The organism is Marinomonas posidonica IVIA-Po-181, from assembly GCF_000214215.1.
Taxonomy (GTDB): domain Bacteria; phylum Pseudomonadota; class Gammaproteobacteria; order Pseudomonadales; family Marinomonadaceae; genus Marinomonas; species Marinomonas posidonica.
In genome coordinates, this window is record NC_015559.1 from 2,302,881 (window position 1) to 2,360,551 (window position 57,671).

Annotated in this window: 53 protein-coding genes (2 of these 53 cut by a window edge); 28 read left to right on the forward strand and 25 right to left on the reverse strand. The window is 44.3% G+C overall.

Features of this window, described 5'->3' with window-relative positions; translation table 11 throughout:
* The 3 genes in view from dnaQ to MAR181_RS10780 are tightly spaced (each overlapping or abutting the next) and all read right to left on the reverse strand, a layout consistent with a single transcriptional unit that may run on beyond the window.
* Positions 1-218, reverse strand: partial view of a DNA polymerase III subunit epsilon gene (dnaQ, locus tag MAR181_RS10770; protein ID WP_013796618.1) — the 5' end (the start) only. The gene continues 499 nt to the left of window position 1, outside the view; only the first 218 of its 717 coding nucleotides appear in the window; it begins with the start codon at positions 216-218; its stop codon lies beyond the left edge, outside the window.
* The gene (rnhA, locus tag MAR181_RS10775; protein ID WP_013796619.1) at positions 218-658 is read right to left on the reverse strand and encodes a ribonuclease HI; all 441 of its coding nucleotides are present in this window, start codon (positions 656-658) and stop codon (positions 218-220) included. Before rnhA ends, dnaQ begins: the two co-directional genes overlap by 1 nt.
* On the reverse strand, positions 655-1,395 hold the full coding sequence (locus MAR181_RS10780) for a class I SAM-dependent methyltransferase (RefSeq protein ID WP_013796620.1): 741 nt from the start codon (positions 1,393-1,395) through the stop codon (positions 655-657). Before MAR181_RS10780 ends, rnhA begins: the two co-directional genes overlap by 4 nt.
* Positions 1,396-1,484: 89 nt before the next feature.
* Between MAR181_RS10780 and gloB the strand changes: the two genes are divergently transcribed.
* Both gloB and MAR181_RS10790 read left to right on the forward strand, forming a co-directional pair.
* Positions 1,485-2,258, forward strand: coding sequence for a hydroxyacylglutathione hydrolase (gloB, locus tag MAR181_RS10785; protein ID WP_013796621.1), 774 nt, complete (start codon positions 1,485-1,487; stop codon positions 2,256-2,258).
* A 55-nt stretch (positions 2,259-2,313) separates the two neighbouring features.
* Complete coding sequence (locus MAR181_RS10790; protein WP_013796622.1) at positions 2,314-3,996, forward strand: lytic transglycosylase; 1,683 nt, start codon at positions 2,314-2,316, stop codon at positions 3,994-3,996.
* 102 nt (positions 3,997-4,098) lie between these two features.
* Here MAR181_RS10790 and ppnP read toward each other — a convergent pair whose 3' ends face one another.
* The 4 genes from ppnP to MAR181_RS10810 form a co-directional block, all read right to left on the reverse strand.
* Complete coding sequence (ppnP, locus tag MAR181_RS10795; protein ID WP_013796623.1) at positions 4,099-4,389, reverse strand: pyrimidine/purine nucleoside phosphorylase; 291 nt, start codon at positions 4,387-4,389, stop codon at positions 4,099-4,101.
* A gap of 48 nt (positions 4,390-4,437) precedes the next feature.
* Positions 4,438-5,334 carry a transcriptional regulator GcvA gene (gcvA, locus tag MAR181_RS10800; protein WP_013796624.1) on the reverse strand — a complete coding sequence of 299 codons (897 nt, stop codon included), beginning with the start codon at positions 5,332-5,334 and terminating at the stop codon, positions 4,438-4,440.
* A gap of 102 nt (positions 5,335-5,436) precedes the next feature.
* Positions 5,437-6,774: a DEAD/DEAH box helicase gene (locus MAR181_RS10805; protein WP_013796625.1), complete on the reverse strand. Its 1,338-nt coding sequence runs from the start codon at positions 6,772-6,774 to the stop codon at positions 5,437-5,439.
* 87 nt (positions 6,775-6,861) lie between these two features.
* Positions 6,862-7,395, reverse strand: coding sequence for a DUF1285 domain-containing protein (locus tag MAR181_RS10810; protein WP_245546153.1), 534 nt, complete (start codon positions 7,393-7,395; stop codon positions 6,862-6,864).
* Between the two features lie 171 nt (positions 7,396-7,566).
* Here MAR181_RS10810 and MAR181_RS10815 point away from each other — a divergent pair, with 171 nt between their 5' ends.
* The gene (locus MAR181_RS10815) at positions 7,567-8,523 is read left to right on the forward strand and encodes a methylenetetrahydrofolate reductase (RefSeq protein WP_013796627.1); all 957 of its coding nucleotides are present in this window, start codon (positions 7,567-7,569) and stop codon (positions 8,521-8,523) included.
* Here MAR181_RS10815 and MAR181_RS10820 read toward each other — a convergent pair.
* Positions 8,516-9,526: a glycosyltransferase family 9 protein gene (locus MAR181_RS10820; protein ID WP_013796628.1), complete on the reverse strand. Its 1,011-nt coding sequence runs from the start codon at positions 9,524-9,526 to the stop codon at positions 8,516-8,518. The two genes, MAR181_RS10815 and MAR181_RS10820, sit on opposite strands and share 8 nt — an antisense overlap.
* Positions 9,527-9,632: 106 nt before the next feature.
* Between MAR181_RS10820 and MAR181_RS10825 the strand changes: the two genes are divergently transcribed.
* From MAR181_RS10825 to MAR181_RS10845, 4 genes are all read left to right on the forward strand, one after another.
* Positions 9,633-10,343, forward strand: coding sequence for a 3-deoxy-D-manno-octulosonic acid kinase (locus MAR181_RS10825; RefSeq protein WP_013796629.1), 711 nt, complete (start codon positions 9,633-9,635; stop codon positions 10,341-10,343).
* Positions 10,336-11,271 (forward strand): LpxL/LpxP family acyltransferase, encoded by a 936-nt coding sequence (locus MAR181_RS10830; protein ID WP_013796630.1) that lies wholly within the window; start codon positions 10,336-10,338, stop codon positions 11,269-11,271. Before MAR181_RS10825 ends, MAR181_RS10830 begins: the two co-directional genes overlap by 8 nt.
* 853 nt (positions 11,272-12,124) lie before the next feature.
* Positions 12,125-14,401, forward strand: a complete 2,277-nt coding sequence (locus MAR181_RS10840; RefSeq protein ID WP_013796631.1) for an AAA family ATPase — start codon at positions 12,125-12,127, stop codon at positions 14,399-14,401.
* 140 nt (positions 14,402-14,541) lie between these two features.
* Positions 14,542-14,985, forward strand: a complete 444-nt coding sequence (locus tag MAR181_RS10845) for a hypothetical protein (protein ID WP_013796632.1) — start codon at positions 14,542-14,544, stop codon at positions 14,983-14,985.
* A gap of 183 nt (positions 14,986-15,168) precedes the next feature.
* Here MAR181_RS10845 and MAR181_RS10850 read toward each other — a convergent pair whose 3' ends face one another.
* The 6 genes from MAR181_RS10850 to MAR181_RS10875 form a co-directional block, all read right to left on the reverse strand.
* On the reverse strand, positions 15,169-16,191 hold the full coding sequence (locus MAR181_RS10850; protein ID WP_013796633.1) for an LLM class flavin-dependent oxidoreductase: 1,023 nt from the start codon (positions 16,189-16,191) through the stop codon (positions 15,169-15,171).
* A gap of 92 nt (positions 16,192-16,283) precedes the next feature.
* Complete coding sequence (locus MAR181_RS10855; RefSeq protein ID WP_013796634.1) at positions 16,284-18,632, reverse strand: fatty acid cis/trans isomerase; 2,349 nt, start codon at positions 18,630-18,632, stop codon at positions 16,284-16,286.
* Positions 18,633-18,749: 117 nt separating this feature from the next.
* A complete protein-coding gene (locus tag MAR181_RS10860) occupies positions 18,750-19,349 on the reverse strand; it encodes a hypothetical protein (RefSeq protein WP_013796635.1) in 600 nt (199 codons plus the stop codon).
* A gap of 69 nt (positions 19,350-19,418) precedes the next feature.
* Positions 19,419-19,799 (reverse strand): YacL family protein, encoded by a 381-nt coding sequence (locus MAR181_RS10865; protein ID WP_013796636.1) that lies wholly within the window; start codon positions 19,797-19,799, stop codon positions 19,419-19,421.
* Positions 19,800-19,810: 11 nt separating this feature from the next.
* Positions 19,811-20,785 (reverse strand): ribosome biogenesis GTPase YlqF, encoded by a 975-nt coding sequence (ylqF, locus tag MAR181_RS10870; RefSeq protein WP_013796637.1) that lies wholly within the window; start codon positions 20,783-20,785, stop codon positions 19,811-19,813.
* 242 nt (positions 20,786-21,027) lie between these two features.
* Positions 21,028-21,636 (reverse strand): acyl carrier protein phosphodiesterase, encoded by a 609-nt coding sequence (locus MAR181_RS10875; protein WP_013796638.1) that lies wholly within the window; start codon positions 21,634-21,636, stop codon positions 21,028-21,030.
* Positions 21,637-21,870: 234 nt separating this feature from the next.
* On the opposite strand from MAR181_RS10875, the gene MAR181_RS10880 reads away from it, so the two are divergent.
* The 6 genes from MAR181_RS10880 to MAR181_RS10905 all read left to right on the forward strand — a co-directional run bounded on the left by MAR181_RS10880 (position 21,871) and on the right by MAR181_RS10905 (position 28,370).
* Positions 21,871-23,400: an ABC transporter substrate-binding protein gene (locus MAR181_RS10880; protein WP_013796639.1), complete on the forward strand. Its 1,530-nt coding sequence runs from the start codon at positions 21,871-21,873 to the stop codon at positions 23,398-23,400.
* Positions 23,401-23,470: 70 nt separating this feature from the next.
* Positions 23,471-24,451, forward strand: a complete 981-nt coding sequence (locus MAR181_RS10885) for an ABC transporter permease (RefSeq protein ID WP_013796640.1) — start codon at positions 23,471-23,473, stop codon at positions 24,449-24,451.
* The gene (locus tag MAR181_RS10890) at positions 24,448-25,386 is read left to right on the forward strand and encodes an ABC transporter permease (RefSeq protein WP_013796641.1); all 939 of its coding nucleotides are present in this window, start codon (positions 24,448-24,450) and stop codon (positions 25,384-25,386) included. The genes MAR181_RS10885 and MAR181_RS10890 overlap by 4 nt, the downstream gene beginning before the upstream one ends.
* A 2-nt stretch (positions 25,387-25,388) precedes the next feature.
* Positions 25,389-26,387 (forward strand): ABC transporter ATP-binding protein, encoded by a 999-nt coding sequence (locus tag MAR181_RS10895; RefSeq protein ID WP_013796642.1) that lies wholly within the window; start codon positions 25,389-25,391, stop codon positions 26,385-26,387.
* On the forward strand, positions 26,384-27,394 hold the full coding sequence (locus tag MAR181_RS10900) for an ABC transporter ATP-binding protein (RefSeq protein WP_013796643.1): 1,011 nt from the start codon (positions 26,384-26,386) through the stop codon (positions 27,392-27,394). Before MAR181_RS10895 ends, MAR181_RS10900 begins: the two co-directional genes overlap by 4 nt.
* Before the next feature lie 37 nt (positions 27,395-27,431).
* On the forward strand, positions 27,432-28,370 hold the full coding sequence (locus MAR181_RS10905) for a LysR family transcriptional regulator (protein ID WP_013796644.1): 939 nt from the start codon (positions 27,432-27,434) through the stop codon (positions 28,368-28,370).
* Here MAR181_RS10905 and MAR181_RS10910 read toward each other — a convergent pair.
* A complete protein-coding gene (locus tag MAR181_RS10910) occupies positions 28,367-29,974 on the reverse strand; it encodes a putative bifunctional diguanylate cyclase/phosphodiesterase (protein WP_171810317.1) in 1,608 nt (535 codons plus the stop codon). The genes MAR181_RS10905 and MAR181_RS10910 overlap by 4 nt on opposite strands.
* 174 nt (positions 29,975-30,148) lie before the next feature.
* On the opposite strand from MAR181_RS10910, the gene dbpA reads away from it, so the two are divergent.
* From dbpA to MAR181_RS18485, 4 genes are all read left to right on the forward strand, one after another.
* Positions 30,149-31,531 (forward strand): ATP-dependent RNA helicase DbpA, encoded by a 1,383-nt coding sequence (dbpA, locus tag MAR181_RS10915; RefSeq protein ID WP_013796646.1) that lies wholly within the window; start codon positions 30,149-30,151, stop codon positions 31,529-31,531.
* Between the two features lie 2 nt (positions 31,532-31,533).
* Positions 31,534-31,926, forward strand: a complete 393-nt coding sequence (locus MAR181_RS10920; protein ID WP_013796647.1) for a VanZ family protein — start codon at positions 31,534-31,536, stop codon at positions 31,924-31,926.
* A 42-nt stretch (positions 31,927-31,968) separates the two neighbouring features.
* Positions 31,969-33,270, forward strand: a complete 1,302-nt coding sequence (guaD, locus tag MAR181_RS10925) for a guanine deaminase (RefSeq protein WP_013796648.1) — start codon at positions 31,969-31,971, stop codon at positions 33,268-33,270.
* An 85-nt stretch (positions 33,271-33,355) separates the two neighbouring features.
* Positions 33,356-33,514, forward strand: a complete 159-nt coding sequence (locus MAR181_RS18485) for a hypothetical protein (protein ID WP_013796649.1) — start codon at positions 33,356-33,358, stop codon at positions 33,512-33,514.
* Between the two features lie 31 nt (positions 33,515-33,545).
* Here the strand turns inward: MAR181_RS18485 and MAR181_RS10930 are convergent, their stop codons facing one another.
* A complete protein-coding gene (locus MAR181_RS10930) occupies positions 33,546-34,049 on the reverse strand; it encodes a hypothetical protein (RefSeq protein ID WP_013796650.1) in 504 nt (167 codons plus the stop codon).
* A gap of 155 nt (positions 34,050-34,204) precedes the next feature.
* Here MAR181_RS10930 and MAR181_RS10935 point away from each other — a divergent pair, with 155 nt between their 5' ends.
* Entirely contained in the window at positions 34,205-35,449 is a 1,245-nt protein-coding gene (locus MAR181_RS10935) for a multidrug effflux MFS transporter (RefSeq protein WP_013796651.1), read from the forward strand.
* Positions 35,450-35,529: 80 nt separating this feature from the next.
* Here MAR181_RS10935 and MAR181_RS10940 read toward each other — a convergent pair whose 3' ends face one another.
* Both MAR181_RS10940 and MAR181_RS10945 read right to left on the reverse strand, forming a co-directional pair.
* Positions 35,530-36,093 carry a TetR/AcrR family transcriptional regulator gene (locus tag MAR181_RS10940; protein ID WP_013796652.1) on the reverse strand — a complete coding sequence of 188 codons (564 nt, stop codon included), beginning with the start codon at positions 36,091-36,093 and terminating at the stop codon, positions 35,530-35,532.
* Positions 36,094-36,201: 108 nt separating this feature from the next.
* Positions 36,202-36,618, reverse strand: a complete 417-nt coding sequence (locus MAR181_RS10945) for a GFA family protein (protein ID WP_013796653.1) — start codon at positions 36,616-36,618, stop codon at positions 36,202-36,204.
* Positions 36,619-37,302: 684 nt separating this feature from the next.
* Between MAR181_RS10945 and MAR181_RS10950 the strand changes: the two genes are divergently transcribed.
* The 4 genes from MAR181_RS10950 to trpA all read left to right on the forward strand — a co-directional run bounded on the left by MAR181_RS10950 (position 37,303) and on the right by trpA (position 40,897).
* Positions 37,303-38,253 carry a M23 family metallopeptidase gene (locus MAR181_RS10950; protein WP_013796654.1) on the forward strand — a complete coding sequence of 317 codons (951 nt, stop codon included), beginning with the start codon at positions 37,303-37,305 and terminating at the stop codon, positions 38,251-38,253.
* Entirely contained in the window at positions 38,157-38,579 is a 423-nt protein-coding gene (locus tag MAR181_RS10955; RefSeq protein WP_013796655.1) for a bactofilin family protein, read from the forward strand. The genes MAR181_RS10950 and MAR181_RS10955 overlap by 97 nt, the downstream gene beginning before the upstream one ends.
* Before the next feature lie 273 nt (positions 38,580-38,852).
* Positions 38,853-40,115: a tryptophan synthase subunit beta gene (gene trpB, locus MAR181_RS10960; protein WP_013796656.1), complete on the forward strand. Its 1,263-nt coding sequence runs from the start codon at positions 38,853-38,855 to the stop codon at positions 40,113-40,115.
* Positions 40,112-40,897 carry a tryptophan synthase subunit alpha gene (gene trpA / locus MAR181_RS10965; RefSeq protein ID WP_013796657.1) on the forward strand — a complete coding sequence of 262 codons (786 nt, stop codon included), beginning with the start codon at positions 40,112-40,114 and terminating at the stop codon, positions 40,895-40,897. Before trpB ends, trpA begins: the two co-directional genes overlap by 4 nt.
* Before the next feature lie 243 nt (positions 40,898-41,140).
* Here the strand turns inward: trpA and MAR181_RS10970 are convergent, their stop codons facing one another.
* From MAR181_RS10970 to MAR181_RS10990, 5 genes are read right to left on the reverse strand one after another with little or no spacing between them, the layout of a single operon-like run.
* Positions 41,141-42,466, reverse strand: coding sequence for a DUF3422 family protein (locus MAR181_RS10970; protein ID WP_013796658.1), 1,326 nt, complete (start codon positions 42,464-42,466; stop codon positions 41,141-41,143).
* Between the two features lie 45 nt (positions 42,467-42,511).
* Positions 42,512-43,447 (reverse strand): GGDEF domain-containing protein, encoded by a 936-nt coding sequence (locus MAR181_RS10975; RefSeq protein ID WP_013796659.1) that lies wholly within the window; start codon positions 43,445-43,447, stop codon positions 42,512-42,514.
* Positions 43,447-45,786: a PAS domain-containing hybrid sensor histidine kinase/response regulator gene (locus MAR181_RS10980; RefSeq protein WP_013796660.1), complete on the reverse strand. Its 2,340-nt coding sequence runs from the start codon at positions 45,784-45,786 to the stop codon at positions 43,447-43,449. Before MAR181_RS10980 ends, MAR181_RS10975 begins: the two co-directional genes overlap by 1 nt.
* Before the next feature lie 37 nt (positions 45,787-45,823).
* A complete protein-coding gene (locus MAR181_RS10985; RefSeq protein ID WP_013796661.1) occupies positions 45,824-46,588 on the reverse strand; it encodes an avidin/streptavidin family protein in 765 nt (254 codons plus the stop codon).
* A gap of 37 nt (positions 46,589-46,625) precedes the next feature.
* Entirely contained in the window at positions 46,626-47,771 is a 1,146-nt protein-coding gene (locus MAR181_RS10990) for a pepsin-like aspartic protease (protein WP_013796662.1), read from the reverse strand.
* Positions 47,772-47,911: 140 nt separating this feature from the next.
* On the opposite strand from MAR181_RS10990, the gene MAR181_RS10995 reads away from it, so the two are divergent.
* The 6 genes from MAR181_RS10995 (at position 47,912) to MAR181_RS11020 (ending at position 53,895) form a co-directional block, all read left to right on the forward strand.
* Positions 47,912-48,451: a hypothetical protein gene (locus MAR181_RS10995; RefSeq protein WP_041651305.1), complete on the forward strand. Its 540-nt coding sequence runs from the start codon at positions 47,912-47,914 to the stop codon at positions 48,449-48,451.
* Positions 48,452-48,532: 81 nt separating this feature from the next.
* Positions 48,533-50,005 carry a glycosyl hydrolase family 79 N-terminal domain-containing protein gene (locus MAR181_RS11000; protein WP_013796664.1) on the forward strand — a complete coding sequence of 491 codons (1,473 nt, stop codon included), beginning with the start codon at positions 48,533-48,535 and terminating at the stop codon, positions 50,003-50,005.
* A 93-nt stretch (positions 50,006-50,098) separates the two neighbouring features.
* Positions 50,099-51,127, forward strand: a complete 1,029-nt coding sequence (gene fepB, locus MAR181_RS11005; RefSeq protein WP_013796665.1) for a Fe2+-enterobactin ABC transporter substrate-binding protein — start codon at positions 50,099-50,101, stop codon at positions 51,125-51,127.
* Entirely contained in the window at positions 51,117-52,112 is a 996-nt protein-coding gene (gene fepD / locus MAR181_RS11010; protein ID WP_013796666.1) for a Fe(3+)-siderophore ABC transporter permease, read from the forward strand. Before fepB ends, fepD begins: the two co-directional genes overlap by 11 nt.
* Positions 52,109-53,098: a FecCD family ABC transporter permease gene (locus tag MAR181_RS11015; protein ID WP_013796667.1), complete on the forward strand. Its 990-nt coding sequence runs from the start codon at positions 52,109-52,111 to the stop codon at positions 53,096-53,098. Before fepD ends, MAR181_RS11015 begins: the two co-directional genes overlap by 4 nt.
* The gene (locus tag MAR181_RS11020) at positions 53,095-53,895 is read left to right on the forward strand and encodes an ABC transporter ATP-binding protein (RefSeq protein WP_013796668.1); all 801 of its coding nucleotides are present in this window, start codon (positions 53,095-53,097) and stop codon (positions 53,893-53,895) included. Before MAR181_RS11015 ends, MAR181_RS11020 begins: the two co-directional genes overlap by 4 nt.
* Positions 53,896-53,962: 67 nt before the next feature.
* On the opposite strand, the gene entS is transcribed toward MAR181_RS11020, so the two are convergent.
* Together entS and MAR181_RS11030 are read right to left on the reverse strand one after the other, a co-directional pair.
* Complete coding sequence (entS, locus tag MAR181_RS11025) at positions 53,963-55,255, reverse strand: enterobactin transporter EntS (protein ID WP_013796669.1); 1,293 nt, start codon at positions 55,253-55,255, stop codon at positions 53,963-53,965.
* 77 nt (positions 55,256-55,332) lie between these two features.
* Positions 55,333-57,671 carry the 3' portion of a non-ribosomal peptide synthetase gene (locus tag MAR181_RS11030; RefSeq protein ID WP_013796670.1) on the reverse strand. Its footprint extends 6,235 nt past the window's final position, so only the last 2,339 of its 8,574 coding nucleotides appear in the window; its start codon lies beyond the right edge, outside the window; its stop codon occupies positions 55,333-55,335.

Sequence of the window (57,671 nt, forward strand, 5' to 3'; positions counted from 1 at the left end):
ACTTGATGAAAACGCGGTTTGTCATTCAAGAACTCATTACTGATTCCGTGGACACGAAACGCTTCTTCTTCAATTTCTCGATCGGGATTGATATAAACATGAAAATGGTTTTTCGTTAGCTTACGACCCACCATTTCCACACAACCAATTTCTATGATCTTATGACCCTGCCGAGGATCAATACCGGTTGTTTCGGTATCCAGTATGACCTGTCTCATTATTGCGCCCTCAATTCATCAATGCCTTGATTCGCCAATTGATCAGCAATTTCATTCCCTTCAATACCAGCATGCCCCTTTACCCACTTCCAAGTCACCTGATGCTTTTGACAGGCATCATCCAACGCCTGCCATAGATCTTTATTCTTAACGGGCTGTTTTGAAGCCGTCATCCAACCTTTCTTCTTCCAACCGGCAAGCCATTGAGTGATGCCTTTTTGAACGTAAGAAGAATCCGTGTACAAGGTCACGTCGCAAGCTTCTTTTAACGCTTTTAGGCCTTCTATTGCCCCCATTAGCTCCATTCGATTATTGGTGGTGTCTCGTTCTCCACCACACAAGCGTTTTTCATGACCACCGAAGGTTAACCAAGCTCCCCAACCACCTATGCCAGGGTTACCCTTACACGCACCATCGGTATAAATTACAACTTCTTTCACTCTTTCATCTCTTTTGCGGTTGGTTTCGTTAATGGCGGAACACGAACTCGCGCTCCTGACCAACGAGACCTTAATGGAATATTACGTTTCACATGTTTGGTTGCCGTCATCACATAGACACCACCAAAGGGCAGTTTCAATGCTTTAAAAAATCGGTTTAACCAGTTAAATCGCCCACGCCACTTCGCACTTTGGATAGGAGGCTCATAGTAGATAAAGTGCTTACTCTCTAGTGTCAAGCCAGCGACTTTTAACCAGTCTTCAAGCCGTTGATAGCGAATAAAGCGACCACACCAAGGTGCTTTCACACACTTTGACACTATCCGTCTCATGCCCCACCAACTCCATGGGTTAAAACCGACAATGACTATCTTACCGCTCGGTAATAACGTCCGTGCCGCTTCGCGTAAATCATCGTGAGGACTGGAAGAGACGTCCAGAGTGTGGTGAAACACATGAACATCAACACCGTCAGATTCAAACGGCAGCTCGGATGCTTTCGCCACCACGGTATTAACAGAAGCACCCAGTTCTAACGTTGGCGCGATCAGCAAGTTTTCACGCAACCTGTCATGCTTTATGGGAAATTGTTTTAACGGCGATTGGCACACCAGATAATAGCCAATGGCAAGGTCCAGTTCTGCTTCGATTTGCTGCAATTCAAACTGCAACAAATCCGCCCCAAGCGGGGTTTCATACCAAGTTTGAAACAATTGTCTTGATTGATCATCCAACATACAATGAAATCTCTTTATCGCGTCATGACACCAATCCAACTTTGATACGCCATGATTTACATCGACTTCTTATTTAAAGTAGAAAGTTTATGATTATTTTTCCGCTTCCAGCCTTTCAAGACAATTATATCTGGATAATCCGCCACAATGATACCTCCCTTATCTGGGCAATTGACCCTGGTGACGCAAATGTTGTGCTAGATTACTGCCAACAACATGGCAAACAATTAGCCGGAATCCTTATTACTCATCACCACAAAGACCACACAGGTGGTGTAGCCAAGCTAAAAGAGAGGTTTCAATGCCCGGTTTTTGGCCCAGCTCATTTAACCCATTTGATCACACATCCACTTTCTGAAGGTGACCAAGTTGACATTTTTGACCGACCATTCCGCGTCATAGAAACGCCTGGGCACACACTGGATCATCTGTGTTATTTCAGTGACCAAGCAACCCCTCTTCTGTTCAGCGGCGATACTCTGTTTCGAGGCGGCTGCGGACGCATCATGGAAGGAACGGCTGAACAAATGCTGTCTGCGATGCAAAAAATTTCGGCTCTGCCCGACGAAACCTTAGTATATTGTACCCATGAATACACCCTCGCAAATTATCGCTTCGCCCTGTCTCTAGAGCCCAACAACCCTGCTTTACGGGAAGCCAATGACCACTGCCAAATCTTGCGTCAGCAAGCACAAGTTACTTTGCCCAGCAAGCTTGATTTAGAAAAAAAAACCAACCCCTTTTTACGCTCACATCTAGAGGTGGTAAAAGCTCAAGCAGCACAGCAACTTAGCGAGGAAGTAGCCCATCAACCTAGCGCCGCTTTCAGTCAAGTAAGACGCGCAAAAGACAGTTTTAGTTGACCTGAATATTCAGGTCGATAAAATGGCCAAACTTTACTCAATTTTGTGACCCTTCATGACATATAAATTATTATGGGTTTGTTTAACAAGCCTACTCCTAACGGCGTGCCAAACGGTCTCCAAGGTCGAAACAAGCGCCGCATCTGATCCCCTTGAAAGCACCGAAGAAGCTCAAGTGGTTGAAGCCAGTCCTGAGCACATTGGCATGATTGATACGGTTCCAACTGTCGATGCTGAAGCGACAGTGGAAGAGCTCGCAGCCGCTGATGACGACATCGTCGAAGTAGAAGAAGCCGATGACCTTGCGATTGTAGCCAGCAAACCAAAAGAACCTGAAGACATTTGGGATCGAGTGCGAGCTGGATACCAGTTTAATTTAGACATTGATCGTCCGCGCCTCTCTTCACAACTTCGTTGGTATAGCTCACACCCTCGCTATTTGGATCGCGTGTCCAAGCGTGGCGAGCGCTACCTGTACTATATTGTTGATGAACTAGAGAAAGCTGGCATACCAACCGAAATTGCCCTATTGCCTATTGTCGAGAGTGGCTTTGATCCATTCGGTTACAGTCATGGACGTGCTTCTGGCCCTTGGCAGTTCATTCCATCCACTGGACAAATGTATGGCTTAGATCAAACTTGGTGGTATGACGGACGTCGCGACATTATTGGTTCCACTCAAGCTGCCATTGCCTATTTAACACGTCTGCACAAGATGTTTGATGGTAATTGGTTACATGCCCTAGCGTCATACAATTCAGGCGAAGGTACGGTAATGCGTGCAATTCGTAAGAATAAGCGTGCCGGTAAGCCCACCGATTTTTGGTCTTTGGATTTACCTCGTGAGACACGTGCTTACGTACCTAAGTTAATCGCCTTAGCAAAGATCATCAAACACCCAGAAAAATACAACTACAACACCTATTTTATTCCAAACAAACCGTACTTTGACGTCGTCAATATTGGTGGTCAGCTTGACCTTGCTCAAGCAGCACAAATGGCAAACATCAGCATTGATGAAGTGTATTTGCTTAATCCTGGTTTCAATCAGTGGGCCACGTCACCAGATGGCCCTCACCGTCTATTGATTCCTGTCAGTAAAGCGAAAAACTTCCGTACCAAGCTCGCTGAAATCCCCAATAAAGAACGCGTCACCTGGGTTCGCTATACCGTGAAAGCGGGGGATAATTTGTTGCTTGTGGCAAAACAACACAACACGACAGTTAATGTTTTACAAAATGTTAACAAGATTTCATCTTCCTTGATTCGAGTTGGCCAAGAATTGATGATTCCAGTGGCGGGCAATAATATTGAAAGTTACACCTTAAGCTCTCACCAACGCTTGCTAGCCAAGCAGTCAAGAGCACCCAACCGTAACAAGATCAAAATCAAGTACACAGTGAACTCAGGTGATAGCTTGTGGTTGATTGCCAACAAATATGGCACCACCAGTAAAACCCTAGCTCGCTGGAATGGAATGGGCTTAGGCGATCCTCTGATGCCAGGTAAAAAACTTGTCGTATGGTTAGAACCTAAAAAATCTCAAACGACACAACGCAGTGTCATGAAAAAAGTGGTCTACACCATACGATCTGGCGATTCCTTAGCGAAAGTGGCCAATAAGTTCAAAGTATCCGTTAATGACATTCGCGGTTGGAACCCTAAAGTAGGCAGTAAGAAATACGTTCAACCAGGTGATCGCGTCACACTCATGATCAATGTCGTGGCGGGAAACTAACCCAAACGCACAGTAATTAAAACGGGCACAACAACTAGGTGTCATAAAAAAGGCTGATTCCAAATGGAATCAGCCTTTTTTGTTGTCTTTATCGAATTCAGCTTATTCGTAACGGCAATGGTAAGCGGTCACTTCCGCCACCTTAACACCAAAGCTTTGATTGGCTTCTACGATGAAGGTTTGGTTTTTAGTAAAGGTTTGCCAATCTGACTCACCTGGCAATTTTACCGTCAAACTGCCAGACACCACTGTCATGTATTCTTTCTGGCTAGTACCAAATTCATACTCACCGATTTGCATGACACCAACCGTAGACACCCCTTCGGCATTGTCCAAGGCAATCGACTTCACTTGATCTTCAAAATAACTGTTTACCGTTAACGCCTTACTCATATCTTTCTCTCATTTCAACATACTAAAACAACTGTGGAGGGATACACTTTACTCTTCATCGTAAACCACCATTCTCTCAATAATCCATTCTTTAAAAGCCAGCATGGCCGGCGTCACCGAACGGCGTTTTTCATACACTAAATAAAATGCTTTATCGGTTATCAAGTGCTGATCAAATAAAACCCTAAGAGTCCCATCAACGATCTCAGGCATAACCAATTCCGGATCGGATAAGGAAATACCCAGCCCTTGTGCTGCAGCACCTGCGGTTAGAGAACCACTGGAAAACATCAAGCCCCGTCGAAATTTGTTAGGATCCAGATCATGCTGCTTAAGCCAGTCATTCCATTCATCTTTTCGCTTAGTCACGTGCAACAAAGGATAAAAACGCATGTCGTCTGGCTTATTAATCGGACGATCAGGCTTAATCAAACGAGGATTACAAACCGGTGCCAATCTTGAAGGGCGCAAATAATGGGCTTCTATTCCATCCCACTCACCGCTACCAAAATACACCGCCATATCGATGTCATTCGCCGAAAAGTCCACCAAACCAGTTGATGAACTGATTTCAATCTCAATATCCGGGTAGCTTTCTTGAAAGCTCTCCATTCGCGGCATCAACCATCGTGTCAAGAAAGCCGGCGCCACCGCCAATCTCAAAGAACCGGATTTCTGCTGACTCTTTAATTCTGATGTGGCACTTTCCAGCTGCTCAAAAATACTTTTAATGGGTTTTAAATAAGATTCCCCTGCTTCCGTTAAAATAACTTTACGCTTAGTCCGACGGAATAACTCAATTCCCAAAAAGCCCTCAAGGCCTTTAATCTGATGACTAATCGCAGAAGGTGTCACGGACAATTCCTTGGCCGCCTTATTGAAACTGCCATGACGAGCAGCCGATTCAAAACACCTTAATGAGTTTAATGGGGGTAAACGATTAATAAGCTCTTCTCCGTAGAATCAATCCATAGGGTGAATATAGATCACCATTAAATCAATATCATGCGATCTTTCTAATTCATCGTACATAACATTCGTTAGTATTTACTCTTCATCGGACACTGGCGACTTAGTTCGCTTAACAGGTAACTTAAAGGCCTCAAAACCATCTTGACGGTCTTCATGAAAACGTTTTCGTACTGGAGATGACTTTTTCTTTTGAGACGCTTTACGAGGCGCTTTTGAATCCTTTTTAACCGCCGTATTGGCTTTCTTAGGTTTGGGCGGCACCAAACCTTTAAACTTCGCTTCCAAGCCTTCGACACTTTCAAGGGAAAAGGTTTTCTGTAAAAACGCTTCAATGGCTTTAAAACTCAACCAATCTTTTGGTCCAACTAAGGAATAAGCATCCCCTTTGAAACCAGCTCGACCCGTTCGGCCCGTGCGGTGAACAAACTCTTCCGCTTGCTTTGGTAGATCGAAGTTAAAGACATGCGAAACACTGGCAATGTCTAAACCACGAGAGGCCAAATCCGTACTCACAAGTACATTAAATTGCCCCTTCGCAAAACTTTCCATGGTCTTGTTTCGAGCGCTTTGCGATAAATCGCCATTCAATGCTTGAGTAGTCATCCCCCACTCAGCGACCAACTCGGCTAAACGCACGGTATCGGCTTTGGTTGCCGTAAAAATAATGGCTTGTTTAATGCTTTGCTCTGACAATAGGTGTTTCAGTAAGGCTTGTTTATGATCCAAATGATCACACAATAATACATGCTGCTGAATATCCTTGTGCTCATCGTAACCTTGCCCAATCGCTACCCTTGACGGCTCTTTAAGTAACTCCGAGGCCATCTCATTCACATCCGTATTATCAAGGGTCGCAGAGAAGAACAAGGTTTGTCGCTGGCGATGATTAGCGGCATTATTAATCGCTCGCATGGCGTCCGCAAAGCCCAAATCCAGCATACGATCGGCTTCATCAAGAATCAGTAATTCCAGCCCTTCTAAATACAAATGGCGTTGTTTCAAATGGTCGACTAATCGCCCTGGCGTCGCCACAATAAAATGCGGATCTTTCTGCAATGACTTATGCTGATCATTGAAGTTTTCGCCCCCCAAAATCAACACAGACGTTAAACGACTGCCCGCTAATAGCAAACGTAATTGACCAAAAACCTGCTTTGCTAACTCTCGAGTTGGCACCAGAATGACCACTCTGGGGTCACGGCGAGACAAGGCTTTCTTTTTGTATACTCGATGCAAGGCAGGCAAAATATAGGCTAGTGTTTTACCAGAACCCGTTTTCGAAGAGGCCAACAAGTCACGACCAGCCATGGCTTCAGGAATCGCACGTGCTTGAATTTCCGTCGCTTCATCAAAGCCAAGGTGACCAATGGACTTTAAAATACGATTATCAAAACCAAAATCTTCGAATAACAAAAAAACACCTCAATATGTCTGCTAGATAGCCCTTAATGGGCCGATTTCTTTAATGCCGTTATTATAACTCAGACCAAGAAAAATACCTTATTCATCTTGCATTAATAGGTAAGATTTCCCGGCACTGATCAAGCCTAGACCAGTTTGCCCATCGACGGTCACAGGCTCAAGACACTCCGTCAGATGATAGAATACGGAACGGCTCAACAATGCCTTCATACCATATCGCATCCGCAGATAAGGACGCTGCTCACCATGAAAGTCAGCCAACCAAATATCAGTGTTCTCACCTAATACCATGACATCGTCCGTGGCGGTCGTGAATTCATAAGCCAAGCCGGCAGTCGTTTCCATTTGACGCCACTGAGTGACTAAAAATGGCGCGTCCTCAACTTGTATGCGCACCTTTTCCACTGGGGTGACTAAAAAATGCTCTCCTTCTTCTTGCCACAAGATCCGGCTGAACATTTTCACCATGGCTGGACGGTGGATCTTTCCACCATCATGTATCCAGTCCCCATTCGCTTTTATCAGCATATCCATATCGCCACAAAGATCAGGATGCCAAGTATGAACAGGAGGAAGCTTGGCATCGTTTGGCAGTACTTTTAAATCAATCATCTTCATTACCCCAATGAATCAGCCTATAACGGATTAGCCCAACTCACTTTTACTTTAATATTATTCAACTTAACCATAAAGCCTTGAAATTCATTCACTGCTAGACTGTCTGTATTGAATACATTAAGAGGCGAACAATAAATTCGCTTCACATAAAAAGAGTGTGACATTATGAAATCGGAATTGGCAAGAAAGTTTCAGGACATTCGTCGTGGCATCTATTTTATTGGCACGACACCGCCAAGGTCCTCCATTCAAGAAGAACAACTTCAAGAAATCAGCCAAAAACTATTACATCGCTTAGAGGACATTGAGGTAGACGGCTTGATCGTTTATGACATTCAAGATGAAACAAGCCGTATCGATAAGCCACGTCCCTTCCCTTTTATGGAAACTCATGACCCAAGAGCTTGGTCAAAACGCTTACATCTGGCGTCAGAAAAACCCGTTGTCACCTACAAATCTGTGTCTTCTCGAAGCGCCGAAGAATTCTCTGGCTGGTTAACTGAAGCTTGGGAAGATTATGGTATTCGTGATTTGGTACTGGTTGGCTCCCCTTCTTCTGAAGGCGACATCAAGCTGCCTTTGCCAAAAGCTTATCAAACCCTAGCCAGCTCACCGCATAACTTCAATTTAGGTGGCGTCACCATAGCAGAACGCCATGCTAAAAAAGGCGATGAGCATCTTCGTTTGATCAAGAAAGTCAGCGCAGGTTGCGATTTCTTCATTTCTCAGGCTGTTTACAACCCTCAAGCAACTGCCGATCTCATTAGCCGCTATGCTCGATCTTGCAAAGAAGAAGGCAAAAATCCAACACGCATCATTTTAACCTTCACCCCATGCGGCAGCGCCAAAACCCTTGATTTTATGGAATGGTTGGGGATCTCAGTACCAGAAGCGACCAAACATCGAATTCTCGACTCAGAAACACCGCTGGAAGAATCCATCAAGATTTGCCGCAATGCATTAGAACAAATTATTGAAGTCGCATTACCACTTGGCGTGCCATTGGGGTTAAACATCGAAAGCCTGACTAACCGTAAAGAAGAAATTGATGCTTCAATCCAACTTTACCGCTTATTAAAGGCCACTCTCGACCTTAAACTGGCGGAACAAGCCCTTATATAAGCTTATGCAGTTGTGTTAATACGGATTCAATGGCAATAGAATGCATGGCTTTTGGGTCATGTACTCGTGTTGACCAAGGCAACTCTGATAAAGGCTGCTGATATTCTTTTGCAATCCCCTCTTCGTAGACACTGACGACTTTATCCAAGTCTCGATAAGGCCCTGTACGATGAGGATTTGAGTGCGCATATAAGCCCATCACTGGCGTTCCGACTAAGGTGGCCATATGAGCCGGCCCCGTATCAGGGCTAATCACTAAATCCGCACCTTTCAGTACCGATAACATCATAGGCAAAGGCGTTTTACCCACCAAGTTAATCACTTGCTCAGTACGTCCTGCCAACATGCTTTCAACCAAGGCCGTCTCATCGGCTGACGGCCCACCGGTCAACACCACACTTTTGCCAAGCTTACGTAACTCATCCAGCAACGCCTGATACCCTTCCAAAGTCCAATTCCGCTGAGGGTTCGAGGCCGAAGGATTGATCACCACATAAGAATCCGGTAATGGCAAGGTCACCTCGGGCAAGGTCAAATCGCAAGGCAAATTCGGTTCATCGACTCCCAGAACACTGGCGATCGATAAGAAAGAATCCAACACATGTTCGCCCTTTGGTTCAGCTGCCAACTCATTCACAAACCAATGCTGCCTCTCCCGTGAGTGAGACAAAGCAAAACCAATCCGTCGTTTCGCCTTAATAGCTAAGGTGAGTAAGCTAGCTCGTAACGACCACTGTAAATGCAGCAAGGCATCGAATGTCTGACCTCGTAACTTATTACGTAGGGACCACAAGCCAGAAAAGCCCGTTTTTTTATCGTATTCAATGACCCTGACACCCGCTAATAAACGCACCAAATTGGCTTCTAAAGGTGACGTTATCCAAGTCACTTGCATGCTAGGATTCTGTTTCATAATGGCCTGAACAACAGCCATGGCATGACAGACATCCCCTAATGCGGATAATCGCACGACGGCCAAGTGTTGAATTTTATCTTGCTGCATCTCTTCCTCTAGGGCTGATTAACGTCGGCAAGTATTATAGAATAGCCAATCTAGAATGTGTCCAAATTTCTGAACACGACAGAAAGATTCAAACAAAGCGAGCACAATGCCACACCTTATAAGTACTTCCGCTAACACTTACCTAATCAAAAGCGATGCGGATCTTGCAATTAACCAAGACTGGTTCAATACCGATTATTGGCAACAACAAAACGCCATTGACGGCACCGGGACTGGCCGGGGTGACGTTTGGTTCATCAAGCATCAAGACGGCCAATTTGTACTTCGACGCTATCGTCGTGGTGGTTTGATGGCAAAGCTCACTCAACGACATTTTATTTATACCGGCGTGAAACAGTCCCGACCTTGGCTAGAATTAAGCTTACTTGAGCGCATGCGCCAACTGGGCTTACCCGTTCCACAACCCATCGCCGGACGCTGTAAAGTCGAAAAAGGCTTTTATCAAGCCGACCTTATTACGGCAACTATTGCCAATGCCGTCGATCTATTTGACCTCATTAAGCAACAACACAATGCTCGCCTAAACTGGCATAACATTGGCCACACTATCCGACGCTTTCATGATAATGGCATTGATCACACGGATTTAAATTGTCATAACATCATGATCGACGCTGATAACAAAGTATGGTTGATCGATTTTGATAAGTGTCAACAAAGAACGCCTAGACCAAGCTGGATGAAGAACAACCTCGACAGACTCAAGCGCTCATTTGATAAAGAAACGCAAAAACACCCTACTTTTTCTGTAACGGATGCTCAATGGACAGCGCTACTTGAAGGATACCATGGCTAAGAAAACCACGTTAAATCAAAACATTACCCACTTTATTGCCCCAAAACACTGGCCGACTTGGCTGGGCATGGGCATCGCCTATTTACTAAGCTACCTTCCTTGGACAATCCAAAAAGCCTTGGGAACTGGCCTTGGCAAATTGCACTATGCGTTAAGCCGTCGTAGAAAGGAAATTTGCCACACCAATCTGCATATTTGCTTCCCTGACCTGTCAGAAGACGACCGAGAAAAATTGGCCCGAGCTCATTTTGAAAGCATGGCCATCGGCGTGTTTGAAATGTTCACGGCTTGGTTCCGCAATCCTGAAAAAACAGCTACAAAAGTCACGTTTAACGACCAAGAGGTTGTTAACAGAGCCGTGGCAAAAGGCAAAGGTTGCATCATGGTCGGCGCACACTTTTCTTCCATTGATTTGTGCGGTACCCAGATCGCACGTTTTATTGATGTTCACCCGATTTACAAGCTACAAAGAAACCCTGTAATGAACTGGGTCATGGAGCGTCAACGTCAAGCTGTATTCAGTAAAACCATTGAACGTAAAAACACCAAAGAGATTTTTCGCTCATTAAAAGACAACAAAACTGTCTGGTTTGCCGTTGACCAAGATTACGGACGTAAAAACTCCGTCTTTGCGCCCTTCTATGGTCGTGAATGTGCCACCATTTCGCACATTAGTCGACTGGCCAAATCCACTGGCGCGACCATTCTTTTATACGATTATGGACGCACTAAAGACGGCTATTTATTGTCGTTGCAAGAAGTGAAAGGCTATCCAACGGGAGATGAAGTGGCTGACGCCACCCTACTGAACAAACTGATTGAGCAACATATTGAGCCCAAGCGAGAGCAGTATTTTTGGTCGCACCGACGGTTTAAGACGCAGAAGGATCCGCAGGATCCTTCACCTTATAAGATTAAAAAACGGTAAATTCAGCCTGAGGTGTTTTTTGCTTCCTCTGATTGGCTTTGGTTGAGGGTGGATTTTTGATTTCTTCCAGAGGGAGCTTATGTTTCCTTGGTTTGGCTTTGGTTGGGGAGCATTTTTCCGCCCTGCTAGGCGGGTAACTTTTGCCAAACGATGCAAAAGTAACCAAAAAATCTTTTGAGTCCTTTCGCACATTCAGGAACGTGTCGAGAGTTTTCACCAGTGGCTCATTATCTCTTTTTACGTTTAAAAGCGTTTCACTAATCTCAAATTAGCTTAGAGCAAACTGCTAAATTTAGGTCTGATCAGCACAGCGGCATCCGAAATAGGTTTATGTGCTTAGGTGTTACAAAACGGCGAGTTGAAATACAACTTTCATTTACAGTAAAAGTTGTATTTTGGCATTTATTATGGAACCACACGTTTAAAGTTAATCGCAGACTTTTTTCAGCAATTTTGTATTAAAAGGATGTGATTGGCTGGAAGCGAATAATGTTAAGAAACGAACTGAAAGGCATCACACACTACTTAAGATTGCAAATTATTGGCTCGCTTTACCTAACAAATAATCAAAGTTTTGCGCGTCTGCGCTGGTAGAAATAAAAAAGCCTACTAGTATCAATGTGTAAGGAAATTCAAGTACGAAATAACGCGCTGTGAACAAATGAAATAATGCGCACGCTCGTTTTTCAAGTTTTAGTTTTTGTGAATACCTTTATAAAATAATTGTTTTCAATTGGTTATAACAATATTGTTAAGATTTTTAAATTGTCTAAACGCGCATGCGCACTATATAAGCTGTTATGTGCTTCGGAGCACTGGTATCTTTAAGTTACGAATGGCGAAAGGGATTTAAATGTTAGAAAGAATACATAGAATAAAAGGTATAGGGCTTTTACATGATGCTGATGCAAGAGCTCATGGACTACAGAAAGCCAGCTTTATCTATGCAGATAATGGACGAGGTAAATCAACACTAGCTTCATTATTCCGTTCTTGTTCGACGAATAAACCTGAACTCCTCGTAAACCGCCGAACTATTGATGGTAATAACGACCCAGAAGCAATTCTTCAATTTTCTAATGGGCAGCGTTCTACCTTTCAAAATGGTAGTTGGGATGTTGAGCGCCCAGAGCTTTTAGTATTTGATGCCGATTTCGTTGAACAAAATGTTTATGCAGGTGGACAAGTTACAGCCGACCAACGAAAAAACTTATTACAATTTGCACTTGGCGAAAATTCTGTTGTGGCGCAACAAGAATATGATCTTGCAGATAATAATGCGAGAACAGCAGCCAATTCTATAAGAGAAACAAGTAATCAATTAGAAGTACTGCATAGAGGTTTGACGCAAACTCAATTTCAAAGAATCGCCGAAGTTGTAGATGCAGATGATCAAATATCCGCTCTTAATGGCAAAATCGTTGAAGCCCAAAATATAGGGCTTATTCAAGCTAAGGCATTGCCTCAGCAGTTAGCATTGCCGACACTTAATGTGGATGATATTTTCAATATTTTGGGTACATCCCTCGAAAATATTGATCTAGCAGCAGAACAGCAAGTTAAAGAACACTTAAATACTCACAACAAAAATCGTTTAGAGAAATGGATAAGTGATGGGCATGCATACGGTGATGAAGGTAATTGCTTGTATTGCAACCAACCTCTTGATGGTGTCGAATTAATACAAGCATATCGCAGTTATTTTAATCAAGATTATAATCAGCTTAAGTCGGATGTTTCTCGGCTGACAGACCTCATTAACGCGAGCAGCTCTAATGAGATCGTTGACAGATTAAAATCACGGTTTGAAACTACCAGTGCAGTCATTGATGGTTGGCAGGAGCATGTAGAAGTAATACCTCCAACATTCGATGAAAATTCCGCAAGAGATGCTCTATCTAATATTGAAACTCTGTTAAACGCTTTGAGAGAGAGCAAAGAAGTTAATTTGCTCAACACTGTTGGCTCTGAAGAGAATAGAAACGAAGTTGCTAGAAACTGGCAGGAAGTTTTAGATGTTGTTGTTGCATGTAACAATTCAATTTCAAATGCTACAGCTGTTATAACAAACTACAAAAACAGTTTGGCAGCTCTAAGTATTGAGAATCTGCAAAATCAAATTCGTGATTTAGAGTGGGCTAAAACACGTTACAGGCAAGATGTTGTAGATTTATTTTCACAGCTCGCTTTGGAAAAAATTCAGGACGCAACTGCAAAATCTGAAAAACAAACAAAAAAAGATGCTTTGAATCAAATCATGCAGGCAACACTAGAAAGCTATAAAGATCGTATTAATGAGCTTTTGCGCGGTTTTGGTGCTCAATTTCTGATTCCGAATATTGATTTTAATTATCGAGGTGGATTGAGAAGTGATTATGTATTGCAAATGCGCGGTGCCAACATTGCTTTAAATGGTGGTGTACCAGATTTTAAGACTTCTTTGAGTGAAGGAGATAAACGCACATTAGCTTTTGCTTTCTTCATAGCCTCTGCTGAATCTGATCCTGATTTAGTCAACAAGGTTATTGTAATAGATGACCCAATGTGTAGCTTAGACCTTAATAGAAAGCAGCAAACACGTACTGTTTTGAAGAGGTTGTATGACAGCTGCAAGCAAATAATTGTTCTTGCACATGATGTTCATTTTCTTCGTAATCTTCGTGACGATGTGTTGCGAACAGGAAACCCGAACGAAATTAAATGTTTAAAGTTAAAATCTGTCATTAATCGCTATAGTGACTTTGATGTAATAAATCTTGATCAAGAATGTGAAAGTGCATATTTCAAATGCCACCGCATGCTTGATGAATATATAGTTGGGAATGCTCAGAGTAGTATGGAAATAGCTAGATCAATTCGGCCTATGCTTGAAGGGTATCTACATAGACGTTTTCCTAACTTGATAAATGGCGGCCTTTTGTTTGGGCAAATTATTGACTTGATAAGTAATGCGCAACCACCAAGCCCTTTAGTTAATGCTCAAAACATTACTAACGAACTAAATGAGATAAATCGTTACGCCGGACAGTTTCATCACGATACTAATCCAGCGGCAGACCAAGTTCAAATTACAGATGGTGAGCTTTTAAGCTTTGTAGAAAGGTCGCTAGCTGTGATTTATGCGGGATAAAAACAATTAGTAATCAGCACATAACAAGGCCATAAAGTCGGATTCGTACCAGTTAGCTCGGTTCCGCTTAGCTACACATTTTAGCCAACCGTTACTCACCGCTTATGGCGGCGTTAGGCTCTGTAAGAGTAATAAATACTATGAGTGATAATGAAAATTGGAAACACCTGATTCTTGCAGGCCTGATAGGAGCAGTTTTTACAGGCGTCTCACAATATTTTCTTCTTCAAGCAACCCATTCAAGTGATCTTGAAAAGACAAAAATAAATGCAAAACGTGAATTGCTGACTAATGAGCTTGAAGAAAGAAAAGCAGCCTATGCAGAAATAAGAAAGAGCTTTGTTGAATTTTATAGAAATCAAAATGAAAAAGATAAGCAGGCCCTACTTGTTTCCTTAAGAGGTGGCATGCCATATTTTTCACCGAGGCATCAAACACAGATTGCAATTAGTTCTGCCGCAGAATCTGCAGAGGTTTGGGTTGAGCAGACAAATACAGATAGAATGTCCGAATCACTGGAGCAGCTTGAGAGTGCATTTCAAGATGATATCCAACGAATAAAAGTGCTAATCGATGAACTGTAAGCCTAACAAGCACATAATAATTGGGGTCAGAGTCTGAGGGATCCCCACGAATTATCATTAAATAACAAATAGTTAGTATAAAAAAGGAACGTTCATGGCTTTTGGTGATCAATAATTTCGCCAAAAAGGAATAATTAAGATACAAGAGTAAAATTAAATTCAATATTACTCTGACCCTTAAATTTAGTCGCCTTCCCCCACCATCTCTTCTCTCACTTCCCCCACCAACCCTTCTCTCACTTCCGCCATTAAGTGCAAGGATTTAAGCCTCGCGTCAGCATCGTGAATCGGCATGGAGATGATGAGTTCGTCTATGCCTGTGGCTTCTATGAAGCGCTCTAACTGAAAGGCCACTGTCGCTTTTGATCCCACCACGGCGTATTGCAGCATGTGCTCAACCATGTGTTTTTCACTGGCCGACCAAATGCCTTCCATGGAATCCACCGGTCTTGGGAAAGGACGATTGCGGTCACGACGCAAATTGACAAATTGCTGCAGGGCTGAAGTGAAAAGATACTGCGCCTCTTCATCTGTGTCTGCTACGACTGCCATGACACCCGCCATGGCATGAGGCTGATCGCCTTCTTCGGCAGCTTTAAAATGACGGCGATAAATGGTCAAGGCTTGATGCAATTGATCTGGCGCAAAGTGAGAAGCAAAAGAATAAGGTAAGCCAAACTGCGCGGCGACTTGAGCACTGTACAAGCTGGAACCCAACATCCAGATTGGCACATTCGTTCCCCAGCCTGGCACGGCACGAATGCCCTTCTCTTGGTCACTTAAATAGCCTTGCAGCTCTCGCACATCGTCAGGGTAAGAGTCCACATTGGCGTCCATGTTACGGCGCAAAGCACGTGCCGTCATCATGTCGGTACCAGGTGCCCGACCTAGCCCCAGATCAATTCGATTTGGGTACAATTCTGCCAAGGTGCCGAATTGCTCCGCGATAACCAATGGCGAGTGATTGGGCAGCATCACGCCACCAGCCCCTAGACGAATCTCTTTTGTGTGCGCGCCAAGGTGCGCCAACACCACGGATGTTGCCGAGCTGGCCACACCAGCCATACCGTGGTGTTCCGCCAACCAAAAACGAGCATAGCCAAGTTGCTCTGCCGTTTGCGCCATTTTGACGCTCATTTTTAATGAATCCGCTACCGAAAAACCTTCGGCAACGGGCGCAAGATCCAGAATAGAGAAAGGAATCATAAAACCTACTCAAAGAATGTAAAAGATACTCTGATATTTGGATCCACATCGCTCAGTTACAAGATAACAATCTTGCAGCAAATGCAGAAAGCTTAGCGATTTTCCAAACGGTTATAATCTAAAATTCCGCTTTCTCTGGGTCGATCCTGTTTATTTAACTTGGCAATGGCATCGCTGACCACCCAAAAATTAGGGTGTGTTCGGCGGATACCATAGCCGTTTAATAAATTCACATAATCTTGTCGTGTCTTCAAATTCGCAATCTGTTTCACCCAATCTTGTAGTTCGGACGCTTCTACCTGCATCAACACATTTGGATAATCACCTAGCACGCCTTTCGCCAAGGTAATGCCATCCTCTTCTGGCAAACGGCTAGATGCTTCATCTAACAAGCTGGAAATGTTGGCGTGGGCTTTATTGTGAATCAGACTCAACACCTCAAACGGCTTGCCTTGACGCGTCACTAGCACCGTCACCAAATTAGGCAAATACTGAAGACCACCGCCTTTCACTTGCTGTAACGACAGCAAAGCCGTCACATCATCCTCGGCTAGCTCACTCTTCTGAAGGTCGTAACCGTGATCCAAAATATCGCTCAACTTAGTGCGCAGCATTTCATAAAGCTCAGCCTGATAATCATCCGTTGAATACGCCACATCGGATTGCACGCCAACCTTAATATAATCACTAAAGATATAGTTTTTGATGATCTGGTTGGCATCACGATACCAATACTGACGTGTACGCTCTCGGTCTTCTTTTGGCAGGAACATAAGGAAATTCATCTCCCCCTCCATACGCAAAAAGTCCATATAGAGACGCGTTACTAGCTGATGCCCAACATTACCGTAGACGTCAAAACCCGCCACTAAAAGATAATGAATTCGTTCCAATAAAGGGTAATCAATGACCCAAGCTGTTTTCGGATGCTGACCAACCATTCCTCTAACCACAGAGGCATTATCAAAGTGCCTAAAAATGGTTAACGCGGCATTTTGATTTTCGCCATCGCCGTCCCAGATTAAATCCAAATCCAACGCAATACGCTTATTGAACTCCTTTTGCATTAACTTGGCTTTCGCCGACAAATAGGATTTTTGCTGCTCGGAAAACATTATCCATGAAGCAATCGACAAGGTATTACTGGATTCCACCGCCGGCATGTCTAACTCTTTCACCTGGCTTTCAAGAAAGTCTGCTGAGGTATTGTTATAAGTAATATCAGGATCAAGGAAATACACCCAGAACTGCTCATTAATCACATTAACAGCCACCTGACCGCGACAAACAGGCCCTTTGATAAAGGCCATGATGGTTTTCTGGGCATGATCAAGTAAAAAGTGATAGCGAGCATAAGCCGGAATGTCTCGGAAGGCCCTAAACGGATTGGTCGCTATTTTAGGCTGATAACTGGGCAACTCAGTGACATCGTAGTCTATTTGGTAAAAATACGACTGCCAACGAGCATAACGAGCCTCATCCAAGCGCATTGGAATGTGGTTTTTTTGCACCTTCACTTCAGGGTCTAACCAAAGACGATAATAGACGCGATCGACCTTTGGGTCATCGTATGGGCGTCGTGTCGCAATTCGATCAATCGGTTCACCTGGGGCGGTTTTTGAACGTACTAGACGAAAACGATGCCCCTCGCCCTCTCCTAGATACAAGCTATAAAGGTAAATATGCTCATATATATAACGCGCCACTAGTTGATCTTTTAACTCATCGCCGTTAAAGCGGCTTTCCCATAATGCCACTTGCTGTGCGAGCGCATCAGGTATGGCATTGGGCTTAGGCATTTTGCCACCACTGGCTAACCAATGTGACAAGGTATTGTATTCGGCATCACTTAATTGAGGTAAACCATAAGGCATTCCCCAGTTAGGGTAATCTCTCTCAAATTGGTCGTATTCTTCAATGCTAACGCACTGCTGATCACGCGCTAAAGTAAAGTCGTAATCGTCCCCTAATACTGGCTGAGTGAACTCCCCTTGCTGCTTACGTAACGCAATTGCTCGATACAATAAACTGCCTTCTAAATTAGCCGCTGGTGATTGCCCTCGCTCGTTAAGCACAGGGTGGAAACCCTTCTGCCGCCACTCATCCGTTGTTTTACCATCAATGAATAAGCGTGACGGCGTCGCCGCAAGTAAACGCGTGCCATCATAGACCAAATCCTTTGATCCTCCTCGCTCTAACCCTTCGGAGGCCGTTAACTTAAGCTGACACGGGGCGTCATAACAAGCATGACAAGAGACACAACGAGAATCCAAAATGGGTTTTACTTTCTCTCGATAAAATGCCGCTTCTTCGGCAGAAACAGATTGTGCTCGATTTTCTGGGGTGGCAGGACCAAACACTGAATCCAATTGTTGCGTTGCATAAGCCGCACAGCCCGTCACAACAATCAAACTCAATAACAACATCACCCAACGAGACATAACTCTTACTTCCATCCTATTACTAGTATTCCACTGAAATTTCGAGGCAACCAATGACTCTTCATAAAAAAAACGCCTCAAGAGGCGTTTTATTTTTTACCGTTACTCTATCGCTTTCTACTCATTATCAACACGCTGATCATCAGGGTATTCATCTGATAATTCATAAGAATCTTCCCCCATATCTTCATTTGCTATCATTAACGCTTCTTCATACGCGCCACCAAATTCGATACGGGTAATGTCGTATAAATCGTATTCAAACGAATCATCAAACCAGCGAGCATCCGAACCAATTTCTTCCAGTTCATAAGTCACTGCATCCGCACGCACCACTCGACCAATTTCACAACTGTCAGGCTCTACTTCTTCACGGTGCAAAGTCACTAAGCCAAATTCTTCACTGATGTCCATCAAGAGAACGGCTAAATCATCCAGCTCAACTTCTGGGTCCATCACCTCTTCTTCACGAAGAGCCAGAACGCGCTTTTGAAAATCATTAAAAGGAGCCGGGTGAGCAAAGTCACTAATGTCTTCTAAAAACAATATTTGGTAACCATTAAGACGGACACTGTCGTCTACCAGCTGGAGCAAAACCATTTCTTCATTGGCATCCACGATAAAACCATCCGACCAACTGTCCGGGCCATCCAGTTCTTCACGAAAAATGCGAACTACATTTTTCCGAGTACGTGCTTTTTCCAACTCAATGAGCATATTGGCTCCCTAAAATAACGTAAAATTCAAACACCCTAATAGTGTAAACCTAGCCAGCCTGAGGAACAACTATTGCAGCACGTCATGCCAGTTTTCAACGACTTCAATCAAATCTTCTAAACCACATTCAGCTTGAATGCCATCTGTCGATGTTTGATAAAAATTCTCTTGTGAATCAAACATCGCCTTAATTTCTTCTTCCGCCGCATCCAGATCCAATTGACGGGCAACATTCACCCCTTCTTCACTAATCACAACGCGAAACGGACCATGTGAAAACTCGGTCATTTCTTTTTCAGTTTCGGCTAAACGAGCCGCCATTAGCACTCGTTGAATCATTTCAAGTTCGCATACGTGCTCAGTCACCCATTCACCAATGGCGGCAAATTCATAACCGGTATAAATACGATAACTCTTGTCTTCCTGATCAAAGGCGATTTCATAATCCATGGCCTTGAACCTCACTCTTTCTCTTCATGTTGCTGCTGTCTTCGATATTCTTGATTATTCGCTTGCTGACGTTGCGGCACAGCGGCCGCCAAACGCGCTAAACGTTCTGCTTCTTTTTTCGCTTTGGCTTCTTCTACCAATGCTTCTTCATGGGCAATCATTTCTGGCGTTTCCATAACATATGGGCCAATTGCACCAGTACGTACATCGTTCAAAAACACTTCCGCGGCCTTGTGCATATCAACCTTGCCACCTGAACGCAAAGCACCCCGTTTAGAACCAATGATTTTTAGTGTTTCAAAAGGATCGGACACAACGTCTTTCAGCTTATAACGAGCCATCAACGCCTCAAGGTAATCACTGATGAAAAATTTCAAGCCAGCTAATGCCACATCTTCATAGTCGATGGCGGTATCACGAACGGCACCCGTTACTGCAAGCCGATAACTGGCATCCGGGTTTTCAATTTTTGGCCATAAAATGCCTGGTGTGTCGAGTAACTGAAAGCCGTCAGTAACCTTGAGCTTCTGTTGTGCTTTTGTCACAGCGGGCTCATCGCCAACTTTCGCAACGCGCCGACCTAATAGAGCATTCATCAAACTGGATTTACCCACATTCGGTATGCCGGCAATCATGGCTCGAATGGGTTTTTCCGCTGAACCACGGTGTGGCACCATTTGTGCGACCCACTGGCTAATTTTCACGACATCATTTTTTTCCAATGTGGAAAATGGGTGTGCTAAAACCGTTTCACTACCGCGCCAATGCGCCAGCCATAAGTCTAAACGGGCTTTATCTGCCAAATCTTTTTTATTCAATAAACGCAGAACCGGAACATCGCCACGAAGGGTATTGAGCATAGGGTTTTGACTGGAGTCTGGGATGCGCGCATCCAATACTTCGATCACTATGTCAACTTGCGTCATCACCTCTTCGATTTCGCGACGCGCTTTGTTCATGTGTCCTGGATACCACTGAACGCCCAACCTGATTCCCCTTTCTTTGTCTGTTTCTTGCTGGCTGCGGATTCTAGCACAAGTTCACACTAAGGATGACACATTCCTGAACAATCTGATTATGGTCACAATGTGCAAGAGCCTGACCTAGGTCAACACCCTTAAGTTAAGATTCCGCCTATACTGCGAGGGTCATCTAAATAAGCGTTAAGGTTTCTGCACCTAACGTATTTTATTTGAATGACTGTTCTCTCGATCGAGCCATTTAAGGCTCATTCAGCCGGGGTCATGTGTGTGATGACCTCGGTTTTTTTCATTTGCTGCGCGACAAAATCCAGCAAGTCTGGATACAGCAAAAGAAACGGCTGTTCAGCCTGTTCAATGACTTCAGGCAATTCCTCCACAAAGCTCTGCAAGTGATGACCATGCCGCCAACGCCTCATGATGGAATGAATCGCCTTTTCTACCCCATTTATCTGACCTAAATTAGCCAACCAATTATGTTCTTCAAGTGATTCAATCATGCGCATCAATCGCTCAGGTGTTCTTCGCTTGTCTTTCACTAACCCTTCAACAGCCCGCTGACAAAACAAAGCCAGCGGCTCATCACTAAACTTTGACCAGTATTGTATCAACCAATAATCCATCGCAATGTCTTGCACTATACCGGCAAAACGTCGCCTACCCAGCCTTGGCATTACTCGAAAGGCCAAGCTGGCAGGATGCTCATCAACCATCACATCCACCATTTGATGCAAACGCCAGCCTTGGTATAAGTCGTCATCTAATTGGGAAGCAACAACAGGAAAGTCACCCAATAAATTCCCCGCCCATGATGTCTTAGTTAGACTGGCAATATGCAGGTGAGCGAAGTAATTCATTGCTTCGTTCTCCCACTTAGCTGGCAGGAAAACTTGTCTAAATACGTCATAAGTGGATCTCGTCCTGTCTTTTTTTGGCCATCTTTGTCAGAATACCCTCTTTGTCTATATGGTCAAAATCTAATAATTAAACGCCAACACTCAGACCAAACAGACACCTTCGCTAGACAAACAAACGTCAATAGAAGGAGGAAGCATCGCTTTCAAGGGCATCACAAAAGAGATCATATAAGAATGAAACCAACGGTTATTATAGTTGCTTGCTTGAGCATTCTCTTGAGCAGTCACACCTTATCTGCCACCCTTAAAATGGCATTTGACGCCGACCCTATTTCGCTCGACCCCCATGAACAGTTGTCTGAAGGGACATTGCAGTTCTCTCATTTAGCATTTGATCCACTGTTAAGATGGCAGCAAAACGGGACATTTGAGCCAAGATTAGCCACTCATTGGCAAGCCATTACTCCCTCGACCACACGTTTTTTCTTACGCCAAGGTGTGACGTTTCACTCCGGCAACCCGCTTACCTCGGCCGACGTTGTTTACACGATTAACCGTCTCAAACATTCAACTGATTTTCGAGCCATGTTTGACACCATACAATCCGCCAAAGTCATCGATGATTATACCCTTGATGTCAGTAGCGCCAAACCGAATCCCCTAATACTCAACATCATGACCTATGTGTTTCCGATGGATAAAGACTTTTATCAAGGCCAGGACGAGATTGTAAAGTACGGCGAAACCTTCGCCTCTCGCCATGTTTCAGGTACTGGCCCTTTCATCTTAGAGAAACGCGAATTAGGGTCACGAATGGAGTTCAGACGTAACCCAAATTATTGGGATACCTCGTCGCCCGGTAATGTCGACAAATTAATTTTCACGCCCATTCGTAACGACGCTACACGCTTAGCCGCCTTGTTATCCGGTGACGTGGATTTCATTTTCCCTGTCTCTCCCATTGATATCCAGCGCACTCAAAAAACAGCCGGCATTCAACTGGTTACCATGCCCAGCACACGTATCCTGTTGTTGCATATGAATCAAACAAGACGCCAAGAATTTAAAGATACTCGTGTACGTAAAGCCATCAACCTTGCCATCAACCAAGCCTTAATCGTCGATAAAATCTTGCGCGGCTACGCCACCCCAGCAGGCCAACTCAGCCCTAACCGCTTCCTTGGTCACATAGCCGACTTACAACCTGAATATGACCTTACAAAAGCCCGCCAGCTGATGAAGGAAGCCGGTTACGAACAAGGATTTCGAGTCAGTATGATGGCCCCCAACAACCGCTACACCAATGATGAAAAAGTCGCTCAAGCCGTCACCGCCATGCTGGCTAAAATCAATATTAAAGCGGATTTAAAAACCCTACCGAAAGCACAGTACTTTAAAGAATTTGATGACCGAAGTGCTGACATTATGATGCTAGGCTGGCAGTCTGACACTATGGACTCCAACAATTTATTTGAGTTTATTATTGCCTGCACGGATGCCAAAACCGGTCTTGGCGCTTATAATGCCAGCGAATATTGCAACCCAAGCATCACAGATGATATTCACCAAGCCAACCAAGAGCTTAACCCAGAAAGGCGCTTACGCTTACTGCAAGGCATTGAAAAAACACTCTATCAGGAGTCAGCCATCGTGCCTCTTTATTGGCAATTTTTAACTTGGGCTGCAAAGGATAAGGTCAAAATACAAGACATAGTCAATGACCGAAACTACCCTTACATTGGAGATCTCATCATTGAACAATAATGTGCCCTCTATACTCAATGAGCCATTTATTGCTATCCAACGGCACACCAGCGGAGAATCCATCTAATCCATGTTAGTGTTTTTACTACGCCGTTTAATACAAGCCGGTTTTGTCTTAGTTGCCATCAGCTTGATCAGCTTTGCCATCCAAGACAAATTAGGCGACCCCGTCAGACAAATGGTGGGAATGACAACGACTCCCGAGGTGCGCGAGCAACTGAGAGAAGAGTTAGGACTCAATGACGGCTTTCTTACCCAATACGCTAGATTTGCAAGGAATGCTTTAACGGGAGATTTTGGTACTTCCTATTATTATAAAGAGCCCACAATTGATGTTATTCTGAAGAAATTACCAGCCACATTCGAACTGGCTTTCTGTGCTATTTTACTGGTGATACTCATCGCAACCCCCTTTGGTATCATCACCGCAATCAATCCTAAACACCTTATTTCACGGTTAATCATACTGGTCAGTTCGATTGGCCTCTCCATCCCAATCTTTATTATTGCCATTTTTATGGTGTACGTATTTTCCATTCAATGGAACCTTGCACCAAGCTTTGGTCGAGGTGAAACCATTGTGCTGTTTGGCGCTTGGGAAAGTGGTTTATTCACCAAAGATGGCCTTAGCCATTTATTATTACCCAGCCTGTCTTTGGCCATTGCGCTGACGCCTATTTTCGTACGACTTATTCGCTCTGAAATGAGTGAAGTACTGCAGTCTGAATACATTCGATTTGCTTGGTCAAAAGGCTTATCAGCACCGCGTATTTATTTCTTCCATGCGCTAAAAAACACCATGCTTCCCATTATTACAATTGGCGGCATTCAGGCTGGAACCTTAGTCGCTTATACCATTTTGACTGAAACCATTTTTCAATGGCCCGGTATGGGATTTTTGTTCATGGACGCCGTGAGCCGAGTCGACACGCCATTGATTTCAGCCTATTTAATGGTGGTTGGCGGTATGTTCGTCGTCATGAATACCCTAGTAGACCTGATCTACGGTCTGGTTAATCCAACCGTTCGTTTAGCGAGTCATGGCCTATGAAGCACCTCAAAACCGACTTAACCGCACCGATTCCTGGCAGCCGCTGGCGTCATATACTCAGCGGGGTGGCTGGCGACAAGCTGGCCATGCTGGCCTTATTCACCTTTCTGTTTTATTGCCTTGTGGCCTTACTGGCCCCTTTGGTTGCCCCCTTTGATGTTGATGATCCAACCTTTATGGATTTATTAAACGCGGAAATTGCTCCGAGCTGGATCAGCCATGATTATCGTTTTTTACTTGGCACAGATGGACAAGGTCGGGATCTATTATCGGTTATTTTATATGGCACTAGACTGTCACTCACCATTGGTGTTTGTGCTGTCATTTTACAAGCCAGCATTGGCATTTGCATTGGTCTCATTGCAGGCTATTTGGGCGGACGTATTGATAACTTTTTAATGCGTTGTGCGGACATCCAACTGTCCTTTTCTAATATGATGGTGGCCATCGTTTTTCTAGCGGTTTTCCAATCTCTATTTGGTGTCGCTATGTATCAACAGCTGGCCATGCTGATTCTAATTTTGGTGATCGGACTCACTGAATGGCCACTATTTGCACGCACCATTCGAGCCTCAGTATTGGCCGAAAAGCAAAAAGAATATGTTGATGCTGCTCGAATAATGGGCATCAGTCAAAAACGCATCATGTTTCGACACATTCTACCAAACACCTTATCCCCTGTACTGGTAATTTTTACCGTTCAAATCGCCAACGCCATCGTGGCCGAAGCCGCTTTGTCTTTCTTAGGGTTAGGCATGCCTTCTACTGAGCCTTCCTTAGGTTCACTGATTTCAGAGGGCGTCGCTTACATGTTTGCGGGATCTTGGTGGATCTGTGTGATCCCAAGTATCACCTTGATCATTTTAATACTGGCGATGAACTTACTTGGTGATTGGTTACGCGACCACCTCAACCCAAGGGCTTACAAAGACTGATTATGAATTTGTTAAGTGTCGAGCATTTAAACGTCAATTTTCATTTTAAGAAGCGAGAACTGGCCGCTCTTATTGATGTTAGCTTTACTCTAAAACGAGGCGAGCGTATTGCCATCGTGGGTGAGTCTGGTGCGGGGAAATCCATTTTAGGTTTCTCCATCGTCAACTTGATTAGCAAACCGGGCTATATTCACTCGGGGGCCATTAAGTTAGAAAATAAAGACATCACCAGTATGAATTTGCGCCAACTGCAAGAGATTCGAGGCAAGCGCATTGCGATGATTTTCCAAGACCCAATGATGACCTTAAATCCCGTCATCACAATTGGCGACCAACTGGTGGAAACCATTCGCAGTCACACCAAAATCAACTATAAAGATGCACGAAACATTGCCATTGAAAAACTTAGAAATGTCCAAATTGCCTCACCAGAAAGGCGTTTTGATCAATACCCACATGAGCTATCTGGCGGTATGCGCCAACGCGTCATCATCGCTTCTGTGTTGCTGTTAAACCCAGACATTATCATTGCCGACGAACCCACTACCGCTCTGGATGTCACCATTCAAGCGGAAATATTGCAATTACTACTAGCCATCTGCCGAGACAATGGTGTTGCCTTGGTTCTAATTAGCCACGATCTAGGGGTCGTATCAAAAGTCGCTGAACGCACCTTGGTTATGTATGCAGGCCAAATCGTCGAAGAAGGACCAACCTTAGAAATCATCAATGATCCACAGCACCCTTACACCCAAGGCCTGTTAAATGCGTTACCTCAAATGGCCCTGCCAGGCCAAAGATTAAACCAGATTAAAGGCAGCATGCCGTCTTTAGCAGAACGACCAAACGGTTGTGCTTTTCATCCACGTTGTCCGTATGCCACCGATAAATGTCGCAGCGAACAACCTGAATTCATTTACAGCGGCGTCTCCAGTGTTGCCTGCTTCATGGTAGAAGACATGCTCGATGAATTTAACCAACATGATGAGGGGCTTGTATGACGCGCCCTCTTATTCAAATCAGCGGTCTTGAAAAAGCCTTTTCGTCCGACGCAGGTTGGTTAGGACAGTGGCGTATACCTGGTAAAAAAGGTCGAGGAAAACCAGATCAAGTCTACGCCCTAAATGGCGTAAACCTCACCATTCATCAAGGTGAAACCCTCTGTGTGGTTGGCGAAACAGGCTGTGGTAAATCCACCCTAGCTCGAGTTATCATGGGGCTGGATGAACCAAGTGCCGGTGAAATTCACTATTTAGATCAACGCATTGACTGTCTCAACAATCGTCAACGAATGCTGTTCCGTCGTCGCATGCAAATGGTTTTCCAAAACCCTTATGCATCATTAAACCCGCGTATGACGGTATATCAAACATTAAGCGAACCCATTGCCTTTCACAATCCGCAACTGTCTCGCGTTGAAGTCGATGAACAGGTGGAAGCATTACTGGAATCCGTTGGCATCACCGCCAACAGTTCAGACCGATATCCCCATGAGTTCTCAGGTGGTCAACGTCAACGAATCAGTTTGGCGCGAGCCTTGTCTGTCGAGCCAGAATTCATTGTCGCAGATGAACCCCTCTCGGCATTAGACGTTTCTGTTCAGGCACAAGTGCTGAATCTAATGATGGACAAACAAAAAGAATACCATCTTAGCTACCTTTTCATTACTCATGATTTAGCCGTGGTTGAACATTTTGCCAATCGAGTGGCGGTGATGTATCTTGGCCGCATCTGCGAGTTAGCCAACACCCGTACTTTATTTAGCACACCAAAACACCCTTATACCCAAGCCTTATTATCGGCCATTCCTAGACTGGATAGTACGGCCGCCGAACCAATCCGACTGATTGGTGAAGTACCAACGCCCACTGAAAAACCCATTGGCTGTGTTTTCCAAGCTCGCTGCCCCTATGCAAACCCACGTTGCTATAGCGAGTCTCCAGAGATGAAATTACAAAGTGATGGCAGCAGTGTCGCTTGCCATGCCATTGAGGAGGATCGCTTATGATGTTGTGCATCCGTCCTATCATTTGGAGAGCCATACTATGGAAATAAGATGGCTTGAAGACTTTATCGCACTGGCTAAAACCCGCCATTTTTCTCGGGCGGCTGACGAACAAAATGTTACCCAGCCGACCTTTAGTCGCCGTATAAAACTGCTGGAAGAAGAGATGCGAGTCACCTTGATTGATCGCAATACCTTGCCTTTGTCTCTTACCCCTGCTGGTGAAGTCTTTTTACAAACTGCAGAATTAATCACCCGACAAATACGAGACACCAAAGAATGCTGTCAAGAGATTCGTAAACAAGAAGAATCACAGGTCCGTTTCGTTACCACTCAAACCCTGTTCCTAAGTTTTTACAAAGACATGATTGAGCCGTTTTGTCAGAACATTGAAATAGATCTAGACATCAATATGAAATCCAGTTCTTGGCTTGGAAATGACTTCGTCAATGCTCTGGTAAACCAACAATCTGACATTATGATGTGCTATTGGCATCCTGCCATCAACTTCATTCGTACCCTAGATGATGAACAATATGAACATCTCGTCATCGCTAAGGAGACTCTGATCCCTTGCAGTGCGACGGACCAAACCGGAGAACCGAAATTTACCTTGCCGGGCGCTAAAAGAAAGCCGCTACCCTATATAGGCTATTATGAAAATTCCTTCTTACAGCCGGTGATACACCATCACCTACAGCGTCAGCGAGACATACCTCAGTTACAAACCCTGTCCGAGAATTATCATTCTGTGAGCATTAAAGCCATGGTAAAAGAAGGCTATGGCATTGGCTGGATTCCGCACAGACTGATGATGGACACGTTAAATTATGGCAAGGTCGCACTGGCTGGAGAAGAGAATTGGCACATTCCATTAGAGATACGTTTGTATCGCTCTAAGTTCAACCAGAACCCGAACTTAACCCAATTCTGGGAGGCACTAAAACAGCACATTGCTCGGGACGGTTTGTTGAATTAAGAATCGTTGGATTCGTTTAGTGCCAAAATCATTGGGTCACTGCTCATGGAACTGGCACCAAACGCTTTACTGAATAAATAACCTTGACCAACATCACAACCAAACTGACGCAGTAAATTAAGCTGATCTTCGTTGGCAATCCCTTCTGCAATTACCCTCAAGCCCAGCTTGTGACTCAAGCTAATAATGGCATTGGTCAGCGCGGCATGACTTTGATCTTCAATAATGTCGCGAATAAAGACCTGATCAATTTTTATCGAATGAAAAGGCAAATCTTTCAAATAACTGAGGCTTGAGTAACCGGTACCAAAATCATCAATCGCCAGACTAAAACCAAGCTGACTCATTTTTCGTAATAGCTCAGCACAGCCCACCGCATCTTCGATCAGAATGGACTCCGTCACTTCAATTTCAAGGGATTTCGGATTGACCTGATAACGGTCTAGCAAGGTCAATAAATTGGGAAGAAAATCCACCCGTTTTAGCTGAGCTGCTGAACAATTAACGGCTATGGGCGGTACTTTCACGCCCTGATTTTGCCATTCAACAATGTGGCGAAAGGTTTGTTCAAACACCCATTCACCTAAAGGCAATATGATGCCAGACTGTTCCGCAATTGGTACAAATTCAGCAGGCGACACATTGCCTAGCTCTTCATCATTCCAACGCAATAAGGCCTCTAACCCGACACATTGTTGTGAATCAAGATCCACTTTAGGCTGAAAATGCATTTCTAGTTGCTCATTTTCAATGGCTTGGCGTAAACGGGTTTCAATCCTCACATTACGAGCAAAACGACGTCCCATGTCACCATCGTAGAAATGATATGTCGCTCGGCCCGAACGCTTAGCTTCATAAACAGCTAGATCGGCATTTTTAATCAGTGTCATGGCATCTTTGCCAAATTCTGGGTATAAGGCCACACCAATCGAACAACCAATGTTTAATGTCAGGCCATCAATAAAATACGTCTGACTAACTTGTTGAATGACTTCTTTTGAAAGAGACTCTAAATGGGAGATAGGTTGATTCGGCTGAGCTTCTAACACCACCAGAAAGGCATCGCCACCAAAATAGCCAAGCAATGCTTGATCAGGGAACACAGAGGTAAGACGCTGAGCCACTTTAGCCAAAAGCTTGTCACCTACCTCATGACCAAAGGCTTCATTGATGGTTTTAAAGTGATCCAAATCCAGCACAAAGGTCGCCAACCATTTTGATTCTTTCTGACATACTGCAATCCGTTCGGTTAACAATTGCTGTAACTTGTAACGGCTTAATAACCCAGTCATTGGGTCTACTTCAACATCTTGATTAGCAAGCGCTAATGCATGTCGATGCATTCTATTCAAGCGATGAACAAAGCTACTAAGGCCGACGGCTAACAAGATTGAAATCAAACAAGGACTGATCACAAACAGCCAATTCACGCCAGTCAATCGTCCTTCTAATGGAAATGCATGATTGCTTGTCCCCAAGACATATTCAAGTAACTCAAGATCATGTTCAATATGACTGGTTTCCGCCCAATATATGATCAAGCTGGTTACTAAGCCACTGAAAAACACCAACCCAAAAACGAAAAATGGAGACTTCTTACTCACAACCTTACTCATTCCACCTACCATAATGTATGTGATTCTTAACACTTTATCTGAAATAACGTTAACTCTACCTAAAAACCCTAATACGAACACGGAATATCTCATTGAAAAGGGTATTTATCTCATTTTTCTGCTATTCTCTGGCAAAATTTTATTCAACTAGACAGGCCTTTTGTGACCCAATTCCAAGACACTCTCAAGCAACAATTACCCAGTAAACTGACCACTCTGCTTTCAGACATGGGATTTACCCGGTTCACACCGATTCAGGAGCAAAGTTTGCCAGCCATTATGGATGGCAAAGACATTCTGGCACAGGCTCAAACCGGGAGTGGTAAAACACTTGCTTTCGCCATAGGCGTGTTGCTTAAAATCAACCCGCGCTTTTTTGGCGTTCAAGCCTTGGTCATGTGCCCTACTCGAGAATTGGCAGATCAAGTGTCAAAAGAAATCCGTAAAGTGGCGCGTTTTCAAGAAAACATCAAGGTATTGAGTCTCTGTGGCGGCATGCCATTTGGTCCGCAAATTAACTCGTTAGAACACGGCGCTCACATTGTGGTCGGTACACCTGGCCGTTTAATGGAACATTTGCGCAAAGGCACATTGCGCTTAAACGCTTTAAGTACTTTGGTGTTAGACGAAGCCGATCGCATGCTGGACATGGGCTTTGTCGACAGTATTCGCGAAGTGGTTGAGTTAACCCCAAAAGAGAAGCAAACCCTACTATTCTCTGCCACCTATGGTGATAACATTGAAGCGCTGAGTGCTGAATTTCAACGCCAGCCCATCAGCATCAAGGTAGAAATACAAGAAGACTTAAAGCCCAACATCGAACAGTTCTTTGTACGTAGCGAAAACGCCAACAAAACCACGGCGCTGTTAAGCTGTTTACAACATTTTGCTCCGCGCCAAGCCATTGTGTTTTGTAATACCAAAGCGGAGTCACAACTCGTCGCGGACTGGTTAGATGATCACAAAGTAGCGGCACAAGCCATTCACGGTGATTTGGAGCAAAAGCAACGAGATCAAGTCTTAGTGCGATTCAGTAACCAAAGTAGCTGTATCTTAGTGGCAACCGATGTGGCAGCCCGTGGCATCGATGTGAAAGAGGTTGATCTGATCGTCAACTATGACACCACTCGAGACACAGATGTGCATACTCACCGTATTGGCCGAACTGGCCGTGCTGGCGCCGCCGGTGTCGCCGTCAATTTGATTACCTCAAAAGACGATTATAAAGTGCGCGACATTGAAAGTCGTTTTGACATCAAAGCCAATTTTATCGAATTAGACGAAGCGGATCCGACGTATCGCCTGATACCGGAAAAAACCACAATCGCCTTCGACGCTGGCCGCAAAAATAAGCTTCGCCCTGGCGACATACTGGGCGCTTTAACCGCTGGTCTAGGGTTAGACAAACAACAAGTGGGCAAAATAGATATTTTCGATTTTCATGCTTACGTAGCCGTTGATAACCAAGTGGCCAAAAAAGTGGTGAAAGCATTGGAAAATAAAAAGATCAAAGGCCGTAATATTCGTGCGAGGATTTTAAGGTAATCATGATGACAAGGATGTACGCGCTGATTCAGCCCCCCTGGTTACAGCTCGTTGGTTTTTTAGTCGGCTTCATTGCCATTAGTATTGCCACTTTAACGCCAATGGAACAACTCCCTGCGGTTCCTGGTTCAGACAAACTTCATCATGTCATTGGCTTTGGGGGCTGGGCATTGATGTGTGCGTTTGGTCCTTATAAACGCTTTTTATACCTATCTCTGTTCATTTTTTTATGGGGCGGTGTAATTGAATTGATTCAACCTAGCGTCAATCGATATGGCGAATGGCTAGATTTTTATGCTGATGCTCTAGGTGTTTGTCTCGTTGTCATCATTCGAGCTACTTTAATCTATCGCGCTAAAATTCACCAACTTAGTGAAAGCCAAGACAACAACTGATAAAGTATAACCGTTTGGTCAAATATTTTAGAGAGAGATAAGATGACGCAATTAAAAGCTTGGCGTGCGGCCATTGTTCACTGTATTGCAGACCCAAAAGACGTCGGCACAGAAGCGGCTTACGAATATTTTGAAGATGGAATATTGGTTGTCGATGGCGATAAGATTCATGCACTAGGCGATGCCAATACCTTATTACCGAATTTACCAGACTCTCTCCAAATTGAGCATCATCCTAACGCCATCCTAACACCAGGATTGATTGACACCCATATTCATTATCCACAAACGGATATGATTGGCTCTTATGGCGAACAATTACTAACTTGGCTTAATACCTATACTTTCCCAGAAGAAGCCAAATTCAGCGATAAAGATCATGCTCGTGATGTCGCGGAGCGCTTTTTAGCTGAGTTGTTACGTAATGGTACGACGACGGCTTTAGTCTTTGGCACCGTTCATAAGGTGTCGGTTGATGCTTTTTTTGAAGCCAGCCAAGTACATAATTTGCGTATGATTTGTGGCAAGGTCATGATGGATCGCAATGCTCCTGATTACCTTACCGATACGCCTGAAACAAGTTACCAAGAAAGCAAGCAACTGATTGAGAAATGGCATAACAAGGGCCGCTTACACTACGCCATCACGCCAAGATTTGCGCCAACCAGCTCTGACCAGCAACTTGCATTAGCGGGTAAATTACTCAGCGAATATGATGATGTTTACTTGCACACACACTTATCTGAGAACAAAGATGAGTGTGCTTGGGTACAAGAACTCTTCCCTAACAGCAAGCACTATCTGGATGTCTACGACCAAAACCAACTGCTAAGTGAACGCTCTGTTTTTGCCCATGGCATCCATTTGTGTGATCACGAATACCAAAGATTGAGCGAAACGGGATCGGCAATTTCTTTCTGCCCAACCTCTAATCTGTTTATTGGTAGCGGCTTATTTAAACTCAGCAAAGCTGAGCAACATAACGTCAATGTTGGTTTAGGAACCGATGTGGGGGGCGGAACCAGTTTCTCAATGTTGCAGACAATGAATGAAGCCTACAAAGTCATTCAATTACAAAATGAAAACCTAAATCCTATCAAGTCTTTGTACTTATCCACCTTAGGTGGCGCAAAAGCACTCCGCCTCGAAGATAAAATAGGCAATCTAGCCGTTGGTAGTGAAGCGGATTTTATCCTCTTAGACAAGCAAGCCACGCCTTTACTGAGTTCGCGCTTAGCCTTATCAAAAAATATAGAAGAAAGCCTATTCGTGTTGATGACCATTGGGGATGACAGAGCCGTTCAAGCCACCTACTCTGCTGGCCAATGTGTCCATCGTCGTTAAAATATCATTAGTGTCATGAATAAGATGGAACAAGATGCGTTATTCATGACATTCTTCTCTCATATTACAAACGAGGTAAGCTAATATGCACTCTCAAGCCACCATTGCACTGGGCGCTTTTGCAATCTTTTTTGTTGGTATTGCATTAACCATTTGCTTGGTGATGTTGAAAAAATTTCGCCAACAAAGCTCAAAAAAGAACACAATATCAACGGAAGCTGCCGATAAACCAAAAGACCATTAACTCAGCAGGAAATTCACCTAAGACCTTGTCGTTAAGGATAAAGTCGTACAATACCGGTTTTACCTTCGAAATCCCCCAGTATCCAAACCTTTTCGAACACATGCGGCTCTGGAATACTGATCAAATGTTCTAGCGCTTTAATGTCTTCTTGTCGCCAAGCCGGATGAGCATTACGTATTACCAGCCAAACCCGCTTTGTACGATAACGTTTGCCCGCTTTATTCTCTAAGATCTTGTTCAAGGCCTTTAATAACCGATCTTCCACTGGCTCTTGCCTCAATTGAGCAAGCACTTGATGTGTTTGAGAGGTCAAATGTCGTCCAAGAATTTCCATTGCTTCTTCTTCTGAACCATATAAATGAGCGATTTCTAAATCGAGTCGTTCTCCCTCAAACATACATGACACATCTGGACGCATTGGGTCATTGTGCCATATGTGACGAATTGGCTTGCCGGTGTTTTTTTCATAACAACGCATAAAGAGTTTTGCGGCTTGATGCTCTAGCTCGATTTTCTCTCTCTCACTCTCTTGCATTGACGCCCCCTTGATACGGCATTAAGCGATTGTCCACTTCCTTATTTTATACACATAAACGCAAACTGAACTTCATAAATCCTAAGTATAATATTAAATTATCTGAATTCATTTCTGGTGAGTTCTCAAGTTTAAATCATTCTTATGGAATCTATATGGAAAACGCCCATAACAATACTCAGGCATCCGGCATGCAGGCAAAGGAATTCACTATTCTGGTCGCCCTTCTTATGTCAATCGTTGCCATCTCAATTGATGCACTCTTACCGGCTTTGGGCATTATCGGTAATGACCTTGGTGCCGTAACGGCTAACCAGCCACAGCTTCTGATCAGCATGCTATTTTTAGGGATGGCATTGGGACAACTCATTTGTGGCCCGCTTTCAGATGCGCTAGGCCGACGTCCGATCTTATTTTCAGGCTTTACTCTTTACCTAATTGGTACCCTGATTTGCTATCAGGCGAACAATCTAGAAATGCTAATGATTGGACGTTTTATACAAGGCCTAGGGGTTGCAGGGCCTTATATCTCAGCCATTTCACTTGTACGAGATTTATTTCATGGCGCGCAAATGGCACGCATCATGTCCTTGGTGATGATGATATTTGTACTGGTGCCGGCCATTGCACCGACACTAGGTCAAGGCATTATGCTGATCTCTGACTGGCGTGGTATTTTCGAGCTGTATCTGGTCTACGCTATCATTTTGATGCTGTGGATCTTCTTCCGTTTAAAAGAAACCTTACCCAAAGAAAATCGTATTGCCTTTTCGACAAAAGGATTTTATGACGGTTTTAAAGAAGTCGTCACCAACCGAATCACGGCAAGCTATACGATTTGCATGGGGCTATTTTTTGGTAGCTTTATTGGCTATTTGAACTCTTCCCAGCAAATCTTTCAGGTGCAATTCGAAACAGGCAATATGTTTTCAGTCTACTTTGGCTTATTGGCCTTAGTTCTGGGCGTATCATCTTTAATCAACTCTAGAGTAGTGGAAAGATTTGGGGCCCGTCATATTGCGTTTCGCGCCATTTGCTTGGTGGTGGTTGCTTCTGCGATTTTCTTAACCTTACATTCTTTTGCTGAAATCACCCTGTGGATGTTTATGCTCTATGCAAGCGTCTTGTTTTTCTGCTTTGGCTTGCTGTTTGGCAACGTCAATGCGCTGGCCATGGAACCGATGGGACACGTCGCCGGTATCGCGTCGGCCATCATTGGTTCGGTCTCTTCTATCATGTCCATGTCGATTGGCACCGTGATAGGTCAATTGTATGACAATACCTTGATTCCGATTTCGGGTGGCTTTGTGATCATGGGGTCGCTCGCCATCGTCATCATGATCTGGGCAGAAAAAGGCCGTCTCGAAGACCTAGCGGAAGTCGGAAACGTCTCCGCCTAGCGCTTGGCAAAAACATCACTCATAAAAAAGCTCGCACGATCACTATGCAATCGTAGCGAGCTTTTTTATGTTTTCTTACTCTAGCGTCGTCCAATAATGGGCTGCAACTCTGACAACAAATCTGCTTGCGAGATAGCAGGCTGTTTTAGCAACGCCGGTAAGAGCAAAGATCGCCGAGTGACGGCATCCAACAGTTGATATACCTCATCCGACACTTGATAAAAGTCTTTCCAGCACAGCAGCACATTTTCAAGCCGCGCTTCAAATTGCGCAAAAAGTTTCATCGATGTGGCCGACATTTTATGCTGCTCGCCGATAAAAATACGATATACCGCTAACCACTCAGATTTCGAAACCCACGTATTCCAAAGTGTCAACCAAGCTGTCAGAGCATGCTTCGACTCTGATTGCTGACACACAACGAAGGTTTCCGATAGTTTTTGCTCAGCGCTCACAGATAAGCTTTCTAATACCTGCTCCCACAACACCAACTTAGTTGGAAAATTACTGTAAACCGTTGGTTTAGAAACGGCGGCGGCATTCACCACTTGATCAATACTCGTGCCTTGATAGCCCTGCCTGGTAAACAACTCACAAGCCGCTGACACAATATGTGTTTTTTTACTGGGTCTTCCCCTAGCCATGTTTCTTCTAACCTTAATTAAAGCGACTTACCCACCATTCTAACTGATTGATGCTAATAAGCCGCCTACAATGTCCTCACCTAAGAAAATCATCTGAAAATCAAAACACTACGGCTGCCCTTGAAAAACAGCCACGCCCTCTGGGATTTCAAACCAATCCTGTTTTTCCGATACCCAAACATGAGCCGTTGGCTGGATGATTGATGTGTCATCTAACGTACTGGGTTTTAACTTAATCAAATCCGGTTTGGCCGGATCAAAATGGTATATTCGGTTGCCACAAGTCACACAAAATTTGGCGGCGGCAACATTGCCACTGTCAGAGCCTCGCTGCCAATCCGCCAACTCACCCTCAATCACCAATTGCTCTTTATCTATCACGGCGGTAATACTAAACGCACTTGTAGAAAGCTTTTGACACTCTTTACAGTGACACGCTACTACCATTTTAGGTGCTGACAACAACTGATATTGGACACCACCACACTGGCAAGCACCACGAATGGGATAATTTGCATCGCTCATTAGTCACTCCTTTTAAACCACATCTTATAAATAACACTGAGTTTGTAAAAACCAGATGTCACTCAACGATTTAACCATCACTTGTTACAGTACAAACGATAGAATAACCCTTGCCTTAGGCAAATTAAAAGTAATAAATACCCCTTAATAGACAACAACCTAAGTCATAAGATGCTATAAGCTGGCGATATTAAAGTTAGTCATCCAGATATGAAAAAACCAAATAGCATGTATTAGCACCCGACAGGAAAGACGAAAAAATTAAGCCATTTATGAATGGCTTACACCACCAAACGCTTTCTTTAATATCAAACTCTCTCTTTAATGCCATTAACCGCCCCGCCCCGTTCAGCGCGTTTAAAAGAACAATATGACTTAAAGGTACCAAGTTAAAGCAAATGATTAGTCACATCATTATTGCCCTATTAAATTGTCGTAAGGCTTCGACTTAAGGTCGACAATTATAACCACAAACACTATCCGACTCGGCTTCGAGTTGTTACAATCAAAAATCTTGCTTACAAAATGAAACATTTATGTAAGAAAGAAAAGGTACTTTAGGAATGAAAACTGCCTAAAACAAGGAAGCTGTACACAAAGATTAGCAATGTATTGTAAATCGTGTGATTTCTATTCAAGTCTTCTTTCGGTTTAGCAGTCATGTAGTTGGGATACAAGTAAGCAATGAAAGATAATGTAACGATATCAGTATCTTCTATTCATGGAAGTAAGCATTTTAGCTTTGGAAAGAAGTTTCGACACACCATGAAAGTGGTGAGTTACATGCTGTTTGTTGGCGTTATCGTCACTGCCATCATCATTTATTACCTCGTCCATGAAGCCGAATTTGCGAAACTTAAACAAAAAGAATTAGAAACAAAATATTCATCGGTCAATCGAGAGCTCACCGCCTTAACGGCGTTAAAATCCACTCTTGAGCACGATTTATCAGAGCGTGAAGAGCGCATGCAACTTGTTTCAGACAGGCTTAATGATTTAGAAAATGTACTTGGTATGAGTGACCAAAATGGTACAGAGTTGGAATCCCGTTTAGATACAGCTACTATAACCACATCAATGCGTGTCATGATGTTAACGCAAATACCCAGTGGCCCGCCTGTCATTAACGCTCGAACATCATCAGGTTATGGCAAGCGGAAACACCCTGTTACAGGGATTATGAAGTTCCATCGCGGACAAGATTTCGCCGTCAATACAGGTACGCCGATCTATGCTCCAGCGGATGGTGCGGTCGAAGTTATTCGTCCAAGCAAAAAAGGTTCTGGTAACTATTTAAGACTATTTCATGCTTATGGTTTTTCAAGTTCCTACTCTCATTTAAGCAAGTTTGCCGTTAAACGCGGGGACTTTGTTAAAAAAGGGGATTTGATCGCCTATTCAGGAAACAGTGGTTTATCCTCTGGTCCCCATCTTCATTATGAAGTTAGATTTGTCGGCCGAGCACTGAACCCGAAGCCCTTTATAAGCTGGAATGTAGACAATTTCGATACAATTTTTGAAAGTGTAAGAGGTATAGGATGGGAATCTTTGGTGGGTCAAGTACAGTTAAGAGTCAGTCGTCAGCTACAACTCTCATCGCAGAAGGTTGCTCTATTAATGGACACATCCAAGTAGCAACTCAGTTACAAATCGATGGTCACGTTGAAGGGCAAATTGATGCCGTTAAGCAAATAAAAATTAGCGAATCGGGTAAGGTGTTAGGTGAAATCAATACTGAAAAACTGATTATAAACGGCCACTTTGAAGGTATCTGCTATGCTAACTACATCGAGATTTTAAGCTGTGGACGTGTTAGTGGCACCGTCTATAGTGACAATTTAAGCATTGAACCTGGTGGTAAATTTACTGGGATCACCAATCCTTCAGAAAAAAACATTGCTCAACAAGAAGCATTGGACCTTGATGAAAAGGTTACCTTGATTAGCAGCGACGCCATCTGATACAGCCCCCTTTAAAAAGATTGTAAAGCCAAATCCCTTGCGAATTTTGGCTTTTCTTCTTCCTTCAATTTTTTCTACTCATTTTCTTTGCCACTAAGTTAAGTTCCTGTTTCAAAACCATTAACGCTATTCCATGATTTAAATCCCCCCCTCACATTCATTGTATTCCGCCAAAAAAAAACGATTAATTAACTCAAGTCACTTGACCTAAGTCTTCGCATGAATTAATTTATTAACCATACCGTTTAGTTAATAAATTAATAGGAGCAAGCCATGCAAAGCGAGAATGGTTTCTACGGCCAATATGGCGGCAGCTACATTCCAGAAATTCTGTTTGCCAGTCAGCAACAGATTTTAACCGCTTTTGAAGAAGCCAAGCAGGATGAAAGCTTCTTAGCGGAATTGAATAAGCAGTGGCAACAATTCTCAGGCCGCCCCACCCCACTTACGTTTTGTGCCAATCTCACCGAACATTTTGGTGGTGCACAAATCTATCTAAAACGTGAAGATTTAAATCACAGTGGCGCGCACAAGATGAATAACGTCATCGGCCAAGGCTTACTGGTTAAGCGCATGGGGAAAAAGCGTGTCATTGCTGAAACAGGTGCTGGTCAGCATGGCATTGCAACGGCACTCGTTGCGGCACGTTTGGGATTAGAATGTACTATTTATATGGGCGCTAAAGACATCGAGCGTCAGTATCCAAATGTATTTTGGATGAAACAGCTTGGTGCGGAGGTGGTGCCTGTCTCCACTGGGGCACAAACGCTTCGTGATGCCTTAGACGAAGCATTAAGAGATTGGTCTTCCAGCCATGAAGATAGCCATTATCTGATCGGTACATCCTGTGGTTGTGCCCCCTTCCCTGAAATGGTGGCTTTTTTCCAGTCTGTCATAGGCAATGAAGTCCGTGAGCAAAGCATCGCCCAATTCGAGCAGTTCCCAGACCGCCTTTACGCTTGTGTTGGTGGTGGATCCAATGCTTGCGGTTTGTTCCTACCTTTTCTTAACGATCAAGAAGTGGAAATGATTGGCGTTGAGGCTGGAGGAAAAGGCTTAGCACTAGGAGAACACTCGATTCGCTTATCTCATAACCTTGGTCAACCTGGTATCGCTCAAGGTTTTGCAACCATGTTCTTACAAGATAACGCCGGCCAACTGCAAGAAACACACTCTATCGCAGCGGGTTTAGATTATGTGGGAGTATCACCTATTATCGCGCATTTGGCCGAAACCGGTCGTGTGAAAATGACCTACGCCATGGATGATGATGTCATTGCGGCTTGCACTCTGTTGTTGAAAAAGGAAGGCATTATTCCGGCGCTAGAATCCTCTCACGCCCTCGCAGGCGCTTTCAAAGACGCGCCGAATTTACCGAAAGATTCGAAGATTGTCATTAACTTATCAGGCCGCGGCGACAAAGATATTTTCAATGTTGCTAAAGCCGTAGAAGATGAAACCTTTCCTGAGTTTTTGAACGATTACCTTGCGTCTTATCCCTCCCATAACGCTGATAACAAGGAGCAAAACAGATGAGCCAATTAGCCGAATTCACCCAGCAAAAACTCATCAACAAACCCATTTTAGCCATGACTCATGTGGTGTATGGCTACCCAAGCATTACAGAAAGCCTGTCTTGGATGAGAAGATTATTAGAGGAAGGCGTTGATTTTATTGAAGTTCAATTTCCTTTTTCAGATCCGGTTGCGGACGGTCCAAGTATTGTCGCAGCGTGCCACAAAGCACTTGAACAAACATTGGACGTTGACACCTGTTTATCACAACTGGGGGAACTGTCGCGGGATTTTCCAGAAAGCCGTATTGTCCTCATGAGCTACCTAAATCCTATGTATCGTTTCGGCTTAGAAAAACTCGCCAAACGCGCCTCAGAAGAGAAGATTCTAGGTCTCATTTTACCAGACTTACCAATTGAGTCGGCCAAGCAATATCAACAAGCCTGTCATCAATATCATATTGATCCGGTTTGGTTAGTGACGCCTGTAACACCAGCAGATCGACTTGCCATGCTGGCTAGTCAAGCCAGTGGCTTCTTATATTGTGTCGCAAGATCAGGGGTAACGGGCAATTCAAGCCATGAAGACAAGGCCAAAGAGGCCTCTTTAGACGATTATTTAGCTCAAATAAAACAACATGCCAGTGCACCAATTGGGGTTGGTTTTGGCTTACGCAAACGCGCCCAGATAGAGCAACTCATAGGTAAGGCGGACATTGCCATCTTAGGTTCAGCGCTTCTCGATGCCTACAACCAAGGTGGTCAAAAGGCTGGCATCGAATTGATCAATGAACTGTTTCATTAATTCACCTGTTAGGCATTCCCATCGCCTCTTTTGAAAAACCTCACCCTTAATGCCATCCATATATAAAACATATATGGATGGCATTAAGGGTATTATCAAACTCTCTGGCCAGCTTCATGATGACAGTCGAAAAAATAGCCAAGTCATCTCCCCCTACTCCAAATAAATCAAAGCCAGCGACACTGTTAATCTAGATTTACAAAAGGATGAACCGTGATGGCTCAGAGACAATCAATTTAAAAATCATTTCTCTTTGGCTAAACGTAAAAAGCGCTTATGGATCTTACGAGTCGCCAACCAAACACCACCTACCACGAACGGTACCGATAAACCAATCACTAGACTTTTATCAAACTCCAAGCCTTTCTCATATACAGCTTCAATCAAAAACTTCAGCAAGCCCACACTGTAATAACTAATGGCGGCCACAGACAAACCTTCCACTGTATGCTGCATCGCCAGCTGTATCTTCGATCGTCGGTCCATTGAAGAAAGCAATTCTTGGTTTTGAGACTGGATCGACATATCAACACGTGTACGCATCATATCCGAGACACGATCAATACGGGTTGATAAACTTTCCAAATGATCACTTGCTGTAATACAAGTGCGTATTGCGGGAGTAAGACGACGAGTCATAAACTCGGTAATGGTTAAGTGGCCAGATACCTCATCTTCTTTTAATTCTTCAAGACGAATCAACACCAGATCATGGTAGGCTTTTGAGGCACTAAAACGAAAAGCAACCTTAGCTCGTGTTGCTTCAACCCATGCCGCCATAGTGATCAACTCAGACAACAAGCTTGATTCATCCAAATTACCCTCAATGTCCGAAAGTGTCGCCGTTGTTTGTGCTAATTGATTGTCCATATTGACCAATTCAGCATTGTATTGACGAGCCATCGGCAAGGCTAATAAAGCCATCAAACGGTACGTTTCAATCTCCACCAATCTCTGCACTAGCCGCCCAAGTTGGCTGTCACTCATCTTTTTATTGTAAACAAGAAAACGCCCACAGCCGTCACTGTGCAATTTGAAACTGGTCCATACTTGCACATCACCATTTTGTGGTCGACTTCCAACCAACCGCATGCCTTCAAAATGGCTTTTTACTTCCGCCAAATCTGGTTCAGCCTGTGTCCTTGCATCTTCAACCGCCAGATGAAACGCCGCCATCACCTCACCTGGCAACTCGGATAACCAAGCGTCCGGTAAACCAGATAAAGCATCCTGATCGAACACACCAAAGTCTTCTGTTACCTGATGGGCACTAATCATGTAAGAGGTAAATTCTAGATGCTTATCTCGTCGAATCTTGAAAGGACCGAAATCCACTTCGATGCAAGCACTATCATACTGAGGCGGTGTGAGATCAAAAATTTGGTGCAATAAGCGAAAATGCTCAAACTCAGTCAGCTTTTGCTGACTGTCGAGCATAATGGCCAAATAACTGATGCGAGCTGGGCTAGAGATCACCTGGAAAGGTCGAGAGTGCAACTCATCATAGAGAGATGCACGCAATGGATGTACATCTAAACCCTGTAACTGACCGGTATTATTCAAATTCATTTTGACTAATTAATCATTCAATCGTGGCAAATGTAACGAAGTCTATCACTTCACGGGGACGTCTAACTTATCAGACACATCCCATAATATCTTGTTCTTTCCCGTATTTTTTGCCTGTACAAGCTTATTATCGGCACGATCAAAAAATTCACTGAGCAAATGCGAGCTTTGCGGATAACAAGTAGCACCACCCACACTCACAGTAACCTGACCTGTTTGGCCACCATGATGGTAACAAAGGTTAAGATGCTCTATCTCCGACATGCATTGGTGAGCCACCTTAGTTGCTTCATGCTGAGAAAAGCGCGGCAGTAGCATAGTGAACTCTTCACCGCCATAACGAGCCACTAGCCCTTCACCTGGGTTAACCTGACTGGCCAACACAGAAGCGACTTGTTTAAGCACCTTGTCCCCTGTGGCATGACCATAACAGTCGTTGTAATGTTTAAAGTTATCAATATCAATAACTAACAAAGACAAGCATTCTTGATGTTCTATTGCAGACTGCCATTCGGATGAAATAACGTCTTCATACTTGCGACGATTCGCAAGGGAGGTTAACGGATCAATGTGGGCTAACTCTTCCAACATCTTTCTTTGCTTAGTCAGCTGTAAATGCAAGCGCACTCTAGCCTGAACAATATTGGTGTACAGAGGTTTTTGTATGTAATCACAAGCCCCCATCAAGAGCGCTCTTTCTTCATGGCTCGAATCATTCAGAGCGGTAATGAAAATCACTGGAATAGCACTTGTTCTGACATCATGACATAAGTGGGTCATGGTTTCATAGCCATCCATATTAGGCATTAACACATCCAGTAAAATAAGATCTGGTTGCAATTCAACGGCTTTACGAACGCCTTGTTCACCATTAATCGCAAGAATAACGTCTACATCTTCTCTCAAAATATCGCTGATAACTTTTAAATTTATTTTTTCGTCATCAATGACTAAAACACGTTGTCGACTGGCCATTGTCATTATTTATCACCTTGCAAATCAAACATGAGTTCCGCCACTTGAACGGCAGCATACTCAAATTCAATGCTTGAAACAGAATAAAGTATATTTTCAATTGTTAAAGCGTATTTGGTTCCTACTAACATTTGCTGGGCATCTTGCAAATGATCTTCCACTGAGAAATCGGACTGTTTTAATAAGCCATGAATGTGTTCAAGTTTATCGATCACTATTTGCTGATGATCGACGGTCACTTTCAGTTCTCCATTCTTAAAAAGTGGCGATAGCTTTTCGTTTAATGCGGTTATCAACTCATTAATACAAAATTCAATTTTTTCCAGCTGTTGAAAAGAAACTTGCTTAGTCACCGTATTCTTTTCTAACTCAGCACAATAAGCAGAAAGTCGAAAAGCACCGATATAAGCCAAACTGGATTTAAGTGAATGTATAATGAGTAACGTGTCATGTTGAGACACACCATTAAATGAAAAACCCTGATACTTATCATAAAATGACATAAGCAAATCAAGATAAAGTTCTGATTTACCATCCAGTTTTTCAATTGCTTGCCAGACGTCTAATGTATCGATAGCGGAAATGTTAGACAATACTTCTTGATTATAAGAAAACGCTTCAGATATTAGTTTTCCCCCACAAACTAAGGAGTTACCTTGCAAAATCTTTTGCGATTGAATTTGTAAAATTTTGTATAACTCGCTCTTATCAATAGGCTTATCTAGGTGCCCATTCATACCAGCCTGAGCCGATTTACGTTTTGCATCATCGGAGACATGTGCCGTCATGGCAAAAATAGGAATGTTTTTACTAACATCCAATGCTCTCAGTTTTTGTGTGGCCGTTAATCCGTCCATCACAGGCATTTGAATATCCATAAAGATCAAATCAAAATCTTCATTCAATACTTTGTCGAGCGCTTCTTGTCCATTATTGGCGATGATCACACGAGCGTTCGTTTCATTTAAATAACCTAGCATGACCTTTTGATTAATTAGGTTATCTTCCACCAAAAGTATTTTACAAGCCTGACAATTTGGAATCGCCACATTCACTTTGGCTGATGATTTCGATTTCTCAGACGTTTCCTGATATATTTTCAAGGGTATATTGAAACGAAACGTGGCCCCTTTACCTAAGTCACTTTCAACCTTTATCGAACCATTCATTAACTGGCAGATCTGCTGGCAAATGGCCAGCCCCAGTCCTGTTCCACCAAATACTCTAGTGTCACTGTCGTCTGCTTGCTGAAAAGACTGAAATAACCGCGCTTGATCTTTTATTGAAATACCAATTCCAGTATCAATAACCTCACCGGTTAACAGAATTTCTTGTTCTGAAATGGGAGAGGAAGAAAGGCGAACCGTAATACCACCACGCTCAGTAAACTTCACTGCATTGGTAATCAAGTTCACCAGTAATTGCTGGATTTTTAACGGATCGCCCAATAGGCTTGAAGGGATATAGGGCGACACATCACTACGTAGGCTAATTTGCTTTGCCTCTGCCTGAACTACATTAAGATTAATAGCATGCTCTAACAGACTGGCAATATGAAATGGACTTTCTTCAAGGGTCATTTTTCCCGCTTCGGCTTTCGAAAAATCCAACACATCATTGACGATGCTCAACAAGGACTCACCAGCCGATAATATTTTCGAGACGGAATCGGTTTGCTCTTCATTCAAGGGTGTTTTAAGGCATAAATAACTTAGCCCTATGACGGCATTAATAGGGGTACGAATTTCGTGGCTCATTCGCGCGACAAAGGAGGATTTGGCCTCTAAAGCCTCTTCTGCAATCAATTTAGCACGTTCAAACTCCGCTGTTCGTTCCCGAACTTTCCTATCTAGATCATGATTGACTGACTCCAACGCTAGACTGTATTCCGTCAGTTTTTCATTGGCCTGAAGTGCTACTTTTTCAGCGTCTTTGATTTTGGTGATATCACGGCTCACACCACACACGAAAATGGGATCGCCTAAAGCGTCATAAATAGGCACAAAAAGCGTATCAAAATAAATTTTAGAGCCATCGCCTCGCACACCGTTTTGCTCAACCGAAATGGGCTTACCTGCCGAGATGACTTCATGATAAGTGTCATACACTTGCTCAGCCATTTCATCACCAAACTGCTCTCGCAAATTTAATCGATGAACGATTGACTCTTGTTCCAGCCCCATGACTTTTTTAGAAGCGGGATTGTTATCATAAAGGGCAAACTCACCACCTTCTTCAACCGACATGATGAACATCAAGTCTGCTGAATATCGCCAAAGTTGTCGAAAACAATCTAAGATAGTTTGATCGTGCTCATATTTATCATAGGTATGGCTCAACTGCATGTGTTATCCCTCACAGTAGATCACGTCAATCAATTGATTACTTTACTAATTGCCAGTTCATTGAGTTCGCTTGAAAATAGGCATTATCGGCATCTGTCCCATTAGCTAACCATCGAGATAACAGCAAACGATCTTCTGTCAAATTCATCCGGCCAACTAACGAAATGGGTTGTAATGTCGTCAGCATATATCCACTTAGGCTTAGACTTTGTAATATATTGTTATTAGCATAGGTGTCAGTGAAGCCAATTACCTGAATTTTTTCACCTTGATACGATAATTCCCCTGCCAATACACCATAAGTTGTATTCTGCACCGCCAGCGCCAACTGGATTGCCATATCATCTGACGACCAAACGCCATTAATTGGATTACCATTCTGTTCAGATTTTTCTTGCCATGGAGTTAGATTCACTAAAGCAGGAGTGCTGGCGGACTTCTTAAAAACCAAATTATCAATGTAATCACCAGGTTCAAAAGCTTGATAAGACGTCGTTGTCAGCAATGTATTAATCACCGTCATTTCCCCATTACTGTTTAATTGCCCGCAGTAAGTAGACACCCAATGAACGCCATCATCCTCAGCTGAAGAATCAATTGGACGCCAGAAAATAGACAAGACTAAAGGCTGACCCAGTTGCTGATCCGGATTGTGTGGACGACAATGCCCAACCAGCAAATAAGTGCCGGATGCGCCAGTTGTCGATTGGTATTCACCAACAATTTGCCCAGCGTCACTCACCTCTAAGGTCATACTAGAGCCGTACTCGTTTTTCCAAACACCATTTAGGATGAAAGTCATACCCTACTCCTTATTCATAAAAACATTCTGCATAAACCTATGTATCAAAAAGACTTGCCCTATTGCGTTGTCGACTGGTAATGATTTTCGGGCCATCCGGTTTGTTAAAAATCCACATCCCAAGAGGTTTTAATGTCCAGACTTGATCCACCCATTCAGCTTTATATTGATAAAGGGTATAGAGATGATCCATGATGATGGAACCAACTAAGGCGATGTCATCAGCCCCCTCCATTGGCTCAAATTGGCTAATCACTTGCCCCTTGTCTTGCCCTGCTTCAATGAGAACATCATAAAGTGTCGCATCCACGGTTATTTCACCTGGCATACCGGTATCTGTTGTGCCGATTTGGATAGACAAAGTGGCTTTATTCATTGCCAACGACAATAAGGAGTTCATCAGATTTTCATCTCCCTTAAACTGAGAGGAGCCGGAATCCAAAGCAAAAAAGAATCCATCATTTGCATCTAACAAGTGTTTACCTCCCATCGAGAGAGATAATAATGGCGTCGTCCATAGGTAGTTCGCTTGATATTCCTGCCAAGGCAAAAACAAATATTCCCGACTGTCACGATAGACTTGATTGAGCAAACCAAACTCCAATCGCCCTAGTTGTTCTGACGTGTCTGTCAAAAAGCCAACAAAAGGTGAATGCGGGTCCACTTTCCCCTGTTGGATGAGGTCTTCAAAAAAATGAAATGATGCCACTTGTTCTGTCGTGGATTTTGTTGAAGAAGTGGACAGGCTTGGCAAACCAATCCCCCCATCCCAATCAAGTTCAGCAAAGTGTCGACCATCATAGGATTGAGCCAAATAGAGATCGGTCATAAGTTCAATCTCAGCCCCAGATGACAAAGGTTGCAACCTAACCACATCTTGCCCTGTCTCTGCTTCCATAGTTCCCCATGGCCCAAAACTGACGGCTTGCGACTGCTGACTTAACCATTCAAAAGTCCGTGATGCATTAAGATTAAATTGTTCACCACCATAATGGTGACAAGTGTCACTGCCGCACAAACTTGACGTCACCCAATTGAAGTCACTGCCGGTATCAAAGCACATTTTCAGCGGCTGAGCAGGCGTACCAAGAGCCACTCGGGCAAACCAAGGTGAGGCGCCATTATTTTGAAAGGGTCCACGAAATAGTGGCACAGAAAATCCGGTTTTTTTATCCTTAAACATATCAAATTCATCCTTTTATCCATTTGATGAATCTGAGTGTATACTCAGTTTGGTGGTTAAGCCAAAGCCAATTTGGAAGCCATGCACTGAATCAAAAAACACTCCAACGTACTCAACAAGCAAAGATAAAGAATGAAACTATGTGGTCAGTAAAATGGAAGTTAATAAGCGCAGTGGTGGTTGTCGTGTTACCAACTCACGCCTTTGGTAACCCACTTATCGAGTTTGGCAAAGGCTGTTTAATCGAAGAGCAACACCTAAATCAGATTGCCATTCAAGCCAATCAGCGTCAGCAGAACCTCCAACAGGCACAGCAAGCCAGTAAAACTCTCAAGCAGCAAGTTAATCTCTATGAAGAACGACAAAACAAGCTCGACACCAGTATAGAAGAATGCCAACAAGCTGAGAAAAACACCCCATACTGCCATAATATACGGGATCAACATCAACAACTTAGCCAACTTATCCGAGAAACAAATCAAGCCTTAATAGATGAAGAAGAAACCCTTAGTCTTTATTCCTATGAGCTGATTCGCGATGACTATGAACAAAAACGCGCTCGCTTCCAAATGCGCTGTCGTAGCTCAAATCAGCACTATGCTTTTATTCAAAACCCAGAAGCCTATTCAGCTGTCTGTCATAGCGAGATGTTAAAACAAACACTCACTTGCACATTCTGATAACACGGCAAGTCTGACCTGATCACGAAACTGTCATATTTATCCGGCAGTCTATAAACAACCAAAGATCGGGACAAAGCCTTGCTTGCCATCAACTTAAACCGCTCAATAGGCCGTCAAGCAAACCCCAAGCGGCTCAACAAACATGTGTCAGTCAGTCTGACTTCTCCGACACCAATGCATTGCATCAGCTCTCGATACTTATCCTTTTCAATTGATATATCCGTGCTAGCGGGTGGATTTTGGTGGGAAGGCAGCAAGGGCACTCAACAAGGCTTAGGCACAGAAAAAACACCCCCACTGGATTTACAACAAGAGAAACTCGACAAGCTCGTCCAATCTCTTGGACCTTCCTATGTCCGCGTAGGCGGATCAGAAGCGGATAAACTCCACTATTTCACTAGCCACAATGCCCACGACCAAGACGCACTGCCATTAACCCAAGCCATCTGGCACCAGCTACATGACTTTTGCCAACGCAATGATCTATGGCTCATGTTTACCTTTAAATATGGCCTGTTTGAACGTCGCCTACAAGGTCAATGGCAAGCAAACGAAGTCATCGATCTACTCACCTACAGCCAACAAAACAACCAAAACATAGCCATCTGTGAATTGGGAAACGAACTCAATGCTTACTGGGCCTTTCATGGCATCACCGCTCAGCCCAGTGCCAAAAAACTGGCGAAGGATTATGACCAATTCATTCGCTGCATTAGACAACACAGCCCAACCAGTTTGGTTGCAGGACCGGGCAGCGCTTTTTGGCCTAGGATAGGCGAAGCCGTTAAACCCTTCAGTAATATCACCGTGCCATTTTTAGAGAACTTAACGGAACCATTGGACATAGTCGACTGGCACTATTACCCGTTCCAAAGCAGTCGTTCACCGGTCAAAACCCGTGCTGCCACTCCTCGCAACTTGTTGTCAATAAATGCACTGAATACCTTTGAAAAGTACGCGTTAAAACTGGATGAATATCGCCGCCAATATCAGCCTCAAGCGCAAGTGTGGACAGGTGAAAGTGGCTCAGCCCAATGCGGCGGCCAAGCCAAACTGTCTGATCGTTTCATTTCCTCTTTTTGGTGGGCCGACCAACTAGGACGAGGGGCAAAGCTTGGTCAACAAGTGATGATCAGACAAAGCCTGATTGGGGGAGATTATGCTCTGATTAATCGACAAACGCTCAAACCCAATCCAGATTTCTGGGTCAGCTGGCTATGGGAAAAACTCATGGGCAATGAGGTCTATCAGGTACAAAGCAGTGACTCGTCTATCTTAGTCTATTGTCATAACGCCAAAAAAGCAGACAAATGCACACTCCTCATCATCAATATGACGTCACAATTTCGCATGATTCATTGCCATCATTTCGGACTGAAAAAGAAACGCTTTGAAATCACAGCGGATTCCCTAACCGCCAAAAAAATTCGCATCAATGGCATACGACCAAAATTCCGCAATGGTAAGGTGAAGCTCAGTGATTTTCCCAAACTGTCAAAGCTCAACTTGATCAGCCCTTACAGCATTAATTTTTGGTGTTTTACGGTATAGATCACAAACGCAAATAAAAACAATTATCAATACTGTAAACTTTCAATCTACCTCGTTATAATGCCGCCTTTGACTTAGTGGAAGAGGTGCATCATGGTCGGCATGACTGGATTGGTTCGTTGTATGCTGTTGTCTGTTATTTGCTTTGTTGTCTTAACAGGCTGTGAGCAAGATCATGACTCTGAATCCCACCTCGCTCTCTGGCAAGTCTCTCAAGCTGACAGTGGCTGGCCTCGAAGCATTCAGACTGAGCAAGGTCGACTGACATTAACTCAGCCCCCTAAGCGAATCGTTTCCACCAGCGTCACGCTGACCGGCACCCTTCTCGCCATTAATGCGCCTGTTATCGCCACCGGTGGCACCATGGCAAACACAGACGTCGCTGGCGAATATGGATTTATGCGCCAATGGGAAACCGTCGCCAAACAGAGAAAACTCATCTCTCTGTACCAGACTGAAGCTAACGCCGAAGCCATTGTTGAAGCCAGACCGGATCTTATTATTATCTCCGCCACCGGTGGTGATTCCGCTCGAAAACTGTATGCGCAATTAAAAGACATTGCCCCCACTCTTATTATTGGCTACGACGATAAAAGCTGGATGCAATTGGCGAACATTTTTGGCCAGTTTCTGGGGCTAGAAGAACAAGCCCAATCGGTTATTGCTCAGTTTGAACAAGAAGTTCAAAAGACCAAGCAAATGATTCAATTACCACCACAACCAACCACTGGCATGGTGTATTACCAAGACAATACTGGCGGCAATATCTGGACTCGTGAATCGGCCCAAGGCCAACTTCTCACTGAGTTAGGCTTTCAACTCGCCGAGGTCCCTGATTCGGTCAAAGGCGACAACAGTATGGGGAAACGCGATGACATCATCATTGCCACTGGGGAACGCTTTCCAGATGCCATTACAGGTCAAAGCGTTTTACTCTTTGCGGCGGCCAAAGACAGAGAACAGGATTTCATTAACACCCCTTACCTACAAGCCACTCAAGCGGTCAAAAACCATCAGGTTTATGCCGTTGGCAATGACACTTTTCGGTTAGATTACTACAGTGCCACCAATCTGTTGCACCGTTTACAAACGCTTTTTGGACAACCCAAGCATGCACACTAGACAAAGACTCACTTGGTTAGCCATCGCTCTGATTAGTTTGTGCGTTATCATGCTTGCTAGCCTTTGCTTTGGTGCCAAAGCCATCCCTCTTCATCAACTTTGGAACATTGCATCTGGTCATGAAACTGGGCTTGCTAAAACTATTATTTACGAGGGTCGGCTACCTAGAACCCTGAATGGATTATTTGTCGGCATGGCATTAGGCACCTCTGGTGCATTGATTCAAGCCATTACCCGCAACCCGTTAGCCGACCCAGGTATTTTAGGCGTAAATTTAGGCGCCAGCTTGGCCATCGCCCTAAGCATTGTCTTTCTTGGCGCGACACAACTCAGTGAATTTTTCTTCTACGCCGCCATCGGGGCTTTGCTTGCTAGTCTGCTGGTTTATTATGTCGGGCGTTTAGGTGGCGGTCGAGTGGATCCGCTCAAGCTGACCCTTGCTGGTGTGGCAATTGGTGCCGTTTTTGGTGGCTTGAGTTCAGCACTAACGCTTTTTAATCCTAGCGCCTTTGATCAAATTCGCTTTTGGTCGGTTGGCAGCTTAGACATTCGTAATCTTGCTGTCCCCTTCTTTATTGCGCCTGTGGTCATAATAGGCTGTCTTATTGCTCTGGCGATCACTCCTGCGTTAAATGCGTTCGGATTGGGGGATTCACTCGCCACGGCACTGGGTAGTCAGCCAGCACGGGCTCAGATCCTCGCCCTAATCGCCATTACCTTGTTGTGTGGGGCGGCGACGGCGGCAGCTGGACCGATTGGCTTTGTGAGTCTAATGATTCCTCACATTGCCCGCTGGATGGTGGGTCCAGACCAACGCTGGGTCATGCCATTCTGTATCATTTTGACTCCTTGCTTACTGCTCTTCGCCGACATTGTTGGACGAGTCTTGATCGTCGGTGAACTCAGGGTGTCCATCGTCACAGCCTTTCTTGGTGCGCCTATCCTCATCTATCTTGTCAGACGAAAGGGAGCGTCTTCATTATGATGACACGTCAATACAAACCTTCTCTCGTCCCTGTCGCCCTCATATTGACACTTGTGGTCCTATTGGCGACCCTGTTTACAGGACAACAAGTCGCTCAAGGTATGACAGGCATCTGGCAATTGCTCACAGGAGAGGCCAGCCCATACCAATCTATCGTGGTTTGGCAATGGCGCGCTTCTCGGGCCTTAGGCGCTTTAATTATTGGTGCTGGTTTGGGTGTCAGTGGTGCGGTATTCCAATCCTTAGTACGCAATCCATTAGGTAGCCCAGACATTACTGGCTTTAATGTTGGTGCCTTTACTGGCGTCTTACTCTCTATTGCTTGGTTTGGAAACCTCTATTGGATGAGCGTTTTGGGGGCCATTTTGGGTGGACTCGGCGCCGCCACCTTGGTCTATCTGTTTGCCTACCGAGAAGGACATTCCGGCTTTCGTCTGATCATTGTTGGCATTGCCATCAGTGCCACTCTAACCGCTTTCAACCAATGGTTATCCTTATCCGTGTCTCTTGAAACAGCCATGACCGCCGCACTTTGGAGCGCTGGTTCTCTGAATGGTATGACCTGGTCTAAAGTTCTCCCCGCCGCCATTTTATTGATATTGCTAATGTGCATCGCCTTGGCGATGAACAGTCGGATGAAGTTACTGGAAATGGGAGACGATACCGCCGCCGCTCTGGGCGTTTCCGTGAACAAGAGTCGTTTGGCACTTATGTTTGTCGGTGTGTCACTCACCGCTGTGGCAACCGCGATCACCGGCCCCATTGCCTTTATCTCTCTGGCAGCACCACAAATCGCACGACGCTTAGAAAATAATGCGTCCATTTCACTCACGGCATCCGCACTTGTGGGTGCCATGTTATTACTGGCTGCAGACTTCTTAGCGCAACACGCTTGGCAAGGCATTACCCTTCCTGTTGGTCTCGTTACCATCAGTTTAGCCGGCCTCTATTTGGTTTATTTAATTGTACGAGAAGGAAGACTATGAGCCCGAATTCATCCACTTTATTAGCGGCCGAGTCCGTCACCCTTAGCTACGATCAAACCATCATTGCAAAAGATTTATCAATACAGATTCCGCAAGGTAAATTCAGTGTGATTGTCGGCCCAAATGGCTGTGGTAAATCCACTTTATTGCGCGCCATGAGTCGCTTATTGGTGCCAGAATCTGGCAAAGTACTACTAAACGGACGCAACATCCATGAACAGACCACAAAGGCGGTCGCCAAACAGTTAGGATTGTTGCCGCAAAGTGCCATTGCCCCAGATGGCATTAAGGTGATGGATTTGGTTTCACGAGGTCGTTTCCCCCACCAAAAATGGTTCCAGCCCTGGCGTGAAGAAGACCAAAAGGCGGTTGATGCGGCCATGGCAGCGACACACATTACCGACTTTGCTCAACATCATGTTGACCAACTTTCTGGTGGACAGAGACAACGTGTTTGGGTAGCCATGGCCTTAGCACAGCAAACACCTGTGCTTTTATTAGACGAACCGACAACTTACTTAGACATTGCTCACCAGATTGAATTGCTGGATTTATTTCAGGATCTCAATCAAAAAAATGGCCATACCATGGTGGCGGTATTACATGATCTGAACCACGCCTGTCGCTATGCTGATAATCTCATTGCCATGAAGGACGGCCAAATTGTCGCCACAGGCAAACCAAGTGAGATTGTCACTGAGAGCTTAATTGAATCAGTATTTGGCCTACCTTGTCTGATTATAGAGGACCCTATTTCTGGTACGCCTTTAGTCATACCTAAAGGCCGTCAAATTTAATACGTAAACAAAAATGGTGAGGTCGCACAACCTCACCATTTCTATGTTTACCTTGATTCAATATTAATTAGGCTGTTACGCCCTTTGCCGAGTTCGCACTTGGGCTCTCTTCTGCAGGAAATAAGTTCGTATCAATCAATGTAGTATCTCGTAACGAGCGCACTCCAGCACTTAGCAATAGGGTGGCCGCCGCACAGCCTAAACCTAGTGCCACCAGCCCCATGACTGGCGATAACACTTTAACAATAACACCAATGCCGAGCGCACCAGCCGAATCGCCAACCACATCTTGTGCTGTCCAGAAACTACCGATGCGACCTAACATAGGATCTGGGGTATGCCCTTGAACAATCGTATATTGCAATAAACCACCAATGGAACCGAGATAGCCGAACACCGCCAATGCCAGCAACATCCATACTAGATGCCCCATAAAGCCCAATGCGGCAACACATAAAAATGAGAAAAATGCGGTAACCAACATCACCATCCCCGGTCGTTTTGCATGCCGAACCCAACCACTAGTAAGCGCGCCTAGTGTCGATCCAACCGGTACCGCGGCATACATGAGACCCACTTCAAACGCACCACCGCCAAATGCCGTTGCCGCCAGAGCAGGAAATAAGATACGAATGGATTTGGTGACGGCTTCCAATGTTCCTAATGCCACCACAGCTCGAATAATTTTATGGGTGAACACAAATTGAAATCCATCCAACAAGGAGCGAATCGGATGCTCTTGAGGGCCGCCTTTTTGTGGCTTCATGTTTGGCAAAGTAATTAAGGTAATCAAGGTACAGAAGGTCCCAATGGCCGCTAACGTGTAGTTCCATGTCACCCCAAACGACACAATCACAATACCTGCCACCGCAGGAGAAATCACCGAACCGATACGCACAATCAACATACTCAGTGCGCCTGCAGTGGGCAGATTTTCTCGTCCTACCAAATGCGGTATCGACGCCATTAATGCGGTCATACCAATCGCACTGAAAAAACCATCCCAAAGAGAAATCGCATAAACCGCCCACAGACTTGGATCAGACAAATAGGCATTCGCCGCGAGCAAGACAAAGCCAAACCCACAAATAGAACGAGAGAACAAGATTAACCACTTACGATCCATTCTATCGGCTAGAACCCCACCCAACATCAGACCGATAAACATACCGATACCATCTAACGCCACGGCAAAACCGACTTGTAAGCTGGACCCTGTTAATTCGTATATTTGCACTGGCACCGCAACATTTAACATGCCAATGCCCAATACAGACATCAAACGAGCAATGAAAATAGCGCGGAAATTGGCGTTGGTTTTAAGCAAACTAAAGTCCAACATGATATTTGATTTTGACATAACGACTCTTTAAATAGATTAAATATGGCGCGACAACGGCCGCGCACTGACGATTACAGATAAGCTATGCTAAAAAATTAACCTGAAATCAATTGATTAAATAAAGGTCCCAGCACAACCAAGGCCTCTGGCGATAAAATATCTTCATGAGCAAAGTCAAAGTGGTGCTCTTCCAGTGAATCTAGGTAAGGTGTCCAAGTTGCTTGAATATCCATGCCATCAGGCACAGTTTTATCCGCGACAAACAAGACAGCTTTACCTTGATAACGCGGTGATTTTGTCTTAGAAAGCAAGGTTACTGAGTCAGCATAATTCTTCACAATATCAGCAAACATAGCATCGCGTTCCACTTCCATTTGCTCGTCTAAGGTTTCTTCCGAGGTTTCCATGAATTGTGCTTTTTCACGCTCAACTTCACCTTGGGCCTCTGTTTCGGTCGATCCAGACCAGTCCTGCTCATCCGGCGGATAGGTATCTAAAAGACCTAAGAAGCTAACTTCATCCCCCATTTCTTGTAATCGAACGGCTAGACCATGAGCAATGACACCACCAAGCGAATAACCTATGAGTCGATAAGGCCCCCTTGGCTGACGCTCTTTCAACACATTTAAATGTTGATCAATTACGCCATCCATATCTTGTTGCGCCGCAACTGGACCGTCTGGACGTGGTGACTGTAATCCAATTAAAGGGCAATATTCAGAAAGGTAACGGGCAAACCCTGTGTATTGCCAAGCAAAGCCCGACGCTGGGTGAATACAAAAAATTGGCGTACCAACACCTTGTTTAATAGGAAGTACTGAGCCGAAACCAGACAACTCTCGACTATTAGCAAGGTTTTGATTCCCCAGAACATTCGCAAGCTTTTCAATACTTGGCGACACCATAACTTGCCCTACTGTCACGTTAAGCTTGAGCGCTCTTCGTAGCTCTGAAACAAGACGTACGGCTAAAATAGAGTGTCCACCTAAGCTGAAAAAATCGTCACTGGCAGTTAACTCAGTCACACCCAACACTTTAGAAAAGGCATTTGCTATGTCCGTTTCGATCCCTAATTTAACCGGTCGACCTTGGCTAGAATCAATAACATCTGACGGTAATGGCAGAGCCTTACGATCCAGCTTACCATTGGCACTTAATGGCATAGAATCCAATTGAATAACAAACGCTGGCACCATATGAATAGGCAACTCTTCTCTCATCAAAGTTCGCATATGTGAAGTATCTAGCTCACCTGATCGGCTAGTGACATACGCAATCAATTGACGAGCATCGGCCCCCATCGCATCACGATCTTGGCCCCATGCTTTTGCCACAACAACCGATTGGTCAACACCCACTTGAGATGACAAAACCTGCTCGATCTCACCTAACTCAATGCGTTGCCCTCGAATTTTCAGCTGGTCATCACTGCGTCCCAGATACTCAACTGCACCATTATCTAACCAGCGAACCACATCTCCAGTGCGATACATTCGATCACCATCACCTAATGGGTCCGCGACAAATCGTGCGGCACATAACTCTGGTCTACGCCAATAGCCATCTGCCAGCTGAGTACCACATAAGTACAACTCTCCCGCCACACCGATTGGCACAGGTCGTAAGAAGTCATCTAAAATTCTTAGCTGGGTATTCCAAACAGGATAGCCTATGGGTACTCCAACACCCTTCACCTGATCCAGATGCTCACCATAGGCTGGGTAGTAGGTGACATCCACCGCGGCTTCTGTTGGACCATAAAGATTATGAAGCTCACAGCTAACCACCTCTTCAAACTGCCTAGACAATTCCACAGGTAGCGCCTCGCCACTACAAAAGACACGCTTTAATGAACGACAAGTATCAACATTGATGTCTCGCAATGAAACAACAAATGCCGCCAACATTGATGGTACAAAGTGAAGCGTCGTAATGTTATGGTCTAAAATTAATTGTTGAAGCTGAATAGGATCTCGATGCGAATCTGGCGGTGCCATATGCAGCTTCGCTCCTACCATTGCGCTCCAAAAGAACTCCCAAACCGACACATCAAAACTACAAGGTGTTTTTTGCAAGATCACATCGTCGCTTAGCAACGGATATTGATCCTGCATCCAGAGAATACGGTTCACTATGGCGTGATGTGACACCAAAACCCCTTTTGGTCGACCAGTGGAGCCCGATGTATAGAGCAAATAAGCCGCACAATGAATACCTAACTCTGGCGCTTGCCACTCTGCGATCGCTCGCTTAGCAAGTGAATCATCCGCTGGTGTGATATCTCCATCATAAAGATAGCGTGCGGCCTGACAGTCAAAGCGTGACGTTTCTGATTCTAGGGTAATTAAGGCGCTTGGTTTGGCGTCATCCAACATGTAATTCAATCGATCATCTGGGTAGCCTGTATCAAGAGGAAGATACGCAGCACCCACTT

Excerpts from the sequence above, each read along its gene's own strand:
- MAR181_RS10780 (WP_013796620.1), bottom strand. The coding sequence starts at position 1,395 with ATGTTGGATGATCAATCAAGACAATTGTTTCAAACTTGGTATGAAACC.
- gloB (WP_013796621.1), top strand. The coding sequence starts at position 1,485 with ATGATTATTTTTCCGCTTCCAGCCTTTCAAGACAATTATATCTGGATA.
- MAR181_RS10790 (WP_013796622.1), top strand. The coding sequence starts at position 2,314 with ATGACATATAAATTATTATGGGTTTGTTTAACAAGCCTACTCCTAACG.
- ppnP (WP_013796623.1), bottom strand. The coding sequence starts at position 4,389 with ATGAGTAAGGCGTTAACGGTAAACAGTTATTTTGAAGATCAAGTGAAG.
- MAR181_RS10810 (WP_245546153.1), bottom strand. The coding sequence starts at position 7,395 with ATGATTGATTTAAAAGTACTGCCAAACGATGCCAAGCTTCCTCCTGTT.
- MAR181_RS10815 (WP_013796627.1), top strand. The coding sequence starts at position 7,567 with ATGAAATCGGAATTGGCAAGAAAGTTTCAGGACATTCGTCGTGGCATC.
- MAR181_RS10820 (WP_013796628.1), bottom strand. The coding sequence starts at position 9,526 with ATGCAGCAAGATAAAATTCAACACTTGGCCGTCGTGCGATTATCCGCA.
- MAR181_RS10825 (WP_013796629.1), top strand. The coding sequence starts at position 9,633 with ATGCCACACCTTATAAGTACTTCCGCTAACACTTACCTAATCAAAAGC.
- MAR181_RS10830 (WP_013796630.1), top strand. The coding sequence starts at position 10,336 with ATGGCTAAGAAAACCACGTTAAATCAAAACATTACCCACTTTATTGCC.
- MAR181_RS10840 (WP_013796631.1), top strand. The coding sequence starts at position 12,125 with ATGTTAGAAAGAATACATAGAATAAAAGGTATAGGGCTTTTACATGAT.
- MAR181_RS10845 (WP_013796632.1), top strand. The coding sequence starts at position 14,542 with ATGAGTGATAATGAAAATTGGAAACACCTGATTCTTGCAGGCCTGATA.
- MAR181_RS10850 (WP_013796633.1), bottom strand. The coding sequence starts at position 16,191 with ATGATTCCTTTCTCTATTCTGGATCTTGCGCCCGTTGCCGAAGGTTTT.
- MAR181_RS10855 (WP_013796634.1), bottom strand. The coding sequence starts at position 18,632 with ATGTCTCGTTGGGTGATGTTGTTATTGAGTTTGATTGTTGTGACGGGC.
- MAR181_RS10860 (WP_013796635.1), bottom strand. The coding sequence starts at position 19,349 with ATGCTCATTGAGTTGGAAAAAGCACGTACTCGGAAAAATGTAGTTCGC.
- MAR181_RS10865 (WP_013796636.1), bottom strand. The coding sequence starts at position 19,799 with ATGGATTATGAAATCGCCTTTGATCAGGAAGACAAGAGTTATCGTATT.
- MAR181_RS10875 (WP_013796638.1), bottom strand. The coding sequence starts at position 21,636 with ATGAATTACTTCGCTCACCTGCATATTGCCAGTCTAACTAAGACATCA.
- MAR181_RS10880 (WP_013796639.1), top strand. The coding sequence starts at position 21,871 with ATGAAACCAACGGTTATTATAGTTGCTTGCTTGAGCATTCTCTTGAGC.
- MAR181_RS10885 (WP_013796640.1), top strand. The coding sequence starts at position 23,471 with ATGTTAGTGTTTTTACTACGCCGTTTAATACAAGCCGGTTTTGTCTTA.
- MAR181_RS10890 (WP_013796641.1), top strand. The coding sequence starts at position 24,448 with ATGAAGCACCTCAAAACCGACTTAACCGCACCGATTCCTGGCAGCCGC.
- MAR181_RS10895 (WP_013796642.1), top strand. The coding sequence starts at position 25,389 with ATGAATTTGTTAAGTGTCGAGCATTTAAACGTCAATTTTCATTTTAAG.
- MAR181_RS10900 (WP_013796643.1), top strand. The coding sequence starts at position 26,384 with ATGACGCGCCCTCTTATTCAAATCAGCGGTCTTGAAAAAGCCTTTTCG.
- MAR181_RS10905 (WP_013796644.1), top strand. The coding sequence starts at position 27,432 with ATGGAAATAAGATGGCTTGAAGACTTTATCGCACTGGCTAAAACCCGC.
- MAR181_RS10920 (WP_013796647.1), top strand. The coding sequence starts at position 31,534 with ATGATGACAAGGATGTACGCGCTGATTCAGCCCCCCTGGTTACAGCTC.
- guaD (WP_013796648.1), top strand. The coding sequence starts at position 31,969 with ATGACGCAATTAAAAGCTTGGCGTGCGGCCATTGTTCACTGTATTGCA.
- MAR181_RS18485 (WP_013796649.1), top strand. The coding sequence starts at position 33,356 with ATGCACTCTCAAGCCACCATTGCACTGGGCGCTTTTGCAATCTTTTTT.
- MAR181_RS10930 (WP_013796650.1), bottom strand. The coding sequence starts at position 34,049 with ATGCAAGAGAGTGAGAGAGAGAAAATCGAGCTAGAGCATCAAGCCGCA.
- MAR181_RS10935 (WP_013796651.1), top strand. The coding sequence starts at position 34,205 with ATGGAAAACGCCCATAACAATACTCAGGCATCCGGCATGCAGGCAAAG.
- MAR181_RS10940 (WP_013796652.1), bottom strand. The coding sequence starts at position 36,093 with ATGGCTAGGGGAAGACCCAGTAAAAAAACACATATTGTGTCAGCGGCT.
- MAR181_RS10945 (WP_013796653.1), bottom strand. The coding sequence starts at position 36,618 with ATGAGCGATGCAAATTATCCCATTCGTGGTGCTTGCCAGTGTGGTGGT.
- MAR181_RS10950 (WP_013796654.1), top strand. The coding sequence starts at position 37,303 with ATGAAAGATAATGTAACGATATCAGTATCTTCTATTCATGGAAGTAAG.
- MAR181_RS10955 (WP_013796655.1), top strand. The coding sequence starts at position 38,157 with ATGGGAATCTTTGGTGGGTCAAGTACAGTTAAGAGTCAGTCGTCAGCT.
- trpB (WP_013796656.1), top strand. The coding sequence starts at position 38,853 with ATGCAAAGCGAGAATGGTTTCTACGGCCAATATGGCGGCAGCTACATT.
- trpA (WP_013796657.1), top strand. The coding sequence starts at position 40,112 with ATGAGCCAATTAGCCGAATTCACCCAGCAAAAACTCATCAACAAACCC.
- MAR181_RS10970 (WP_013796658.1), bottom strand. The coding sequence starts at position 42,466 with ATGAATTTGAATAATACCGGTCAGTTACAGGGTTTAGATGTACATCCA.
- MAR181_RS10975 (WP_013796659.1), bottom strand. The coding sequence starts at position 43,447 with ATGACAATGGCCAGTCGACAACGTGTTTTAGTCATTGATGACGAAAAA.
- MAR181_RS10980 (WP_013796660.1), bottom strand. The coding sequence starts at position 45,786 with ATGCAGTTGAGCCATACCTATGATAAATATGAGCACGATCAAACTATC.
- MAR181_RS10985 (WP_013796661.1), bottom strand. The coding sequence starts at position 46,588 with ATGACTTTCATCCTAAATGGTGTTTGGAAAAACGAGTACGGCTCTAGT.
- MAR181_RS10990 (WP_013796662.1), bottom strand. The coding sequence starts at position 47,771 with ATGTTTAAGGATAAAAAAACCGGATTTTCTGTGCCACTATTTCGTGGA.
- MAR181_RS10995 (WP_041651305.1), top strand. The coding sequence starts at position 47,912 with ATGTGGTCAGTAAAATGGAAGTTAATAAGCGCAGTGGTGGTTGTCGTG.
- fepB (WP_013796665.1), top strand. The coding sequence starts at position 50,099 with ATGGTCGGCATGACTGGATTGGTTCGTTGTATGCTGTTGTCTGTTATT.
- fepD (WP_013796666.1), top strand. The coding sequence starts at position 51,117 with ATGCACACTAGACAAAGACTCACTTGGTTAGCCATCGCTCTGATTAGT.
- MAR181_RS11015 (WP_013796667.1), top strand. The coding sequence starts at position 52,109 with ATGATGACACGTCAATACAAACCTTCTCTCGTCCCTGTCGCCCTCATA.
- MAR181_RS11020 (WP_013796668.1), top strand. The coding sequence starts at position 53,095 with ATGAGCCCGAATTCATCCACTTTATTAGCGGCCGAGTCCGTCACCCTT.
- entS (WP_013796669.1), bottom strand. The coding sequence starts at position 55,255 with ATGTCAAAATCAAATATCATGTTGGACTTTAGTTTGCTTAAAACCAAC.